Genomic DNA, 42,936 nt, shown 5'->3' with positions numbered 1-42,936 from the left:
ATAGCCGGCGAGTCGCAGAAGGTTGAGACGGCATGACCGCTATCGCTGCAATGAGCGGGCTGCTGTCCTTCCTGATGAGCGAGATGTGGGCGAGCCGGTCATTGCAGGCGCCTCAGCCCCAGAGCGCCGGCTTGTTCACCATCAAATAGTAGGTGCCGGCCATGGCCACAAAAGCGGGGTAGCCCAGAGCTTCCCAGCGCAACTGATACTGCCGGAAAAGCGGTGGCAAGGCCTGGCTCTGGCTGTGGGCTTGAGTGGCCAGGGCCGCCATGCGCATCTGCAACCAGACTACGGGCAGCCAGCAGATGCCGGCCAGCGCATACAGCCCCAGAGAAAGTGCGAGCCAGGGAGTGGTGAGCGGCCAGCCTGCCAGATGGGCCATGGCAATGCCCGTGATCGGTTGAATGAAGACGCAGGGAGTAGTGAACCACCAGTCAGCCCGTACCACCAGGCGGCTGACCACGGCCTGGGCGGCGACCGAGCCGCTGCGGTTTGCGAAAAACATATAGAAGGCCGAGCCGAGGCCGGTGCCGACCAGCAGCACGCTGGAGAGGATATGCAGTGTCTTGAGCAGCAGATAGGTATTCATGATTCAAGCCTGTTGGACGAGCTGTCTGTTTGCAGCAAGAACCACAGCATGGCGGCGATGGGCAGGTTCTTGAGCAGCGGACCCAGAGGGTGCAGCCACAGCGTGGGCTGAAGAGCCGTGCCGATCACGGTCATGGCCGTCATCAGCAGCAGGGCGCTCAGGTAGATGGCGCGGCCGGGGCGCAGCAGCAAGGCCAGACCCAGAGCCAGATCGGCCAGCAGGCCGGACCAGATGAGCAGTGCCTGCCAGCGTGCATCGCCGATGCCGCCCTGGTCCAGCAAGCGGGCACCTTCGTGGTTGAGGCCCGAGAGTCCGAGATAGTCCAGCGCGCTGACCACAGCCGTGCCCAGCCAGACGACGACCAGACTGGCGTGCATGAATCTGGCAGCTTGCTGCTGAGGGTTGGTTCTGCTGCCGTTTTGCAACTCAGGCATGGCGGCGGCCTTCCTTGGGCAAGGTGGCCAGCATGGCATCCGGAGCCACGGGGGCGCGCCCCAGCAGCGAGGCCAGGGTCTGAGGATCGGTGACGTTGTCGTTTTCCAGCAAGGCCATGGTTTCGCTGCACCAGGGCAGGGCTGGTATCTGGTCGCCGACTCTGGCACTGCCCTTGCTCATCCAGTCTGGCAGGGCATGCACCGAAGCCGGGCCGTAACCCATCTGAGCGCGCAGGCTGGCGATAAAGGCCTCTGTCGAAAGCGGCTGGGGGCCGCCGATTTCGACGATACCCTCGCAGGTGTCCGATGTCGCCATATGCGCGAGCACTTCGGCGAGATCGCGCACGGCCACGGGTTGTATCTGGCTGCTTCGCATGAGCTCGGGCAGCAGCAAAACGGGCAGTCTGGCCAGATTCAGAAACAACTGGCTGCTGGCGCCGCCCGCGCCAAAGATGATGCTGGGGCGCACGACAACGGGCTTGAGCAGCGCTTGCCTGCCCAGCGCCAGCAGATGTTCGTCGGCCGCGCGCTTGGTGCTCGCGTACTGGGTGCCGCCCTGACCGGCCCCCAGAGCCGAGACCTGAACCACGCGGCGCACGCCAGCCTGGGCGCAGGCATCAAACAGCGCGATGGGAGCCAGAGAGTGCAGGGTCTGCAAGTCCTGGCCGGGCTTGTCGCGCAGAGCACCGACGGCGTTGACGACGGCGTCGATGCCATGCAGATGCTCAAGCCACGCTTCGGCTGTCGTGCAGGCGCTGAAGTCCAGAGGCGGCTGGCTGTGGCGGCTGCGTACCACGGGGTCGTGGTCCAGCAGGGCCAGCGCATTCACGATATGTCGGCCCAGAAAGCCTGTGCCGCCGCAGATCAGAACTCGCATACGCTACTCCTTTGCAATTTTCTGCCTTGACAGAATTCAGTTCGGCTTCAATCGTTGCCGCTTTCCCGGCCGCCATCCTTGCCCCGGACAAAGCGCTGGACGCTGGCGCCAAGGCGCAGGATCTTGTCCAGCGTGGCCGGAGACAGGCGCAGCATCTCGTCGGTCCAGATGCCCAGCGAATCCATGAGGCGCAGCGTCTCGTGCACGCGATCCTGGGCATCGGGCGTTTCCTGCTCGAATTCGGGCTGGGCAATCAGTTCGCGCAGCAGTGCGCTGGTGGGGTCGAACTCACGCTGCTTGCGCTCTCGCACAATGGTGCGCAGCAGCTCCCAGACATCCGCCGAGGTCTCGAAATACTCGCGTCGGTCACCGCTCTTGCGGCTGCTGCGAATCAGGTTCCAGTTCAGCAGCTCCTTGAGGCTGTTGCTGACGTTGGAGCGTGCCGCACCCAGGGTTTCGCAGATTTCGTCGGCATTGAGGGGACGGCCATGAAAGAACAGCAGTGCATGAATTTGTGCCACCGTGCGGTTCACGCCCCAGGCGTTGCCCATATCTCCCCAGTGGTGCACAAAGCGTTCAGCGATAGGACTCAGTTGCATGAAACGAAGTGTGGTCTTGCTTGAAATTTCTGTCAATACAGAAATTTAAATTCATGAGAATGCCCGGGCTGGATCAGCAAGATGTCTGTGCAGGCTTTGCGCGTGGGAGCTGGAGCGGGAAGAAATTTTCTTGAAATGAAGAAATTTCACATCGACCTGGTCGCTGCGTCACTACTCGTAAAATAGCCGCATTACAGGGGCATGGAGCCCCGTCAGGGAAGGGAGAGTTCATGACCGCTGCATCCGTCTTGCGTGCCGCCTTGGTTCTGTCGGCCTGTGCTTGGGCCCAGGTCGCATCGGCTGCCTGCTATTTTGTCTATGCACCCAATAACGAGCTGATCTATCGCTCCAATGTGGCTCCGGTCGATCTATCCCTGCCTCTGCACCAGACGGTGTCGCAACTCTCCCCCGGAGCGCGCATGTTTTTCTCGCTCGACGAGTACAACTGCGCCACCGAGGTCAACCTGATCGCCGAGCGTGCCCAGATTGCCGCGGCGCGCAACAACCGCGAGCGCCGCCTGCGCGAAGAGCAACGCTTCTGATTGCATAGCTGTCAGACAAGCGTCGGCGGCACTTTGAGGCTTGATTTGCCTTGCGCAAGGCCGATCGGCTGGGCGCGTGACATGGGCGCCCATGCAGTTTTTTGCCGTGGTCGGCTCTCGGGTATGGGGTGGCCTGAGACAATCGGGCACCATGAGTGAATCCCGCGACAACAAAATTCCCGAAAACCTGCCCGAAGTCCCGTCTGATGCCCCGGCGCTGCCCGAGGGCTGGCTGGAAGTGCTGTCCATGGACATGGATGCCCAGGGCGTAGCCCGAAAGCCCGATGGCAAGGTGGTCTTCATCGACGGCGCCCTGACCGGTGAAATCGTCAGCGCCAATACCCATCGCAAGAAGAACAACTGGGAAGCGGCCACGCTGACTGAAATCCACCGCGAATCCTCGCAGCGCGTGACGCCCGGCTGCCCTAATTTCGGGCTGCACGCCGGGGCCTGCGGTGGCTGCAAGATGCAGCATCTGCATGTGGCGGCCCAGGTCGCCATCAAGCAGCGTGTGCTGGAGGACAACCTCTGGCATCTGGCCAAGGTCAAGCCCGAGACGCTGCTGCGCCCCATCGAAGGACCGGCATGGGGCTATCGCTTCCGCTCGCGCCTGTCGGTGCGCTATGTGGCCAAGAAGGGCAAGGTGCTGGTGGGCTTCCACGAGCGCAAGAGCCGCTACATCGCCGATATGGAGGTCTGCAAGATTTTGCCGCCCCATGTGGATGCCATGCTCATGCCCATGCGCGCACTGATCGCCAGCATGGATGCGCGCGAAACCTGCCCTCAGATCGAAGTGGCTTGCGGCGACCATGTCACCGCCCTGGTGCTGCGTCATCTGGAACCTCTGTCGGATGCCGACAAGCAGCGCCTGCGCGACTTCGCCGCCGCGCAGAATGTGCAATGGTGGCTGCAGCCCAAGGGTCCCGATACCGTGCACCTGATGGAAGAAGGCGGCACACAGCTGTCCTATGGTCTGCCGGACTTTGGCATCACCATGCCTTTCAAGCCTACCGATTTCACCCAGGTCAATCCGCATATCAACCGCGTGCTGGTCACCCGCTCGCTGCGCCTGCTCGATGCGAAAAAGGACGAGCGCGTCATCGACTGGTTCTGCGGCCTGGGAAATTTCACGCTACCGATCGCCACCATGGCGCGCGAGGTGCTGGGCATCGAAGGTTCGGAAACCCTGGTCAAGCGCTCGCACGAAAACTACGCTGGCAACAATGCCACGCGCAGCGAAGACGACAAGCTGGCTCCCACCAGCTTCGTGGCGCGCAATCTGTTCGAGATGACGCCTGCCATGCTGATTGCCGACGGCAACTCCGACAAATGGCTGGTCGATCCCCCGCGTGAAGGTGCGTTTGCCCTGTCCAAGGCACTGGCCGATATTCACCAGATCCGCATCGGCGCCAAGCAGACCGGTGTGGCCAGTGAAGAGCAGCCCGATTTGCTGCCGCCGCTGCCAGAGGGGCAGGAAAACTGGCAGTTCCCCAAGCGCATTGTCTATGTGAGCTGCAACCCGGCCACGCTGGCGCGCGATGCGGGATTGCTGGTGCATCAGGCGGGGTATCGCTGTGTGGCAGCGGGTGTGGTGAACATGTTCCCGCATACGGCGCATGTGGAGTCCATGGCCGTTTTCGAGCGCGCATAAGCGAGGATAAGCGAGCACGCCCTGAACTGCGCCTACGCGGCGCAGTTCAGCCGCCAAGGGACGTATCCAGAATCATCATCAAGACAAAGCCCAGCATGAGCCCTGTGGTGGCCCAGGCTTCATGGCCCTTGCGATGCGATTCGGGAATGATCTCGTGGCTGATGACAAACAGCATGGCGCCTGCGGCGAAGCCAAGACCCCAGGGCAGCAGCATGGTGGAGCTGCTGACCACGATGGCGCCGATCACGGCGCCCAGGGGCTCGATCAACCCTGTCAGAGCGCCCAGCACTACCGCAAAGCCTCGGGTATAGCCGGCCGCCAGCAAAGAGGCAGCGACGACAAAGCCCTCGGGCACATCCTGTATGGCAATGCCCAGCGTGAGAGAGTTGGCACGCAGTCCCTCGTTGGCGGCATAGCCCACGCCTATGGCCAGGCCCTCTGGAAGATTGTGCAGGGTGATGGCAATGACAAACAGCCAGGTGCGCCGTAGCTGCTTGGCATCGGCGCCTTCACGGCCTTTGATGAAGTGCTCGTGCGGCAGCAGGCGATCCATGACCAGCAGGGCCGCACCTCCGAGCAAGATGGCTGCGCCGATCAAGGCACCGCCCAGCCATTCGCTGCTGGCGGGCGAGGTCGCTGCCTTGGCGGCTTCCAGACCGGGGAGGATCAATGAAAAGGCGCAGGCAGCCAGCATCACTCCTGCGCCAAAGCCAAACAGCGTGTCCTGTGTACGCTCGGACGGATGTTGGGTCAGCAGCACCGGCAAAGCACCCAGCGCCGTTGCCAGCGCCGCCACGCTGCCGCCCAGCAGTGCATTCAGTGCTGCGGGATTGGTCTGCAGCTGCTTCCAGACCATGGATGCCAGCACCAGAGCGCCGGCCGCAGAGATCAGCAGCCCGAGCCTGGTCCTGAGCGGCAGGGGCGATTGGCTTGAAGATGCACTCTGCAGTCCGTCCGGGCCCATGGTTCAGCTCCTGACAGCCTGGGTGGCGGCAGCGAAGCGGCGCGCCACTTCATTCCAGTCCACCACGTTGTAGAAGGCGGCGATGTATTCGGGGCGGCGGTTCTGGTATTTCAGGTAGTAGGCATGCTCCCAGACGTCCAGGCCCAGAATCGGCGTGTTGCCGCTGCCAATGCCCAGCATCAGAGGGTTGTCCTGGTTGGCGCTGCTCTCCACATGCAGCTTGCCGCTGCGGTCCACGCTGAGCCAGGCCCAGCCGCTGCCAAAGCGGCTGATGGCCGCCTTGGTGAATTCGATCTTGAAGTTCTCGAAGCCGCCCAGGTCCGCGTCAATGGCTGCGGCAAGAGCGCCCTGCGGCAGGCCGCCCCCTTTGGGGGACATGACTTGCCAGAACAGGCTGTGATTGGCATGGCCGCCGCCGTTGTTGCGCACGGCCTGGCGCAGCGTTTGCGGCAGCGATTCGACCTTGGCGAGCAGATCGTCCAGCGGCCATTGCGCGTACTCGCTGCCTTCGAGTGCCGCGTTGAGGTTGTTGACATAGGCCTGGTGGTGCCTGGAGTAGTGGATCTCCATGGTTTGCGCATCGATATGCGGCTCCAGCGCCGCGTAGTCGTAGGCCAGTGGGGGCAGGGTGTAGCTCATGAGTAAAAGCCTTGGCAGTGAGAGAGATGGAAGTCAGTGCAGTGATGAATGCACAGGCTCGAAGCTGGCAAGGCGAGAGTGCCTGTTGCTGGCGGGGTGAGTGAGAAGGGGGGCGGATGTCGAGGCACAGACGCCCGCGGCGGCGTGGGGGCCTGCTGCACCATGCTCGGCCCGTGCAGCCAGAAGCTGCGGCAGATGGCGGTATATCGCCAGGTTCAGGGACTGGCTGGTGGAGTCCTGCTGCAGAAATGGCATCAGGGTTTGTTGCGCCTCATGCAGGCATTCAAATGCTGCTCCCGCCCGATCTGCTTCGGCGAGGGCATCCGCCAGGTTCAGGTGGGCAACGACAAAAGCGGCGATGCGGTCATCGTCGGCAATGTCGCCGGACTCTGCGACCAGCAACTGCAAGCCAAGCTGTTGTGCATGTCGGTAGTGTTCAAGTGCTGAGAGATGGCGATGCTCCAGCGCTGCGGCCAGCGCCGTGCGGGTTTGCTGCTTCCAGGCGGACAGCAAATCAGCTGCCGAGGCGTTTGTCGTGTGGACTCTCATGAGGCTCCTTCGATGCAGGCTTGGGCTGCCACGACTTTTCCGTCCTCTCCCGATGGATGAATGCGAACCACCCGCAAGGCGGTCGGCTGATCCACCAGCAGGCAGGTCTTGCCGGTGCGCTTGCAGTGATCCTTCACGCGCCAGTAGGCTCCGTCGCTGATGCAACCTGTCTGGCAAATCACCAGGTCGGCGGCGTGCAGGCTGTCTTCCAGCAACTGCTGCTCGGCCAGGGCCTGGCTGTCGGCAGCCTCAACCAGTGGCCAGTCGACGCCGGACGTTGTCTGTTCAGTTGCAGCTTGAGGTTCTTGCTGCAGCAGATTCAGTGCCATTGCCTGGGCCAGGGCGTTGCGCTGTTCACGTTCCCAGGCCAGAGCGCTGTCGCGGACAATGACCTTGGCCCTGAGCTGTACGAGCTGCTGCTCGAGTGCTTCGACTTCCCGTGCCAGCGATTGCATCTGGGCCGTGCAGCGGGTCTGCACTTCCATATAGGTCAGCATGAGGGCCTCATGCTCAAGGCGTATTTGGTTGAAGTCATCATCTGGCACGGCAGTCTTGTCCCCATGGTTGAGAGCACAACAGAACTCGTCGCTGGGATGCGCGTATGTGCGGCTAAGAATGGAATTTATATTTCATGAATATAAATGAGAATTGTTTGTATTCAAAGTCCGCAGAGGAAATATGACATCCGAAAGGCTTGGCGTGAGAGATGCTGAGCATAAAAAAGGCCGTAGCAGTGTTGCTACGGCCTGTGCGGGCGTTGGCAGGCACTGGCCCGGAACTCATGATCCGGGCCAGGCGCAAGCGATTTCAGCTGCGGTTGCGACTGGCGCTGCTTTCGGGCTCCGAAGTGCTGCGTTTTTCGGCTGCGCTCTGACCCAGTACGGAAGGCACGCCTTCGATCTTGTTGGAGCGCATGTATTCATCCATGTCCTTCCAGCCCGCAAACACCAGCGCCTTGGGTGCCTTGGGGTTGAGGACGTAGCAGTCCTCCAGTCCGCGCATGGCATGCCGGCAGGCGCCGCCAATGGCCTTGGCTTCGGATTCGCGCGCCACGGTGCGTGGGTCTGGACCCAGGCCCGGAATGTCTTCAATCTTGCAGCCTGCCAGTACCAGAGGCAGCAGGGCAATGGCAAGTGCGCGGGGAAGGTGGTTTGGCTTCATCTTGTCTGCTTATCGGCAGCGGCAGCCGGAAATTTAGTCCATGGCTGAAATATCCATCGATGCGATGACCGCGTTGCGCGTCAAGGTTACTGCAAACAAAAAGGAGTGCGCAAGGCACTCCTTTTTGACTGAGCGGTAGCGAGACTTAGTCGCGGTCGCCGCCCATGATGCCCAGCAGGGCCAGCAGGCTCTGGAACACGTTGAACAGGTCCAGATACAGGGCCAGGGTGGCGCTGATGTAGTTGGTCTCGCCGCCGTCGATGATCTGCTTGAGGTCATACAGCATGTAGGCGGAGAAGATGCCGATGGCCAGCATGGAGATGGCCATCATGCCTGCAGTGGAGCCCACGAAGACATTGATGATGGCGCCTACCATCAGCACCAGGGCGCCCACGAACAGGAACTTGCCCATGCCCGACAGGTCGCGCTTGATCACGGTGGCCAGCATGGCCATCACGAAGAACACGCCAGCGGTACCGGCAAAGGCCGTCATGATCAGCTGGGTGCCGTTGGAGAAGCCCAGAATCATGCCGATCAGGCGCGAGAGCATCAGGCCCATGAAGAAGGTGAAGGCCAGCAGCACGGGCACGCCAGCGGCGCTGTGCTTGGTCTTCTCGATCGCGAACATGAAGCCGAAGGCACCGACCATGAACACGATCAGGCCCACGCCGCCCGTCAGCGCGCGAGTCATGCCAGTGGCTACGCCCAGCCAAGCGCCCAGCACGGTGGGGATCAGGCTGAGTGCCAGCAGCCAGTAGGTATTGCGCAAGACACGGTTGCGCTCTTGCTGCGAGACACCGTAGCCCGCAGAGCCCAGTGTGGTGACTTGTTCGTTCATGTAGCCATTCCTCCTTCAGGAATTGTGGGTTGAAACATTGTCATTCTAGGTGGGGGTCTTGAGAAGCCTTTGCAATACCCCGTTGCAATGCGGCAGTTTTAGGATGGAATGTTTTTCACATCGCATCTACTTTTGCCTGCAAAGTACAGAATATGCTTGCTGCATTGACAATCCAACGGAGCTTTTTATCTCATGAAAACCAAGCACGAACTCGAACTGGCCGATGTGAAAGCCATCGCTGCGGCTGCCGAAGCTGAAGCACTGAAGAACAACTGGCCCGTGACGATCTCCATCGTGGACGACGGCGGCCATCTGCTGCTGTTGCAGCGCATGGATGGTGCTGCTCCCATCTCTTCCCATATCGCTCCCGCCAAGGCACGCTCTGCAGCCGTGGGCCGCAAGGACACCAAGGCTTTCGAAGACATGATCAACAACGGCCGTACCGCTTTCCTGAGCGCTCCGTTTGTGGACGGTCTGCTCGAAGGCGGCGTGGCCATCGTCAAGGATGGCCAGGTGCTGGGCGCTGTGGGCGTCTCCGGTGTCAAGGCCAACGAAGACGCACAGGTTGCCAAGGCCGGCATTGCTGCCCTGGGTCTGTGATCGCTTGATTTTTTGCCACTGCGGTGGCAGAGGCCAAAACAAAACCCCTGCCGCTTGATGCGCGCAGGGGTTTTATTTTGGCGGGTTGCGGATGAAGAAAAAACGCGTGGCTATGTGAAGTGTGAGCACAAGAGAGGGCAGGTGCTCTGCAGCGACTATGGCTGGCGAATCGACACTTGCGGTGTCGCCCCACGATGAAACGGTTTATTTGGTCAGAATGAGCTTGCCCAGCTTGGTGGCCTGCAGGCGATAGGGCGTGCCGTTATGCAGGATGGTGACGGCCTTCTGGCCGTTGAGCAGCAGGGCACTGTCCAGGCCCAGGCTGGAGCCGGCAGCGGCTGAGGGGTTTGCAGCAGCCATGGAGGAGGAGCTGCGGTTGTTGGGCTGTGAGGTCGCAACAAGCGGTGCAGACATGCCGTGATTCCTTAAGTTCAAAACTGGTGTAATGATAACAATTCTCAATTGAAAAGCAAGTGATACTTAGTCTCATTCGCAAAAAAGTGCCATTTATTTTTCATGTGGAATCTGTCCAGCCGCATCTGAGTATTTTTGGCTGCGCTCCATGAGCTGTTTGCGTCTATGGCGAGCTGCACGAATGCTGTTTCGATGCAGGCTCCACAATAAGAAACGGCCCCTGTAGGGGCCGTTTTTTTGCAAGCATGAGCTTATTTGGAGGGATCGGTCACAAAGCCGATTTTCTTGACACCAGCACGCTGGGCGGCGGCCATGGCCTGAGCCACGCGTTCGTAGCGCACTTCCTTGTCGCCGCGGATGTGCAGGTCAGGCTGAGGCTCCTTGACGGCTTCGGCCTGGAGATTGGTATCCAGCTGCTCGTCGCTGATGTCCTGGCCGTTCCAGGAATACTTGCCGTCGGCCGTGATTCCCAGCTGCACGGTGGCAGGCTTGGTGTCCTCGGGCTGGTTAGTGGCGCGGGGCAGGTCCACGTTGACCGAGTGTTTCATCACGGGCACGGTGATGATGAAGATGATGAGCAGCACCAACATGACGTCCACCAGGGGAGTCATATTGATTTCGTTCATCACATCATCGCTGTCCCCATCATCCATGGTTCCGAACGACATGGCTTAGGCGCCTTTCTTCAGGGGCAGCACATTGCCGGAAATCTGACCGTCCACGGAAACGCGGGCACCGGTCACGAAATAGGCGTGCACGTCGTGGGCAAAGCTGTTCAGTGCATTCAGGATGCCCTTGTTCCCGCGCACCAGAGCGTTGTAGCCCAGCACGGCGGGGATGGCGACGGCCAGACCCAGGGCGGTCATGATCAGCGCTTCGCCGATGGGGCCGGCCACCTTGTCGATGGAGGACTGACCCGACATGCCGATGGCCACCAGTGCGTGGTAGATGCCCCAGACGGTACCGAACAGGCCGATGAAGGGGGCGGTGGAGCCCACGGAAGCCAGAATCGCCAGGCCGGATTGCAGGCGAGCAGTGAATTCGTTGATGCCGTTGCGCAGGCAGCGGGTCACCCAGTCGCTGATGTCCAGTGTGTCATGCAGATGGACGCTGGTCTTGCGGTGGTGGGCCGAGGCTTCACGGCCTTCGAGCACCATGAAGCGGAAGGGGTTCTGCTTGTCGTTGCCGAGCTTTTCCAGGCCGGTGGCCAGATCGGGGCTGTGCCAGAAGTCCTGCGCCTGAGTGGCGAACTTCTTGAATTTCACGATATCCAGGGCCTTGAGAACGATGACCAGCCAAGAGGCCACCGACATGACCAGCAAGATGATGGCCACGCCTTTGGTCACGAAGTCGCCCTGTGTCCAGACGTGGGCAATGCCGAATTGGGATTCCATGGGTACTCCTGAGAACTGCAGATTTATTTGAGAACAAAGTTGATGGGCACGATGTGCCACATGGGTTCGGCCACGCCATTGCGCTTGCCAGGGACAAACTTCCACTGGCGCACGGTGTTGACGGCCGCTTCATCCAGACGGTCAAAGCCGCTGGACTGCTTGATTTCGATTTTCTCGGGCTGGCCCTGCTCGTTGATATAGACGCGCAGCAGCACCTTGCCTTGTTCACCCATGCGCTTGCTGACCGAAGGATAAGCGGGAGCGGGGTTGTTCAGATAGGCGGCATTGCTCGATGGCTGCTCGATCTTGGGCGGAGCCGGTGGTGCCGGAGGTGCGGGCGGGGCTGGAGGAGCCGGAGGCGCGGGTGGCGCTGGCGGCGTCTTGTCCGGTTTGCTGTCGTTGCTCTCCAGTGCTCCTTGAGGCGCGGCCGGTGCAGGGGTCGGATCCTTGATGGCCTTGGGCAGCGGAGCCTTCTTGACCTCGGGCTTGGGCTGCTGTTTTTCGGGCTTGGGCGCTGGCGCGGGAGGCTTGGGCGGCGGCGGCGGGGCCGGCGGTGCGGGTTCGGCAGCAGGCGGCGCCACGAACTGGGCAATCACGCTGGCGGGAATCACTATCTCTGGCTGCTTTTGCTGGGCCAGGCCATGCTGCATGGCCCACAGGGCGGCAGCATGCACAACAACCACAGCACCAGCAACTGCCATATTGCGGCTCGCGCCGCTGGCAGGTGCAAATCGATCAGACTGGGACATAAGGGCGAGAAGAGCAACCAGCGCAGGCTGGAATCAGAAAGGAAAAGCGCTGGTCAACCGGCAATAGCTGGCAGAGGAAACAGGGCACGCAGACGGGATCGCATCATTCACGCAGGATCCACCAGGTGCATACCATCACCAGAATCAGGCTGCCGAAGACGGCTGAGACAACGGAGAGGTGGGCCATGCTTTGCTTTCCAGAATATTGGTGGCAAGCTGAACCGTCTGCACCGACACGCAGGATTGCGCTTCGTTGTGGATGGCCGCGATCGGATGGCTTGCACTGCACTGGGCGACGACATCGCGTGCGCAGCCTTCGCAGCGCCCGCATTGTGTGGCAACACCCAATTCAAACTGGATTTCGTCAAAGCTCATCCCCGCATGCGCGTGGCGTGCTATTTCTCGGTCAGAAACCCGGCGGCATACACAGACGATCATGGCTACAGGCAGTTGTTGCTGGCTATTGATGTAATAGGTGGAGTATAAATGAGAATCCATCGCATTTGCAATGCATGCCGCCAAATTACGCACAATCAGCAAGTGGTTAAGAGCCCGGACCCGATCTGATCGAGGCTGGCGCAGCCGGTCTGGGCCATGGCCAGCTCCAGCTCGGCGCGCAGCAGATACAGCATATGGGCCACGCCCAGCATGCCGGCCACTGCCAGGGCATGCATCTGGGGCCGGCCCAGCAGCACGGCGCTGGCACCCAGCGCGATGGCTTTGAGCACATCGGTGCCCTGGCGCACGCCGCCATCCATCAGCAGCGGGACATGGGCAGGCGTGGCCGCGCGTATGGCAGCGAGCACTTCCAGGGCGGAGACGGCGGTGTCCAGCACGCGCCCGCCATGGTTGGAGATCACGATGGCATCGGCCCCCAGTTCCACGGCTTGCGTGGCGGCGCGGGCCGAGAGCAGACCTTTGACGATCAGCGGCAGCCGGGTTTGCTGACGCAGCCAGACCAGGTCGTCCCAGGTGGGTGCGCTTCGGGCCAGCTCGGAGCCGAACAGAATGTGCTCGCTCATCAGGTCGCCCGTCTGGCGCTGCTGGGGCATGCCGCGCAGATTGACGGCCTCCACGCCTGGTGGCAGCGGGTAGCTGGAGCGTTTGATATGGGCGTCCACCGTCCAGACCAGCGCCTGATAACCGGCATCTTCGGCGCGGCGAATCAGCTGCAGCGTGTGCTCGCGCGCTGGCTGCTGGTAGAGCTGGAACCAGAGCGGGCCGCTGCGTCCCAGCTCCTGGGCTGCGGCTTGCGCGGCCTGGGCAATTGCTTCCAGGGTGCAACTGGACAGGGTACTGACCACCATGCCGGTGCGCATGGCCATGGCCGCGCGTGCCGTTGCGAGTTCGCCTTCGGGATGCGCCAGCTGTTGATAGGCAACAGGTGCCAGCAGCAACGGCCAGTCCAGACTCTGGCCCAGCAGGCTTTGCCGCGTATGGGCGCCGGACAGATCGGCCAGTGGCTCCGGGCAGAGGCGAAAGCGGTCAAACGCCTGGCGGTTATGAGCCAGCGTCAGCCCCTGATCGGCGCCGCTTTCAATATGTGCCCAGGCGTGGGCTTCCATATGCTCGCGCGCCAGCCGGGTGTAGTCCGCCAGGGAGCCTGTCTGCGCGGAAATCTGCGTCAGTGGCGGTTTGACGGGCTGGCCTGCGGCATTCAAACGTTCAACAGTCATAAATCAAGCCGGTTAGATTGGGGCGAGGCAGCAAAGCAGGCATGGAGCAAGGGGAGACAGCCAGCATGGGCTGCCCCAGCATGGGCTGCCTCGGCAAGGGCTGCCGTCTCCCCGGGGCTAGCTTTCAGACCACATGCGCAGGAGATTGTGATACGTGCCAGACAGTGCGGCGACGCGTGGGTGTTCGGGCTGCTCCTGGGTGAGCTGCTGAATGCTCTGGTCCAGATCGAACAGCAGACGGCGCTGCTCCGCCGACTTGACCAGGCTGTGCGTCCAGAAGAACGAGGCATAGCGTGTGCCGCGTGTGACGGGGTTGACTCGGTGCAGGCTGGTGCCGGGGTAGACGATGGCGTCGCCCGCTGCCAGCTTCACGCTTTGCTGGCCGAAAGTGTCTTCCACGATCAACTCGCCGCCCTCGTATTCCTCGGGGTTGCTGAAGAAGACCGTGGTGGAGACATCGGTTCTGACCTTGATGGCGGTACCTGGAATGGTGAAGAACGCGTTGTCGATATGGTTGCCATAGGTGCCTCCGCCCTCATAGCGATTGAAGCGCGGCGGCAGGACCTTGAGCGGCAGGGCCGCCGACATGAACAGCGGGTTGCGGCCCAGCCGGTCCAGGATCAGATCACCTATCTGCTGGCCGGTCTTGCTGTCCAGCGGTAGCTGCAGATTGCTCTTGACCTGAGCGGCCACATGGCCGGCCGTGGCCTTGCCGTCCTGCCAGCTGGCAGCTTCCAGCGCCTGGCGGCAGTGGCGGACTTCATCGGGAGTGAGCAGGGCGGGTATGCGTAGCAGCATGGGGCGGTATCTGGCGGTTGGTGATCCTGGTCTCTCATTAACCATAGCTGCTTACGCTTGCTGCATATTGTTTTCAATATCTTTTCATATTGAAATCATTGAAAAGCAAGCGTAACAAGCTATTGTTTTAAGAGCAATGATCCTGCATTCTGAAACAGTATCCAGGCAGTGTGCACGTAAAAAGCCCCGCTGGCATCTGGGGCCTGCGGGGCTTGGAGTGATGGTTTGCAGCAAGCCTGCGCCAGATCAAGCGCAGGCTGAGCTTGCATCAGTACGTGAACTTGAGCGAAGCCACTGCAGAGCGGCCGGCGCCCATGTTGGCGTAATGAGGCGAGCGCACGCCGGTGTAGTAGACCTTGTTGCCCAGGTTGTAGACATTCAGCTGGAAGGTCAGGTTCTTGTCGATCTGATAGGCCATCATCGCGTCGTAGCGGGCATAGCCGGAAGCGCCCTTGGTCACGATGCCATTGTCCACGGAGGACTTGATATATGCGGCACTGACATCGCTTTGGGCATAGATGCCCAGACCCAGAGTCAGCTTGGCCATGGGCTTGTAGCTGGTCCACAGGCTGAAGCTGTGCTTGGGCGTGTTGTAGAAGGGCTGGCCGTTGCGAACATCGTCCTTGCCCATGTTCTTGAATTCGCTATCCATAAAGGTATAGCCGCCGAACACGCTCAGATTGGACAGGATCTGACCGGTAAAGCCCAGTTCGATGCCATTGACTTCCTTGTTGCCACCCATGTACGTGCCGGTTGCATCGCTGATGCGCACATTGGTCACTTCATTGCGGAAGACTGCGGCAGTCAGGTTCAGCTTCTTGTCCAGCAGGTCCCATTTGGTGCCCAGCTCAATGGACTTGGTCTTTTCCGGCTTCAGGCTGATCAGCGCATCTGTGGTCGTGGTCAGGTCCTCGCTGCCGTTGCCAAGAGTCGAGCCACCGGGACGCGAAGAGGTGCCGATATTGGCGTAGATGCTGCCATTGGATGCAGGCTTGTAGACCAGGCCCAACTGGTAGTTGAACATCGTATCGCTGCGGCTCAGGTCATACGCAGGGTAGGCGCTGGCGCCACGGCCGCCAGCGGGGCCGGAAGCATTCAGCTTGTAGTGGTCCACGCGCAGACCGGCATTCACCAGCCATTGCTCGTTGAGCTTCAGAGTATCAAAGCCGTAGACGGCAATGGTGTCGATTTTGTTGACGGTGGATTGCGCTGGGAGAGTCAAGGGGACATTCCAGGCTGCATTGGCGCCGCTGGGGTTGCTCAAGGTGGTGCACCAGGGGTCGGACACCGAGGTGCACACACCGGTGCCGCTCTGGATGGCGCCGGAGCTGCCATCGGCTTTCTCCTTGGACAGCTCCAGGCCGAAGGCATAGCTGTGGCCGATGGAGCCGGTCTGCTCCTTGCCAGTGAACTCGGTCACGTTCTGCAGCGTGGTGGTGTCATAGACACGATAGTTGCCACGGCGCCAGACATAGCCATTGAGGGCATTGCCCTTGGAGTCGTCGGGCTGGGTCCAGATATAGTCCTGCTTGGTCTTGCTGTAGCGCAGGCTGTTGCGGATCTTGTTGGTGTCGGTGAACTTGTGCGTGACCGAGGCCGTGAACAGATCGCTCTTTTCCTTCTCGTAGTCACGGTTGTTCAGACCATACCAGTTGTCGCGGCTGTTGCCGTAAGTGGGGCGAATCTTGGAGCCACCGGGCAGTTGCGTTGCGTTGGTTGAACCGGCTGCGTTGACACCATTGCTATACAGATAAGGCACTCCCCCATCGGGTGTGTTGTTGGTCTGCAGATGCTGCCAGGACAGCGTCACTTCTGTGGGGGTGCCCAGACCGAAAGTCACGGTGGGGGCAATACCCCAGCGCTTGTTGTCGGGACCGTTGCGGCCGGGAACATCGGCGCTGTGGCCCATGGCGTTCAGACGCAAAGCCGTGGTGTCGTTGATCTTGCGGTTGATGTCCAGCGTGCCGCGCAGATAGTTGTCGGTGCCCAGCCCCACATCGCCAGAGATGAAATTCTCGTTCTTGGCCTTCTTGGTGGTGATGTTGATGGAGCCACCTGCGCCGCCGCGACCGGCGTAGGCCGAGTCCGCGCCCTTGATGACTTCCACGGCTTCGACGTTGAACAGTTCACGGGTGCCGGAGGCGATGTCACGCATGCCGTCCACAAAGGTGCTGGACTGGGCGTCCATGCCGCGGATGAATGGCTGATCGCCTGTGGGGTTGCCGCCTTCGCCGTTGCCGAAGGTGATGCCGGGGGTGGAGCGCAGGGCATCCTGCAGGCTGGTGGCGCCGGTCTGCTTGATGATCTCTTCATTGATGACCTGAACGGTCTTGGGCGTGTCCAGCAAAGGGGCGGTGAACTTGCCTTGAGGGCTTGCTTCGGTCTTGAAGCTGGCGTCGGCAGCGGCTTCCACATTCACGGTGGACAAGGTGGTTTCCTGCTGAGCCATCGCGCTGGCGCCAATCAGGCACAGGCCTGTGGCAATCACGATTTGCTTGAGCTCGCAGCGCAAGCCGTTGGAGTCGGTCGGGGTCAGATGGTTGTTGGACATGCTTTTGATGAAGAGTCGATTTTTGAAAAAGCGTGCGAATTCTAGGTGATATTGATAATAATTCTCGATACCATTCAATAATGGGGCCCGGTAATCTACGTTTTGTTGCAGTACGGCAACAGACGGGCTGTCTGGATAGGCGGTGCGGGTTCTGCCAACCTGGGTCGCTACGAGTTTTCGGGATGGCGTAAACGTCCTTGCCATGGGTGGGTGCTTTGTTTACGTCAAGTAAAGTAAATAAAAGTGAGATGCATTTAGAATTTTGCGCAACTAGAATGCCGCCTTGCTGTGCAAGCAAGGCCGGGCCTTGTGGCGCTATGTCCCAAAGGTCGGCTCGGCCCGGCGGCGATGCAACCCCAGAAAGTTCTGAATGACCGCGGCTTCCTCCAACGCCCCGCAGCGGGCGTATTGGCTCAAAAAATTACATGAATGGCACTGGATCAGCTCCGCCATCTGCCTGATCGGCATGCTGCTGTTTGCCGTGACGGGATTTACCTTGAATCACGCCGGGCAGATCGAGTCCAAGCCCAAGGTCGAGTCGCGTGATGCGCAACTGCCCCCGGATCTGCTCGAAAAACTGCAGCAAGCCCAGAAGCAGGGCGTGGAAGCGGCGGACAAGAGTGCCGTGAGCCTGCCTGCCGAGGTGGATGGCTGGCTGGCTCAGCAGATCAAGGTCAGCGCCAAGGGTTTTGCCGTGGAGTGGAGCGAAGACGAGGCCTATGTGCCCATGCCGCGCCCGGGCGGCGATGCCTGGCTGCGTGTGGACCTGAAGGAGGGCTCGGTCGAGTACGAGAAGACCGATCGGGGCTGGATCTCCTACCTCAACGATTTGCACAAGGGGCGCAATACGGGCGGAGCCTGGAGCCTGTTCATAGATGTCTTTGCGATTGGCTGTCTGGTGTTCTGCATCACGGGTCTGCTGATCCTGAAGATGCATGCGCAGCGCCGGCCCATGACCTGGCCCATGGTGGGCCTGGGTCTGGTGCTGCCTGCCCTGCTGGTGTTGCTGCTCGTGCACTGAGCCCAAGAATTTTGTGAAGGAAGAAAAAATGGCGAAGCGGATTTTCAAGACCACGGTGGCATTGAGCGCCGTGGTGGGCCTGCCGGCAATCGCGGGCGGCATGAATGTGGCAGTGACCGTGCCCCAGTTGCAGGTGGCCGAATACCACAAGCCCTATGTTGCCGTGTGGCTGGAAAAGGCCGATGGCGGTGTGGCTGCCAATCTGTCCGTCTGGTACGACGCAAAGATGAAAAATGCCGAGGGCACCAAGTGGCTCAAGGACATGCGCCAGTGGTGGCGTCGTACCGGCCGCGAGCTGAGCTTTCCCATCGACGGCGTGACCCAGCCGACCAAGCCCGTGGGCACCCATGCGCTGTCTTTTGCCGAAGGCAAGAACCCGCTGCCCCAACTGGCTCCCGGCCAATACAAGCTGATGGTGGAAGCCGCGCGTGAAGTCGGCGGCCGCGAGCTGGTATCCATTCCCTTCGAGTGGCCCGTCAAGCAGGCCACCAGCCTGAGCGCCAATGGCAGCACCGAGCTGGGCGCGATCAAGCTGGAATTGAAGCCTTGATCTTGATTCTCTCCCCCTGAGCGGCTTTGCCTAGGCGGCCCCGTCGCTTCCCCCTCTCTCGCTTCGCGGGAGGGGGACGACACCCTTGGTGCGGGGCGGCCCTTCCTTGGTGTCTGTTGCCTGCGTAGCGCCAGTTTTAGGGTGTTGCTTGGCCGTCACACCTCTCTCTTTTGATTTGTCACCCTTTTTGTTCTCAAGGACCTGATATGAAGTTCAAAACACGTGCTCTCGCTGCAGCCGCTCTGGCACTGACCGTACTGGGCGCCCAGGCGCATGATCTGTGGTTCAAGCCTTCCAGCACCGTGCTGTCCAAGTCCGACTGGGTCACGGTGGATGCCGCCGTGTCCAACGATGTGTTCTTCTTCAATCACCGTCCGCTGGGTCTGGAAGCCGTCAAGGTGACCGCACCCGATGGCGCAGCCGTGGAAATGAAGAATGTCGCCAAGGGCGAGTTGCGCAGCATGTTCGACTTCAAGCCAGAAAAGACCGGCACCTACCGCGTCACCATGCTGATGACCGGCGTGATGGGCGGCTACAAGGATGCCAACGGCCAGCCCAAGCGCCTGCGCGGCTCGGTGGAAGAAGTGCTCAAGCAGATTCCCGCCGATGCCAAGGAAGTGCGCGTGACCGAGAATCTGCGCCGCATGGAGACCTTTGTGTCTCTGGGCAAGCCCTCGGCGCTGGCGCTGACCGGCAAGGGCCTGGAGCTCAAGCCCGTGACCCACCCCAATGACCTGGTGGCCAGCGAAGAGGCGACCTTCGAATTCCAGATCGACGGCAAGCCCGCTTCGGATCTGGAGCTGGAGCTGGTGGCCGACGGCATTCGCTACCGCGACGGTGTGGACGCCATGAAGCTCAAGACCGATGCCAAGGGCCAGGTCAAGATCAAGTTCCCCCGCGCAGGTCTGTTCTGGCTGAACGCCGATGCCACGGACAAGAAGACCAGCATTGCCAAGGCCACGGAGCGCCGCCTGGGTTATATCGCTACTCTGGAAGTCCTGCCTTAAGCGTTGGCGCTTGATGGACTGAATACGCGCCCGCTTCGGGCGCGTCGTTGTTTTCGCTGCTGTTTTCGCCTTTGTCTGGATGCCCATGCCCACCCCCCCCCGCGTACGCTTTGACGCCAGCCTCTGGCAACTGCCCTCGTCGGCGGCACAGGGTCAGGCTCGCGCTCGGATGCCGGCGCTGGACTTTGGCGTGCAGCGCTGGAGACCTGCAAGCCTGCAGCATCAGCAGGACGGGCGGATTCATCTTCTGTCCGGCCAGACCATGGGCACGCACTGGTCGCTGCGCCTGGCCAACCCGGATTACCTGCCCACGGAGCCGGTGCAGGCCTTGCTGGAGCGGGTGTTTGATGATGTCATCGCTCAGATGAGCAACTGGGAAGCGGATTCGCTGATCACCCGGTTCAATCGTTCAAGACCCGGCCAAACGCATGTAGTGCCGGCGGAGTTTGCCCATGTTCTGGAAGCGGCCTTGCACTGGGCCCGGCTATCCGGCGCGGCCCTGGATCCCGCCATGGGGGCGCTGGTCTCGCTGTGGGGGTTCGGGCCGCGTCAGAACCCGCTGCAGCCGCATTCAGGGCAGGCACCTGCCGGCGATGAGATCGAGCGTTTGCTGAAGACCAGCGGCCACGGCCATCTGCGCTGGAATGCGCAAACCCGGCAGTTGCAGCAGTCCGGAGGCCTGGAGCTGGATTTTTGCGGCATTGCCAAGGGCTTTGCCGTGGATTGGGCTGTGCGCAAGCTTCAGGCCGCAGGCTGGGCGGCGGGCATGTTCGAAATCGGCGGTGAGCTGCGCAGCTGGGGACAGCGCCCAGATGGGCGGCCCTGGCGGGTGCAGCTGGGCACGGGTGGTTCTGCAGAGGCTGAGTCGCTGGTCGTCGCCTGCAGGGAGGGTGCTTTTGCCACCTCGGGCGATTTCTGGCATCAGTTCACGCAGGCCGGCAGGCGCTATTCGCACACGCTGGATCCGCGCACGGGCTGGCCGGTGACGCATGATCTGGCCAGCGTGACCGTGTTCCATGAGGAATGCATGCATGCCGATGCTCTGGCCACCGTGCTCACGGTGCTGGGTCCGCAGCAAGGCATGGACTTTGCCCGTGAACATGAGATTGCAGCCGTGCTCACATCGCATCTCGCATCCGATGGCAATGAGGCCCGCAGACAGGTGCTCAAGACACCGGCCTGGATCAACCAATTTGAGGCATGACAGTGGAATGGATTTTGACGCCCGAGCGCATCTATGGGGCTATGGGTTTGGTCGCAGCCTATGCAGGCATGTGCTGGGGTATTGGCGCCAAGGTGCGAAAGCAGCGCCTGGCCGAGGAGGCCGAGAACAACATCTCGCAAGGCGATGCTGCTGCGCCTGCCGTCCTGGTCGCCTATGCCAGCCAGACGGGGCAGGCCGAGGCTCTGGCCCGCGCCACGGTCAAGATGCTGGTCGATGGCGGTCTGCAGGTGCGTCTTTTGCCCGTCGAGAAGCTGACGACCGAGCTGCTGCAGCAATATGCACACAGCCTGTGGCTGCTGTCCACCACGGGCGAGGGCGATGCACCCGACCATGCGCTGGGCTTTGTGCAGCAGCTCATGGCCACGCAGCCTGCGCTGACCCGGCACCAAAGCCTGGTGCTCGCGCTGGGGGATCGTGAATACCAGGAGTTCTGTGCGTTTGGTGTGCAAGTGCACGAGTGGTTGCAGACCAGCGGCGCCCGCAGCGATCTGGTCTGCGTGGACAATATGAATGCCTCGAGCTTGCAGAGCTGGCAGACCCATGTCGGGCAGATAAGGCAGAGCCTGCTGGGCGAGTCTGCGCCAGCCCAGGAGCTGGATTCGGACTGGTTACAGGCGCCGGCCAGCATACCCTTTGTGCTCAGTCGGCGGCGTTTGCTCAATCCCGGCAGCCAGGGCGGGGCGCTGTACCTGCTGGAGTGGACGCCGCAGTCCGGCGAGCTGCCGCAGTGGGAGTCGGGTGATCTGGTGTCTCTGTGCGTGCCTGCCGACCCCGAGCGTGCGCGCGACTATTCGATCGCCTCGATCACGGCCGATGGCAGCCTGCAACTGCTGGTGCGCGAGAGCACGCGTGCCGATGGTTCGCCGGGCCTTGCGTCGCACTGGCTGTGCTGCGACATGGCCGAGGGGGATGTACTGCCGCTGACCCTGCGCGAGCACCGAGGCTTCCGGCTCGGTGACAACGCCGGGCGGCCGCTGATTCTGATCGGCAATGGCTCGGGCCTGGCGGGTCTGCTCAGCCATATCAAGGCGCGTGTGCAGCAAGAGCTTGGTGATCAATGGCTGTTGTTCGGAGAGCGCAGCCCACAGCATGACGCGCTATTTGCCGATCAACTGGGCGCATGGCTCAGGCAAGGTCGACTGGCACGGCTGGATCAGGCCTGGTCGCGCAACGGCAAGGATTCGCGCTATGTGCAGGATTTGCTGCGCAGCCATGCAGAGCAAGTCCGGCAATGGGTGGAGCGTGGCGCGGCCATCTATGTCTGCGGCAGCCTGAACGGCATGGGCCAAGGCGTGCATTTGACGCTGCAGGCCATTTTGGGCGAGGCCAAGGTGGCCGAGCTGTTGGGCTCGGGCCGCTACCGGCGCGATGTGTATTGAAAAAGCCCGAGACTACCTTTGCCCGTTGCTGTGCAGGGTGGCTTCACGCTGGACTCAATCGCAAGCACTCGGCTTGCCTGGCGGTATCAGCCGTTCGGCCAGAGGGGACTCGTCTCAGAAACGCAAAAAGCTGGCTCAGGCCAGCTTTTTTGTGGTCAGCGCAAGCGCAGTGCTTACTTGACGTGCTTGCCGATCAGGCCGGCCATCTCGAACATGGAGACTTGGGGCTTGCCGAAGACTTCCTTGAGCTTGGCATCAGCGTTGATCATGCGCTTGTTGGCAGCGTCTTGCAGGTTGTTGGCCTTGATGTAGACCCACAGCTTGCTGATGATTTCAGTGCGGGGCAGGGGATCCTTGCCAACCACGGCAGCCAGAGCGGCGCTGGGGGTCAGAGGTTTCATGAAGGCAGCGTTGGGAGTGCGCTTCTTAGCGGCGGGAGCTGCTGCCGGTGCTGCAGCGGGTGCCTTCTTTGCAGTTGCCATATTGCTTATTCCTAATTGGGTAGTGGACTTATCACCAGCGAAATACAGCTGCAATCCACTGGCTGAGTCTGATGCTAATGGCAAAAAATCGCTCTTCCAAGCTAGTGGGCTGTTTTTTTGCCTCGATTTGTTGCTCTCAGGCCCTTTAGTGGCCGTTTTCACGAGTTTTTCCTCGAGAGTGTTGTGAAAAAGTTGCTCTCTGTGCGTGTCCGATGGTGCTTGTGCTATGTCAGGTGCTCAGGGCAAGATGCGGGAGACTTGGTCCTGTGGAGATTTTCATGAGCGATTCCTCGGCTTCTCTTGGCTTCAGCACCTGCGATTTGTGCGATGCGCATATCAGCGACGACAGCAGCGATTTCCGCGTGCTGCCGCCCGTGTTCCACAGCTATGGCGGGCAGGTCAGCTTTATGGGGGAGGTCAGCACTGTGCAGTGTCTGGACGACAACAGCCTGGTGCGAGCGGCGCTGGCCGAGCCGGGAGGTGGCCGTGTGCTGGTGGTCGATGGCGGCGGCTCGCTGCGCCGGGCACTGGTGGGAGGTAATGTGGCGGCATCGGCGGCCCAGAACGGCTGGGCCGGGGTGCTTGTCTATGGCTGCGTGCGCGACGTGGCCGAGCTGAAATCCACGCCCGTGGGGCTGTATGCGCTGGCGCTCAACCCCATGCCTACCGTCAAGCAAGGCCAGGGACTGCGCGATGTCTATGTGCAGATCGCAGGCCTGTGGGTTCGTCCGGGCGACTGGCTGTATGCCGACGCCGACGGCATTGTGCTGAGCCGCCGCAACCTGCTTTCCTGATTGAAATCGATGGCGCCTAGCGCCTGATCTGCAATGAACCGGGCCAGGTTGCAATCACAACGCTGGTCAGGGCTATGCCGAAGGCCAGCAATTGCATGCTGCCGATGCGCTCGCCCAGGGCCAGCGTACCCACCACAGCGGCGCTGATGGGCAGCAGCACGGTAAAAATTCCGGCTCGCGATGCGGGCACGGCGCGCAGCCCCGTCATCCACAGCCACACCGTCCAGACACAGGCGGCCAGGGCGTAAAACAGCAGCAGGCCCCATGCGGGCACCGAAACCCGGGAAAAATCAAACTGCCAGGCCAGATAGAGCCCGGCGGGCGTGGAAAGCACGAACCCCCAGAGATTGATCAGCGCCGTAATGCGCTTGGGGCTTACGCTGGCGGTGAGCTTTTTGCCGATCACGGCATATGCGGCCTCGCACAGCACGGCGGCAATGAGCAGCAACTGACCCAGGCCTTGCTGAGGATGTGCGGCAAGGCTGGCGCTTTCGGTCTTGCTCAAGGCATTCAGCCCTATGCCGGCCACTGCGAAAACAATGGCTGTCCATGTGCGCGCGCCAACGGCTTCGCGCAGAAAAAGCCAGCTCAGGATGGCGACTGCGGCTGGAATTGCGGCCATGGTCACGCCCGCCGTGACCGCACTGGTCAACGCCACGCCGCTGATCATGCACAGCGTGAAAAGGAAATTGCCGAAGAAGGACTCAAAAAACAGCAGCCACTTGGTCTGCCTGGTCAGAGCTGTCTCGTGTGCTGGTGGCCTGAGCCAGCCCAGCATGGCCACGGCACCGATGCCAAAGCGCAGCCAGGCCAGCAGCATGACCGGAAAGATGGCCGCCAGAGGCTTGGACAGAGCCACATAGCTCCCTACCAAAGACATGCTGAGCGCCAGGCAGAGATAGGCGATGGGGCGACTGGGCGTGTGCATGGCGTGGCGAAATGGATGTCAATTGCAAGGGAAGGTGATGCAAAGCAGTGTGGCAGGGCATGTGGCATGCATTTGACCCAGGGGAGGGAACTGTTGTTTTTTGGTTCTCGCCGCCTCGGGCACTGTGTCTTTGTCGTGTCACCTGTTTTTGTTCAAGTGGCTTGGCCTGTCTCGTGCCGGGTAAATGAGCAGATCACGGGCGGTGCCGGGGACTTTTTTCGTACTGCGTTTAAAGGATGCGGACTCAGTGGGCCGTGCTTGCGCAAATTTTTCATGAAGCAAGAATTCAATTTCGTATTGTGAAAAATAGAAATGTTGCGCTGCCGCAAAATTTCTCAATACGAGAAATTCATTTTCTCATTGTGAAAATTAAAAATAAGTTATTGATTTTATTAAGTATAAATTTCAGTCTTTTATAAGACATAAGACCATGTGAAAGAACGTCGCAGACATAAAGTAGATCCCAAGGACGAACACCAATTCATCTTGTTTTAACCGCTAAGGAGTGCACCATGCCCCAATCCCTGACTCAGCAACTGAGCCGTGAACAGCAAATCGCAGCCCTCGAAAAAGACTGGGCACAAAACCCCCGCTGGAAGAGCGTGAAGCGCGGTTACAGCGCTGCCGATGTGGTGCGTCTGCGTGGCAGCCTGCAGCCTGAGTACACACTGGCCCAGCGCGGCGCCGAGGTGCTGTGGGACAAGATCAACGGCAGCTCGAAGAAGGGCTATGTGAATGCCTTCGGCGCTATCTCTGCAGGCCAGGCCATGCAGCAGGCCAAGGCCGGTCTGGAAGCCGTGTACCTGTCGGGCTGGCAAGTGGCCGCCGACGGCAACACCTCCGAGACCATGTACCCCGACCAGTCGCTGTACGCCTATGACTCCGTGCCCACCATGGTGCGCCGTATCAACAATACCTTCAAGCGCGCCGATGAAATCCAATGGGGCAAGGGCATCAACCCCGGCGACAAGGAGTTCATCGACTACTTCCTGCCCATCGTGGCTGATGCGGAAGCCGGCTTTGGTGGCGTGCTCAACGCGTTCGAGCTGATGAAGAACATGATTCAGGCAGGTGCTGCCGGCGTGCACTTTGAAGACCAGTTGGCTGCTGTCAAGAAGTGCGGCCACATGGGCGGCAAGGTGCTGGTGCCCACCCGCGAAGCGGTCGAGAAGCTGATTGCCGCTCGTTTTGCAGCCGATGTGATGGGCGTGCCCACCATTGTGCTGGCCCGTACCGATGCCGAAGCGGCCAACCTGATCACCAGCAACCATGACGAGAACGACATCCCGTTCCTGACTGGCGAGCGTACCCAGGAGGGCTTCTACCGTGTCAAGAACGGTCTGGAGCAATCCATCAGCCGCGGCGTGGCCTACGCTCCCTATGCGGATCTGGTGTGGTGCGAAACCGGCGTGCCCGATATCGGTTTTGCCCGCGAATTCGCCCAGGCCGTGCACGCAGCCTGCCCAGGCAAGCTGCTGAGCTACAACTGCTCGCCCTCGTTCAACTGGAAGAAGAACCTCAACGACAGCCAGATCGCTTCCTTCCAGGAAGACCTGTCCGCACTGGGTTACAAGTTCCAGTTCATCACGCTGGCCGGCATTCACAGCAACTGGTACAACACCTTCAAGTTCGCCCATGAGTACGCTCGCGGCGAGGGCATGAAGCATTACGTGGAAATGATCCAGGAGCCCGAATTCGCGGCACGTGACAAGGGCTACACCTTTGTCTCGCACCAGCAGGAAGTGGGCGCAGGTTACTTCGACGATGTGACCACCGTGATCCAGGGCGGCTCTTCCAGCGTCAAGGCGCTGACCGGTTCCACCGAGGAAGAGCAGTTCCATTGAGTCGCGTTGAATCGTGATTCTGTCTAGGTAGAAAAAGTGGGGTTATGCGCCCGGGGCGAAAGTCTCGGGCGCTTTTTTGTTTACCGGGTTAAAATGGCGCGACTTCAATTCACAAGGGCGAGAAAGGCATCAACGGTTATGACACCGCGAACTACATCGGAGATGTACTTCAGCTGCTGATGGCAGCTGGCGGTTCGCGCCTGCCCGAGATTTCTCGACACCCTCATCAAAGCGCGGACTGGTTCCGCGCTTTTTGCTTTCAGGCAACTCCAAAGCTCTGGCGCTGGCCCTCCCCCACACAAATTTGGTTTGACAAGGAATTTCATGATCAACATCACGCTCCCCGATGGCTCCAAGCGCGAATATCCGGGCCCGGTTTCGGTCGCTGAGGTCGCTGCTTCGATTGGCTCGGGCCTGGCCAAGGCGGCACTTGCCGGCAAGATCAACGGCAAGGTCGTGGACACCAGCTTTGTGATCGAGCAGGATTCGCCGCTGTCCATCATCACCGCCAAGGATGCCGATGGTCTGGAGGTGATCCGCCACTCCACCGCTCACTTGCTGGCCTATGCCGTCAAGGAGCTGTTTCCCGATGCCCAGGTCACCATCGGCCCTGTGATCGAAAACGGTTTCTACTACGACTTCTCGTACAAGCGTCCCTTCACTCCCGAAGATCTGGCTGCCATCGAAAAGAAGATGACCGAGCTGGCCAACAAGGACGAGCAGGTGGTGCGCCGCGTGCTGCCGCGCGACGAGGCCGTGCAGTACTTCAAGGGCATCGGCGAAGCCTACAAGGCCGAGATCATTGCCTCCATCCCCAGCAACGAGGATGTGAGCCTGTACCGTGAAGGCGCTTTTGAAGATCTGTGCCGCGGCCCTCACGTGCCCAGCACCGGCAAGCTCAAGCACTTCAAGCTGATGAAGGTGGCCGGTGCCTACTGGCGTGGCGACCACCGCAACGAGATGCTGCAGCGCATCTACGGCACCGCCTGGGCGACCAAGGACGAGCTCAAGGACTATCTGTTCCGCCTGGAAGAAGCCGAAAAGCGCGATCACCGCAAGCTGGGCCGCGAGCTGGATCTGTTCCACATCGATGAGCATTCGCCCGGCACCGTGTTCTGGCACCCCAAGGGCTGGGCAGTCTGGCAACAGGTCGAGCAGTACATGCGCCGCGTCTATCAGGACAACGGCTACCAGGAAGTCAAGGCTCCGCAGATTCTGGACAAGGGCCTGTGGGAGAAGACCGGCCACTGGGACAAGTACCGCGAAAACATGTTCACCACCGATTCGGAAAAGCGTGAATATGCCCTCAAGCCCATGAACTGCCCGGGCCACATCATCATCTTCAAGCAAGGCATCAAGAGCTATCGCGATCTGCCGCTGCGCTTTGGCGAGTTCGGCAACTGCCATCGCAACGAGCCCACCGGTTCGCTGCACGGCATCATGCGCGTGCGTGCCTTCACCCAGGACGATGGTCACATCTTCTGTACCGAAGACCAGATCCAGGCCGAGGTGACGGCCTTCACTTCGCTGCTGCAGAAGGTGTATGCCGACTTCGGTTTCACCAATATTTTGTATCGCCTGTCGACCCGTCCCGAAAAGCGCATCGGCACCGATGAAGCCTGGGACAAGGCCGAGAACGCGCTGGCCGAAGGTCTGCGTGCGTCGGGTTGCGAGTTCGAGTATCTGCCGGGCGAGGGCGCGTTCTACGGCCCGAAGATCGAGTACACCCTGAAGGATGCGCTGGGTCGCGAATGGCAGTGCGGCACCATTCAGGTGGACCCGAACATGCCCGAGCGTCTCGATGCGGAATTCGTGGGCGAGGATGGCGAGCGCCATCGTCCCATCATGCTGCACCGCGCGATTCTGGGTTCGCTCGAGCGTTTCATCGGCATTTTGGTCGAGCATCACTCGGGCGCGCTGCCTGCCTGGCTGGCTCCCGTGCAGGCTGCCGTGCTCAATATCACGGACGCTCAGGCCGACTATGCGCAGGAAGTTGCGCAGAAGCTGCAAAAAGCATTGCCGAATCAAAGCCTTAGGGTAGTGACAGATCTGCGCAATGAAAAGATTACGTATAAAATACGCGAGCATTCCATGCAGAAGCTGCCCTACATCCTCGTCGCAGGCGACAAGGAGAAGGCTGCTGGTGCGGTTGCAGTGCGCGCCCGGGGTAACAAAGACCTCGGTGTGATGTCGGTTGATGCATTCATTGAATTGCTCGCCAAGGACATCACGGCCAAGGCCTGAAACAGATTAATTTTTGTGGCGGGCCGGTCAGCGTGCAAGGCACGCTAGCCGGCTACGCTGTTGTAGCCATTTCAATCCAAGGGTGAAAACCATAGCTACTGAATTTCGCGATCGGCGCCACCGTGAAGAGCGCAAGCATCGACTGAACCGAGAAATCATGGCGCCTGAAGTGCGTCTGTCTGGTCCTGACAACGAGCCTCTGGGCATCGTGCCGCTGCAAGAAGCGCTGCGCATGGCTGGCGAGCTGGATGTCGACCTGGTGGAAATTGCGGCCAACGCATCTCCTCCGGTCTGCCGTTTGATGGATTACGGCAAGTTCAAGTACCAGGAACAGAAGAAGGCTGCTGAAGCCAAGGCCAAGCAGACCGTCATCGAAATCAAGGAAGTGAAGTTCCGCCCTGGTACGGATGATGGTGACTACAACATCAAGCTGCGCAATATCCGCCGTTTCCTGGCGGAGGGCGACAAGTGCAAGATCACGCTGCGTTTCCGCGGCCGTGAAATCACGCACCAGCAGCTGGGTCTGAATCTGCTCAACCGTCTGCGTGACGATCTGGCCGATTCCATCCAGGTGGAGCAGTTCCCCAAGCTGGAAGGCCGTCAGATGATCATGATGGTTGCGCCGGCTCGTGCAGGTGGCAAGAAGCCTGCCGGTGGTGCAAAACCACAAGGTGATGGCGTCGCTGCTGCACCTGAGGCTGCAGATAAGGCATAATTGCGGTTTTGCCTTTCGGGCAAGAGTGGGCTTGGCCCACTTTTGTTTTGTGCGGCAGACAAAGAATTTGCAGGCTTGCCTGCAAGAGTCAGCCCGGCCTGGCCGGACTGACAAACAAGTGCCTCGGAGGCCAGCGAAGTGTGTGCGGGTTGCACACCGCCTTGCGAGCACAAATTCAATAGGAGCATTCACATGCCCAAAATGAAGACCAAGAGCAGCGCGAAGAAGCGTTTTCGCGTTCGTCCCGGTGGTACCGTCAAGCGCGGTCAAGCCTTCAAGCGTCACATCTTGACCAAGAAGACCACGAAGAACAAGCGTCACCTGCGTGGCATTGTCAACGTGCATTCCGGCGATATGGGCTCCATCGCAAAGATGTTGCCTTCCGCAGGCCTGTAATTCACTGACGAACTAGGAGAAAACACATGCCTCGCGTCAAACGTGGTGTAACGGCTCGCGCCCGTCACAAAAAAGTTCTGAATCTGGCCAAGGGTTTCCGCGGTCGCCGTGGTAACGTCTTCCGCGTTGCCAAGCAAGCGGTCATGAAGGCTGGTCAATATGCCTACCGTGACCGTCGTACCAAGAAGCGCGTGTTCCGTCAGCTGTGGATCGCTCGTATCAACGCTGCTGCACGTGAACTGGGTCTGACTTACAGCCAATTCGCCAACGGCCTGAAGAAGGCTGCCATCGAAATCGACCGCAAGATGCTGGCCGATATCGCCGTGCACGACAAGGCTGCTTTTGCAGCTATCGTCGACCAAGTCAAGGCCAAGCTGGCTGCCTGACCTGAGGTCACGATCGGTAGTTACTCTTGTAGGACTTTTGCAGACAAGAATCCCCACAGGCATTTGCCGATGGGCGAGCATCTTGCTTGAACTTGATTGCAGAAGTCGTGTCTTGTTCAGTAGCTGCTGATGCACAAACAGCAAGGGCTAGGGCTTGAAAAGGCACTAGCCCTTGTTTATTTTTACAAGTCGATAAAGAGTCGATATGAACGAGTTGGATTCTCTGGTCGAAAGCGCACAGCAACTGTTTGCGCAAGCCCACACCCCCGCTGATCTGGAAAATGCCAAGGCGCAGTTTCTGGGCAAGTCGGGCAAGATGACCGAGCTCATGAAGGGCATGGCGCAGCTTTCCGTCGAAGAGAAAAAGTCGCGCGGTGCCGCCATCAACGTGGCCAAGCAGGCGATCGAAGCGGCCTTGACCGCCCGTCGCAAAGCTTTGGCAGACGCCGAGCTGCAGGCCCATCTGAAGGCTGAGGTGCTGGATGTGACTCTGCCCGGTCGCCGTCGTGGCGCGGGAGGGCTGCACCCCGTCTCCATCACCATGGAGCGTATCGAGGGCATTTTCGGCTCCATGGGCTTTGATGTGGCCCAGGGCCCCGAGATCGAATCCGACTGGTTCAACTTCACGGCGCTGAACACGCCTGAAGACCATCCTGCGCGCTCCATGCACGACACCTTCTATGTCGAAGGCGGCACCCAGCACGCGCCCAATCTGCTGCGCACGCACACCAGCCCCATGCAGGTGCGCCATGCCGTGCAGCATGTGAAGAATTACCGCAACGCGCTCGATGCCGGTCAGACCATGCCCGAGATCCGCGTGATTGCTCCCGGCCGCACCTACCGTGTGGACTCGGATGCCACCCACTCGCCCATGTTCCATCAGTGCGAAGGCCTGTGGATCGGCGAGAACGTGAGCTTCAAGGACCTGAAGGTCGTGTTCACCGACTTCTGCAAGACCTTCTTCGAGCAGGATGATCTGGTGCTGCGCTTTCGCCCCAGCTTCTTCCCGTTCACCGAGCCTTCGGCCGAAATCGACATCCAGTTCCAGAGCGGTCCGCTGGCCGGCCGCTGGCTGGAAGTGGCGGGCTCCGGCCAGGTGCACCCCAATGTGGTGCGCAACATGGGGCTGGATCCCGAAAAATACATCGGCTTTGCCTTTGGCATGGGCCCCGACCGCCTGACCATGCTGCGTTATGGCGTGAACGACCTGCGCCTGTTCTTCGACGGCGACATCCGTTTTCTGTCGCAGTTTCAGTAATAAAAAAGTGAGCTGCTAGCGCATGTTATGAAATGATTTCAGATAGTTTTGATGCTGAAATCTATATACGCCGAGCGCTGATAGCTCATCTTTTTGAGATACGCATGCCCAGCCAGTGGCAGACCGCTTGCGGTGCGACTGGCATGAACGCCAAAGAGTCTGACTATGCAATTTCCTGAATCCTGGTTGCGCGAATACTGCAACCCCAACCTGACCACCCAGCAGCTGGCCGATACCCTGACCATGGCCGGTCTGGAAGTGGAAGAGCTGGATCCTGTGGCGCCTCCCTTCACCGGCATCGTGGTCGGTGAAATCAAGGAAGCCGTGCAGCACCCCGACGCCGATCGCCTGCGCGTATGTAAGGTGGATATTGGCCAGCCCGAGCTGCTGGACATCGTCTGCGGCGCGCCCAATGCGCGTGTGGGCATCCGCATTCCCTGCGCCACCGTGGGCGCCGAGCTGCCTCCCGGTGCCGATGGCAAGCCCTTCAAGATCAAGATCGGCAAGCTGCGCGGCGTGCAGAGCTTTGGCATGCTGTGCTCGGCCAAGGAGCTGGGCATCGACGAGGACGCCAGCGGCCTGCTGGAGTTTCCCGCCGATGCGCCGCTGGGTCAGAACGTGCGCGAGTACCTGAACCTGGACGACACGCTGTTCACGCTGAAGTTGACGCCCAATCTGGCGCACTGCCTGAGCGTCTACGGTGTGGCGCGCGAGCTGTCGGCGTTGACCGGCACGCCTCTGAAAGCCCTGTCCTTCCCCGCTGCGGCCGTGGCCTTGCAGGACAAGCTGCCGGTCAAGATCGAGGCGACCGATCTGTGCGGCCGTTTCTCGGGCCGTATCGTGCGCAATGTCAACACGCAAGTGAAGACGCCCCAGTGGATGGTGGACCGTCTGGCACGCTGCGGCCAGCGCTCGGTCAGCCCCCTGGTCGACATCTCCAACTATGTGATGTTCGAGCTGGGCCGTCCCAGCCATATCTTCGATCTGGACAAGATCAGCGGCGGACTGAATGTGCGCTGGGGCAAGGAGGGCGAAACGCTCAAGCTGCTCAACGGCAACACCATCAAGATCGACGATTTCCTCAAGGTCGGCGTGATTGCCGACGACAAGCAGGTCGAGTCGCTGGCCGGCATCATGGGCGGCGACGCCACGGCCGTGTCCGACGACACGAAGAACATCTACATCGAAGCCGCGTTCTGGTTCCCCAAGGCCGTGGCCGGCCGTTCGCGCCACTTCAACTTCTCGACCGACGCCGGTCACCGTTTCGAGCGCGGCGTGGATCCCGAGTTCACCACCGAGCACATCGAGCGCATCACCGCGCTGGTGCTGGAAATCTGCGGCACGCCCGAGACACAGGTCGGCGCCATGGACGATCAGAAGCCCAATATGCCCGCCTCCAAGGCCGTGCAACTGCGCGTGGCGCGTGCGGCCAAGGTCATCGGCATGGCCGTGACTCAGCAGCAATGCCTGGATGCCCTGAACGGCCTGGGTCTGCCTGCCACCGTGGCCAGCGAGGGCGTGATCAGCGTCACCGCTCCCACCTTCCGCTTTGACATCAATCTGGAAGAGGATCTGATCGAAGAAGTGGCCCGCATGATCGGCTACGAAAACCTGCCGACCACCAAGCCGCTGGCCCCGATCTCGCCCAAGCTGCGCGCCGAGAACGAGCGCAGCCCCTATGCCGTGCGCCACGAACTGGCGGGCCTGGGCTACCAGGAAACCATCAACTTCAGCTTTGTCGAAGAAAAGTGGGAGCAGGAGCTGGCTGGCAACAACAACGCCATCAAGCTGCTCAACCCCATCGCCAGCCATCTGAGCGTGATGCGCTCATCCCTGCTGGGCTCGCTGCTGCAGGTGCTCAAGTTCAACGTCGACCGCAAGGCTCAGCGCGTGCGCGTGTTCGAGCTGGGTCGCGTGTTCTTCAAGGACGAGTCCGTGGTCGACTCCGACACCACGGTCAAGGGCTTTTATCAGCCCATGCGCGTGGCGGGTCTCGCCTACGGCGCTGCCGACCAGCTGCAGTGGGGCAGGGCAGAAGCCAAGGTCGACTTCTACGACGTCAAGGGTGATGTGGAAGCGCTGCTGGCTCCGGCCAAGCCCGTGTTCGAGCCCGCCGAGCATCCGGCCATGCACCCCGGCCGCTGCGCGCGCGTGCTGCTGGACGGCAAGGCCATCGGCTTTGTCGGCGAGCTGCACCCCCAATGGCGCCAGGAATGGGATCTGGCCCAGGCTCCCGTGATGTTCGAGCTCGAGCTCGATGCCGTGTTGGCCCGCGAGGTCCCTGTGTTCAAGCCTGTGGCCAAGCACCAGGCCGTGGAGCGCGACATTGCCGTGGTCGTCAAGGAAGCCGTGACCCACGCCCAGGTGATGGAAGCCGTGCAGCAAGGTGTGCAGGGCGGCATTCTGCGCTCGGCCGTGCTGTTCGACGTATTCCGTCCCAAGAAGCTCAAGGTGGGCGAGGAAGCGGCGCCGGGCAGCCTGGCTCAGGACGAGAAGAGCCTGGCCGTGCGTCTGACTCTGGGCAGCGACACTGCGTCGCTGACCGATGCTGAAATCGACGCGGCCATGCAGGGCACAATTGCGGCTCTGGTTGAACGCGTTGCGGCTCGTCTGCGCTGATATGTTCAATCCACAAGGAGATCGACCCATGGAGCTTGCCGTAGAGAGCATCGACAGCCCCGCGCTGACCAAGGCGCAGCTGGCCGATCTGCTGTTTGACGAAATCGGTCTGAACAAGCGCGAAGCCAAGGACATGGTGGATGCATTTTTCGACCTGATCTCGCAAAAGCTGGTGGACGGCGAAGATGTCAAGCTTTCGGGCTTTGGCAACTTCCAGATCCGCACCAAGGCGCCGCGGCCCGGTCGCAACCCGCGCACCGGCGAGCTGATTCCCATCGCTGCGCGCCGCGTGGTGACCTTCCATGCCAGCAGCAAGCTCAAGGAGCTGATCCAGGGCGAGAGTTCGGGGTCTTAAGCGATTGGCACACGGCGGATGCACTGTCAAGCGGAGCATCGGTCACTGAAGAGCTGACAGTCTTGCGTCGCGCGCGGTGCAAGGTCCTGTCAGCTCTTCGCGCTATATTGCTAGGACTTGCGCAAACAGGAATGCATAGCGGGCATTTCGCTCCACAGAGCGCCGTGCCTGATCCGGATTTGTGCAAGTCGTGATTGCCTATCTTTCACCCATTCCTTCACTGACCGCTTGCAACCAGCCATGGCTTCATCTTTGCCAGCAATTCCCGCCAAGCGCTATTTCACCATCGGCGAAGTCGCTGATCTTTGCGACGTCAAGCCTCATGTGCTGCGTTACTGGGAGCAGGAGTTTGTGCAGCTCAAGCCCATGAAGCGGCGCGGCAACCGACGCTACTACCAGCATCATGAGGTGTTGATGGTGCGCCGCATCCGCGAGCTGCTCTACGAGCAGGGCTTCACCATCAGCGGCGCACGAAATCGTCTGCGTGAACTGGTGACGGGGCACGGCAGGGCAATCGAGCAGCAGCCGGCGCTTGTGCATCCGGCCCTGCCCCTGCAGGGGCAAGAGCTGGAGCAAAGCCATCTGTTGGCTGCAATGCTGGAGCAGGGCCGCTCGGAGCCTGCCGGTGCCATGGGCATGGAGGAGGTCAAAGAGGAGCTTTTGCAGATCAGGGCGCTGCTTTCTCTTTGACATCGAATTTCTGTGTATAATTCAAGTCTTCGGAATGTAGCGCAGCCTGGTAGCGCACTTGCATGGGGTGCAAGGGGTCGCGAGTTCGAATCCCGCCATTCCGACCAATTAGACAAGGGCTTCTGACTATCGAGTCAGAAGCCCTTTTTCTATTTCTGCGGCGATCCGGCGTGAAGTATTTGATGACGACTTCACTGTAGGAGTGGGTCTGATTTCGCCCGATTGCGTTAGCCCCAACGGGAATAGCGTGGATGGAAACGGTATTGATTCTTGGTTTCTTTGATATAAGGAAAGAATGAAAAGAATTGCCAATTCCTGGCAAAAATTCGAAGTTCGGCTGGTTTAGTGGTTTTTTGAAACAAATCCTTTCATGCCTTGTGCTAGATTTGCAACTGAATCCATTTGTTTGATGGTGTTGCCAGGAGATCTGCCATCAACGCACGGCTTCGCATGCAAGGTTATGCGTCAAGAACACCGGCCGGAAACCGGAGGCTCCGCCTTGCTATCGTGGAAAGGAAAATCTCCAAATGCGCTGTGTCTAGCCGATAGACGCTCCACAGCCTGTCCGCGCGACTTGTTTGGCCAGGGGATTGGCGATGTCATCCCTTCACCACTGCTAAGTGGTGGCTCGTCAAGCAAAAATAGTGAGTTTTGTCGATCAGTCAACAAGCTTGACCTGACCGTCAGTCTCCTGTGCGGTGTTGGCATGACGCCAAAGACTGTGAGCACGAGAGTTACAGAATTCCATTTTGCGAGTTCTGAGGCCGTATGCGATGCCTTTTCGGGCAGCAGCGAGCCGATCCACATTAACAACCAGCGTCCGCGGGAACGATTTGTAGAAGTCGCACCGATTGCTCTCGCCAACTTGTTGGCGGGCTAGGCATCGCATTGCCCGGTCGGAGTCAAACAAGAGGGATAACAATGAAATTCAGTCAGATTGCACAAGTGGTAGCCACTCTGGGTGTGGCCTCGTGGGCCATGGGGGGTATGGCTCAGACGACCATGAATGCGCAACAGGCCAACGAACAAGGCGTCGCACTGCAAAAAGTGGTGGAGCAGGCGCTGATGACCCACCCCGAAGTGCAGGCGCGTTTCCAGGATTTCACGTCGTCGGTTGAAGGTCAGAACGTGGCCCGCGGCGGCTGGCGCCCCCAGGTCACTGCCCAAGGCTGGGTCGGTCGCGAGTGGCGCAGCCATATTCAGGATTCTCCATCGCAGAACTGGAATCGCCCGGGCTGGAATCTGCAGCTGCGTCAGCTGATATTTGATGGTTTCACCACCAGCAGCAATATCCGCCAGCTGGGCTTCGAGAAGCTGGCCAAGTTCTACGATCTGCGTGCGACCACCGAAAACCTGGCCAACGATGTCGTGGCGGCCTATCTGGATGTGCAGCGTTACCGCGAAATGGAAAAGCTGGCGCGCGAAAACTTCGGCACCCACCAGGTGACGCTGGGGCAGCTGCGCGAGCGCCAGCAGTCCGGCGTGGGCCGTGGTGTTGACCTGGAGCAGGCCAGCGGTCGTCTTTCCCTGGCGCAGACCAATCTGATGACCGAGAGCAACAACCTCAACGATGTGCTGCAGCGCTACCGCCGTGTGGTGGGCGAGTATCCGGCGGCCACGCTGGATCCCGTGCCCGAGGTAGCTGGCAAGCTGCCTGTCTCCGGGGTGGCCAAGGATTTCGGCGATTCCCTGCGCGCCAGCCCGCTGCTGTTGTCCAAGCAGGCTCTGGTGCAAGCGGCCGAGGCCGGTCAGAAGGCGGCTAAGGGTGCACACATGCCCAAGCTCGAACTGCTCGCTTCCACAGGACGGGATCGTGACCAGAACTCGCCCGCCTACTGGGATGTGCAGAGCTCGCGGGTGCAGCTGATGCTGACCTACAACCTGTATCGCGGAGGTGCCGATGAGGCACGCCTGCGCCAGACAATTGCCCAGGGTTATGCGGCGCAGGACGTGCGCGATTACACCTGCCGCAACCTCCAGCAGGAGTTGTCGATCACCTGGAACAATATGGCCCGTCTGCGTCAGCAAACGCCGTTCCTGCGTGAACATGTTCTTTCCACCGCCAAGGTCCGTGTGGCGTATCAGCAGCAATTCAAGATCGGTCAGCGCTCGCTGCTGGATCTGCTGAACACCGAGAACGAGCTGTTCGATGCCCAGCGTGCCTTGGTCAATGCGCAATACGATCTGAAGAAGGCCGAGTACCAGTGGCTGACGCTGTCCAGTCAGATCCTGCCGGTGCTGGGACTTGCGCAGCCGCATGACGATAGCCGCCCGGATGAGCAACAGGCACTGACCTTGCCCGATGATCTGCTGCGCAGCTGCAAGTCCTCGGTGCCGGACACCGCCAACCTGACGCCGGTGCCTTTCAGTGTGGAGGCCGAACAGGGCGCGCCTGCGAAAGCCCCGGCTGCAGCGCCGGTACCTGCCGCGGCTGTGCGCCGGTGATGATTGCCGGCGTCTGGCGCATCTTTTGTGGGAGTTGATGAACAACATGGATAAAAGCGATTCACCACCTTCGGAGCAGTCCTCCCGGCAGGAGTTGTCGGCACTGGATGCGGATTTCATCCGCGTTCTGGAGGACTTGATCGACGCCTTGCTTGCCAATGGGACCTTGCGCCTGACGGATCTTCCGCCTCAGGCGCTCGATAAGCTGAACCAACGCAAGCAGGCGCGCCAGCGCATGCGTAATTCGCTGGACCTGATTGATGATGATGAAGAGCTTTTATAGGTTGATTGTTGAAGATGACCAGACCAGACGTTGAACCTACATTGGCATCGGTCAGCGGTACGGATGCGACCCAGAAGCGAGGGCATGGTGCTTCGCCGGAAGCCGCGGCAGCAGCAGCGGCGGAGCATGCCGGCCCGGCCTTCCTGGGTGCACACAGCGCGGGCCATGCGCCGGCCGAGGGCTGGCGCATGCCGGCCCATGAGACCCATGCCGATCCCTTGCTCGATTGCCTGGTGCAGCTCACCAGCCTGCATGGCAAGCCCTATACGGCTCAGGCCCTGAGCAATGGTCTGCCGCTGGTGGATCAGCGCCTGACGCCTTCATTGCTGGCTCGGGCTGCGGCTCGCGCACAGTTCAGCACGCGTATCGTGCAGCGCACTATGGACGATGTCCCCCAGGGCTTGCTGCCGGCGATACTGCTGCTTCACGGCGGTCGAGCCTGCCTGTTGCTCAGGGCGCAGGAGGGTGGTCGCGTCCTTCTGCAATATCCGGAGTCGGATAGTCCTGTTGAGGTGGAGGTGCAGGCCTTGCTGCAGGACTACACGGGACTGATGTGCTTTGTGCGTCCGCAGTTCCGCTTCGAGCAGCGCTCCGTGCAGCAAGGCATGGAGCCTCGCAGCAGCCACTGGTTCTGGGCCGTGATTCTGGAGAACCGGCGCCTGTACCGCGATGCCTTGCTGGCCGCCGTGCTCATCAATGTCTTTGCGTTGGCAATGCCCTTGTTCAGCATGAATGTGTATGACCGGGTCGTGCCCAACAACGCGGTGGAAACATTGTGGGTGCTGACTATCGGCATTTCTTTGGTGCTGATCTTCAATTTTGTGCTGACGACGACGCGCGCCTATGTGGTCGATGCCGCGAGCAAGCGTGTGGATGTGCAGTTGTCCGCGCAGATCATGGAGCGCGTTCTGGACTTGCGCATGGAGAGCCGACCCGCATCCGTTGGTTCGTTTGCGGCCAATCTGCGCTCGTTTGAATCGGTCCGTGACTTCATTGCGTCTGCAAGTCTCACGACCTTGGTGGATCTGCCTTTCGTGCTTCTGTTTCTGGTGGCGATTGCCTGGGTTTCGCCCTGGATGCTGATCCCGCCTGTGGTGGCGATCGCAGCGATCTTGCTGGTTTCCTTCTGGGCCCAGGCGCGCATGGAGAGTCTGACGCTCAAGACCTTTCAGGCTTCATCTCAGCGCAACGCGCTGCTCGTGGAGTCGCTGACCAACCTGGAGGCGGTCAAGACGCTCAATGCCCAAGGCGGAGTGCAGCGTCTGTGGGAGAGCTCTACTCAGTACATTGCCTATATGGGGGGCAAGATCAAGTTCATCTCGTCCGGTACGGTGAACTTCGTTCAGACCTTGCAGCAACTGGTCACCATTGCGGTGGTCGTCATCGGCGTGTATCAGGTGCAGGATGCGGCGCTTTCCATGGGCGGCATCATTGCCGCCTCCATGATTGCGGGACGCTGCCTGGCGCCCTTCGGTCAGGTCGCGGGGCTGATGATGCAGTTTCACAATGCGCGCACCTCGCTCAATTCCATTGACAACTATATGAAGATGCCGGTCGAGCATGAAGCGGACCGGGAGTTCGTCTCACGTCCGGATCTGCGTGGCGCCATCGAGTTTCGCAATGTCAGCTTCAGCTATCCGGGAAGCGAGCAGGCCAGTCTTTCGGGGGTGAGCTTTTCGCTCCGACCCGGAGAGCGGGTTGGCATCATTGGTCGTATCGGCTCGGGCAAAACCACGCTTGAGAAGCTGGTCCTTGGCCTGTATCAGCCCAGTGAAGGCTCGGTTCTGATCGATGGGATGGATGCCCGTCAGATAGACCCCGTGGACCTGCGTCGGGCCATCGGGCATGTGCCTCAGGACCCGATGCTGTTCTATGGCAGCTTGAAGCACAACTTGCTGGTGGGGGCTCCATTCGCGGATGAGGCGGATATGCTGCATGCGGCACGCATTGCCGGTGTCGATGAGTTTGTAGCCCGCAATCCCAAGGGCTACGACATGCTGGTGGGCGAGCGCGGTGAGTCACTTTCCGGCGGCCAGCGCCAATCCATTGCGGTTGCCCGTGCCCTGATCAACGATCCTGCCATCTTGCTGCTGGATGAACCCAGCAGCAATCTGGACAATCAAAGCGAAGCACAGCTCAAGCGTCGTCTGGAAGAGGCCGCGCAGGACAAGACCATTTTGCTGGTCACGCATCGCACGGCCCTGTTGACCTTGGTTGACCGGCTGATCGTGATTGATGGCGGCAGAATTGTTGCCGATGGAGCCAAGGATCAGGTGATCGAGGCCCTGAAGCAGGGGCGGATTGGCGGAGTAGGAGGGCGAGCATGAGCGAGTCCAAACCAGAAAAAAAGCCGTCGCGCTTCAAGGATGCGCTCAAGGCGCGCTGGACGCGACTGGAGCGATGGCTGCTTGACGGCAGCGAGGTTGTCGGAACGCATCAGCCGGATGACCTCAAGGCCGATGCGCAGTGGGCTGCAGGGCAGCAGCAGGCGCGTGGTTCGCGTCTATTGATATGGGTATCTCTGGTCACCGTGCTGGTTCTGCTGCTCTGGGCTTGCCTGGGGCGCATCGATGAAGTGGTGCGAGGTCAGGGCAAGGTGGTTCCTTCTCGTCAGGTTCAGGTGGTGCAGAGCCTGGATGGCGGCATCGTCAAGGAAATTCTGGTGCATCCCGGCGAGCATGTGGAGCAGGGCCAGGTCATCTTGCGCATCGATCCAACGCGCTACAGCTCGTCCCTCGGTGAGAACAAGGCTGAACTTCTGGCATTGAAGGCGAAGGCCGCGCGTCTTCAGGCCCTGGCATCGGGCGATCCTTTCAAGGCTCCGGAAGATGTGCAGGCTCTGGCGCCCCAGCTCGTTGAGATGGAGCGGCGCATGTGGGAGAGCCGTTCCCAGGAGCTCAACACCAACGTCAATATTGCGCGTGACCAGTTGCGCCAACGTCAGCAAGAGCTGCGTGAAACCCAGGCCAACCGCGACCAGGCCTCGTCCAGCTGCAGTTTGACTTCAGAGGAGCTTTCGGTGACTCGCCCTTTGCTCAAGAGCGGAGCAGTGTCTGAAGTGGATTTGTTGCGCCTGCAGCGGGATGTGGCTCGCTTCTGTGGCGAGGCCAAGGCGGCCGGTGCGCAGATCGGGCGCATTCAGGCTGCGATTCAGGAAGCGGAGCGCAAGATTCAGGAGTCGGAGCTGAATATGCGCAATCAATCTCGCTCCGAGCTCTCGGAAACCCAGGCCAAACTGGGGACCCTGGAGCAAGGCAAGGTGGCGCTGGAGGACCGCGTCAAGCTGGCCGAGGTGCGCTCGCCCGTGCGCGGCACGGTCAACACCTTGATGGCGAATACCGTCGGCGGTGTTGTGCAGCCGGGCAAGGACATCCTGGACATCGTGCCGCTGGATGACACCTTGCTCATGGAGGTGCAGATCAATCCGCGCGACATCGGCTTTCTGCACTTCGGTCAGCAGGCTGAGGTGAAGTTCACGGCCTATGACTTTGCCATCTACGGTGGCTTACAGGGCAAGCTCGAGCAGATCGGGGCCAACACGGTCACGGACGAGAAAGGGAACTCCTTCTATGTCGTGAAGGTGCGCACGGAAAAAGCCCATGTGGGGGATGACTCGCGTCCCATCATTCCGGGCATGCAGGCCGAGGTGCATATCCTCACCGGCAAGCGCACCCTGATGCAGTATCTGCTCAAGCCGATTCTGCGTGCCAAGTCCAATTCACTGATCGAACGTTAGTTCATGGATCGCCAACAATTACAAAGGAACTCTATGAATGCCTTGCCTGTATTGATGCTGACTCAGGATGCCACGCTGTGGCAGGAATGGCAGCAGATCGCAGGCCCTCAGTGGATGCCTGCGCGCGGCCAGAGCCTGGCCGATTTGCAACGCTGGAAGCAGCAAGGCCGTACCGTGGTAGTGCTGGATGCAGCCCTGCCATCCTTGCCCGAGTCGACTGCTTCACGCTGGATTGAGCTGCTGAAGGATCTTCAGGTTCTGGTTCTCAGCAACCGTCCCAGCGATGAGGAGGGCCGGAACCTGCTGTCGCGCGGAGCATGTGGCTATGCCCATGCGCAATCGAGCCCGGAGGTGCTGTCGCGGATGCTGCAAAGCATGGCTGGCGGCAATATCTGGCTTGGTCGTTCCCTGCTGCAGCGCCTGTTGCGTGATGTGGATGCCCGCCTGCCTGAGCAGGAGTCGGACTGGGCCGAACCATTGTCGGCACGCGAGCAGGAGGTTGCACGTTATGCATCGCTGGGTGACAGCAATGCGGAGATCGCCGAGCGCATGTCCATCAGCGAGCGTACCGTGCGCGCTCATCTGTCTGCTATTTTTGAGAAGCTGCAGGTACAGGACCGATTGATGCTGACATTGAAGGTTCACGGTATCGGGCGCAAACAGTTGGCCTGAACCTGATTTTGGGGCTGCAGATGAGCACATAGTCACCTCTTGCCTCTGGAGTGTCGGTTGCTGAAAAGCCTGAAGCCTGCATATTGCAGGCTTCAGGCTTTTTTGATCTGGAGCAGCAGAGATCGAATAAAACAGAGCCCGATTGGCTTTGGCGCCAATAGTGCCTTGGGGCCTTGGGCCCTACCATTTCAGCTGAAATATTGGAGAGGTGCCTCTGTGCACCTTCACTTTTTAATCTGACTGGATAGGCAGACCCTCATGGCAGCTCAAACCGTTCTCGTTACCAAACTCACTGGCCAGGCTTGGATGCGTGGTTCTGATGGCAATCTGACGGAGCTCCGTGAAGGCATGCGCATCCCCGCTGACGCCGAGATAGTGACGGCCTCCGGCAGCACCGTGCAGTTGCAGGCGGACGGCCAGCCACCGCTGATGGTGGGCGAGAACCAGGACGTGCATCTCACTGCGGACCTGATCCAGCCGCCAACCGTGGAAGAGGCTGCTGTGGCGAGCCCCGCGAATGCGCAGATTGACCAGATCATTGCGGCCATCAATGCCGGCCAGGATCCGTTCGATGAGCTGGATCCTACTGCGGCCACATTGTCCGGCGGCAGCGAGGGCGGCAGCACTTTTGTGCGCCTTTCCAGCATCATTGAGGCAGTGTCGCCGCTGGCGCTGGAGTATGGACGTGCTGTACCAGCGACTACGGTGCTTCCACTTTTTAGTGGGGTGAGCGCTTTGGCGGACAGCACGGATCCGGGCACCCCCAATCCGGGCGCTGACGTGCCGACCCTGGACGTGTCCAACCCCGGCAATGTCAACGAAGGCTCCGACGCCGTCTTCAACGTCACGCTGGGCAAGGCGGTTGATGCCAACACCACGCTG

45 protein-coding genes and 1 tRNA gene are annotated in these 42,936 nt (G+C 60.4%); 26 read left to right on the top strand and 20 right to left on the bottom strand.

What is annotated here, in order from left to right:
* Positions 1 to 112: 112 nt before the first annotated feature.
* From CTATCC11996_RS08755 to CTATCC11996_RS08740, 4 genes are read right to left on the bottom strand one after another with little or no spacing between them, the layout of a single operon-like run.
* On the bottom strand, positions 113 to 589 hold the full coding sequence (locus CTATCC11996_RS08755) for a DUF2269 family protein (RefSeq protein WP_003075194.1): 477 nt from the start codon (positions 587 to 589) through the stop codon (positions 113 to 115).
* Positions 586 to 1,023: a DoxX-like family protein gene (locus tag CTATCC11996_RS08750; RefSeq protein WP_003075191.1), complete on the bottom strand. Its 438-nt coding sequence runs from the start codon at positions 1,021 to 1,023 to the stop codon at positions 586 to 588. The genes CTATCC11996_RS08755 and CTATCC11996_RS08750 overlap by 4 nt, the downstream gene beginning before the upstream one ends.
* Entirely contained in the window at positions 1,016 to 1,900 is an 885-nt protein-coding gene (locus CTATCC11996_RS08745; protein WP_003075189.1) for an NAD-dependent epimerase/dehydratase family protein, read from the bottom strand. Before CTATCC11996_RS08745 ends, CTATCC11996_RS08750 begins: the two co-directional genes overlap by 8 nt.
* A 47-nt stretch (positions 1,901 to 1,947) precedes the next feature.
* Complete coding sequence (locus tag CTATCC11996_RS08740; protein WP_003075187.1) at positions 1,948 to 2,499, bottom strand: GbsR/MarR family transcriptional regulator; 552 nt, start codon at positions 2,497 to 2,499, stop codon at positions 1,948 to 1,950.
* Positions 2,500 to 2,729: 230 nt separating this feature from the next.
* Here CTATCC11996_RS08740 and CTATCC11996_RS08735 point away from each other — a divergent pair, with 230 nt between their 5' ends.
* Both CTATCC11996_RS08735 and rlmD read left to right on the top strand, forming a co-directional pair.
* Positions 2,730 to 3,041, top strand: a complete 312-nt coding sequence (locus CTATCC11996_RS08735; RefSeq protein ID WP_003075185.1) for a hypothetical protein — start codon at positions 2,730 to 2,732, stop codon at positions 3,039 to 3,041.
* 151 nt (positions 3,042 to 3,192) lie between these two features.
* Entirely contained in the window at positions 3,193 to 4,692 is a 1,500-nt protein-coding gene (gene rlmD, locus CTATCC11996_RS08730) for a 23S rRNA (uracil(1939)-C(5))-methyltransferase RlmD (protein WP_034348512.1), read from the top strand.
* A gap of 46 nt (positions 4,693 to 4,738) precedes the next feature.
* Here rlmD and CTATCC11996_RS08725 read toward each other — a convergent pair whose 3' ends face one another.
* The 6 genes from CTATCC11996_RS08725 to CTATCC11996_RS08700 all read right to left on the bottom strand — a co-directional run bounded on the left by CTATCC11996_RS08725 (position 4,739) and on the right by CTATCC11996_RS08700 (position 8,843).
* Positions 4,739 to 5,656: a ZIP family metal transporter gene (locus CTATCC11996_RS08725; RefSeq protein ID WP_003075181.1), complete on the bottom strand. Its 918-nt coding sequence runs from the start codon at positions 5,654 to 5,656 to the stop codon at positions 4,739 to 4,741.
* A 3-nt stretch (positions 5,657 to 5,659) separates the two neighbouring features.
* A complete protein-coding gene (locus tag CTATCC11996_RS08720) occupies positions 5,660 to 6,295 on the bottom strand; it encodes a superoxide dismutase (protein WP_003075179.1) in 636 nt (211 codons plus the stop codon).
* A gap of 33 nt (positions 6,296 to 6,328) precedes the next feature.
* On the bottom strand, positions 6,329 to 6,844 hold the full coding sequence (locus CTATCC11996_RS08715) for a hypothetical protein (RefSeq protein WP_003075178.1): 516 nt from the start codon (positions 6,842 to 6,844) through the stop codon (positions 6,329 to 6,331).
* Positions 6,841 to 7,341 (bottom strand): DUF2325 domain-containing protein, encoded by a 501-nt coding sequence (locus tag CTATCC11996_RS08710; RefSeq protein ID WP_003075176.1) that lies wholly within the window; start codon positions 7,339 to 7,341, stop codon positions 6,841 to 6,843. The genes CTATCC11996_RS08715 and CTATCC11996_RS08710 overlap by 4 nt, the downstream gene beginning before the upstream one ends.
* Before the next feature lie 310 nt (positions 7,342 to 7,651).
* Positions 7,652 to 8,005, bottom strand: a complete 354-nt coding sequence (locus CTATCC11996_RS08705; protein WP_003075175.1) for a hypothetical protein — start codon at positions 8,003 to 8,005, stop codon at positions 7,652 to 7,654.
* Positions 8,006 to 8,150: 145 nt separating this feature from the next.
* Positions 8,151 to 8,843 (bottom strand): Bax inhibitor-1/YccA family protein, encoded by a 693-nt coding sequence (locus CTATCC11996_RS08700; RefSeq protein WP_003053535.1) that lies wholly within the window; start codon positions 8,841 to 8,843, stop codon positions 8,151 to 8,153.
* A gap of 192 nt (positions 8,844 to 9,035) precedes the next feature.
* Between CTATCC11996_RS08700 and CTATCC11996_RS08695 the strand changes: the two genes are divergently transcribed.
* The gene (locus CTATCC11996_RS08695) at positions 9,036 to 9,443 is read left to right on the top strand and encodes a GlcG/HbpS family heme-binding protein (RefSeq protein WP_003053536.1); all 408 of its coding nucleotides are present in this window, start codon (positions 9,036 to 9,038) and stop codon (positions 9,441 to 9,443) included.
* 204 nt (positions 9,444 to 9,647) lie between these two features.
* Here the strand turns inward: CTATCC11996_RS08695 and hemP are convergent, their stop codons facing one another.
* The 8 genes from hemP to CTATCC11996_RS08655 all read right to left on the bottom strand — a co-directional run bounded on the left by hemP (position 9,648) and on the right by CTATCC11996_RS08655 (position 17,025).
* Positions 9,648 to 9,857 (bottom strand): hemin uptake protein HemP, encoded by a 210-nt coding sequence (gene hemP, locus CTATCC11996_RS08690; RefSeq protein ID WP_003053537.1) that lies wholly within the window; start codon positions 9,855 to 9,857, stop codon positions 9,648 to 9,650.
* A gap of 251 nt (positions 9,858 to 10,108) precedes the next feature.
* Positions 10,109 to 10,525: an ExbD/TolR family protein gene (locus CTATCC11996_RS08685; protein ID WP_003075173.1), complete on the bottom strand. Its 417-nt coding sequence runs from the start codon at positions 10,523 to 10,525 to the stop codon at positions 10,109 to 10,111.
* A 3-nt stretch (positions 10,526 to 10,528) separates the two neighbouring features.
* Positions 10,529 to 11,251 (bottom strand): MotA/TolQ/ExbB proton channel family protein, encoded by a 723-nt coding sequence (locus tag CTATCC11996_RS08680; RefSeq protein ID WP_003075172.1) that lies wholly within the window; start codon positions 11,249 to 11,251, stop codon positions 10,529 to 10,531.
* A gap of 23 nt (positions 11,252 to 11,274) precedes the next feature.
* Positions 11,275 to 12,000, bottom strand: coding sequence for an energy transducer TonB (locus tag CTATCC11996_RS08675; protein ID WP_034348506.1), 726 nt, complete (start codon positions 11,998 to 12,000; stop codon positions 11,275 to 11,277).
* Positions 12,001 to 12,144: 144 nt separating this feature from the next.
* Positions 12,145 to 12,438, bottom strand: coding sequence for a (2Fe-2S)-binding protein (locus CTATCC11996_RS08670; RefSeq protein WP_034348510.1), 294 nt, complete (start codon positions 12,436 to 12,438; stop codon positions 12,145 to 12,147).
* A 95-nt stretch (positions 12,439 to 12,533) separates the two neighbouring features.
* On the bottom strand, positions 12,534 to 13,661 hold the full coding sequence (locus CTATCC11996_RS08665; protein WP_003075169.1) for an alpha-hydroxy acid oxidase: 1,128 nt from the start codon (positions 13,659 to 13,661) through the stop codon (positions 12,534 to 12,536).
* Between the two features lie 132 nt (positions 13,662 to 13,793).
* Entirely contained in the window at positions 13,794 to 14,474 is a 681-nt protein-coding gene (locus CTATCC11996_RS08660; protein WP_003075168.1) for a Fe2+-dependent dioxygenase, read from the bottom strand.
* 268 nt (positions 14,475 to 14,742) lie between these two features.
* Positions 14,743 to 17,025 carry a TonB-dependent receptor gene (locus CTATCC11996_RS08655; protein ID WP_003075166.1) on the bottom strand — a complete coding sequence of 761 codons (2,283 nt, stop codon included), beginning with the start codon at positions 17,023 to 17,025 and terminating at the stop codon, positions 14,743 to 14,745.
* A gap of 370 nt (positions 17,026 to 17,395) precedes the next feature.
* Here CTATCC11996_RS08655 and CTATCC11996_RS08650 point away from each other — a divergent pair, with 370 nt between their 5' ends.
* The 5 genes from CTATCC11996_RS08650 (at position 17,396) to CTATCC11996_RS08630 (ending at position 22,207) form a co-directional block, all read left to right on the top strand.
* On the top strand, positions 17,396 to 18,046 hold the full coding sequence (locus CTATCC11996_RS08650; protein WP_003075164.1) for a PepSY-associated TM helix domain-containing protein: 651 nt from the start codon (positions 17,396 to 17,398) through the stop codon (positions 18,044 to 18,046).
* Between the two features lie 28 nt (positions 18,047 to 18,074).
* Positions 18,075 to 18,596 carry a DUF2271 domain-containing protein gene (locus tag CTATCC11996_RS08645; RefSeq protein WP_003075163.1) on the top strand — a complete coding sequence of 174 codons (522 nt, stop codon included), beginning with the start codon at positions 18,075 to 18,077 and terminating at the stop codon, positions 18,594 to 18,596.
* 206 nt (positions 18,597 to 18,802) lie between these two features.
* Positions 18,803 to 19,603 (top strand): DUF4198 domain-containing protein, encoded by an 801-nt coding sequence (locus CTATCC11996_RS08640; RefSeq protein ID WP_003075161.1) that lies wholly within the window; start codon positions 18,803 to 18,805, stop codon positions 19,601 to 19,603.
* A gap of 85 nt (positions 19,604 to 19,688) precedes the next feature.
* Positions 19,689 to 20,807, top strand: a complete 1,119-nt coding sequence (locus tag CTATCC11996_RS08635; RefSeq protein WP_236597817.1) for an FAD:protein FMN transferase — start codon at positions 19,689 to 19,691, stop codon at positions 20,805 to 20,807.
* Entirely contained in the window at positions 20,804 to 22,207 is a 1,404-nt protein-coding gene (locus CTATCC11996_RS08630) for a sulfite reductase subunit alpha (protein WP_003075157.1), read from the top strand. The genes CTATCC11996_RS08635 and CTATCC11996_RS08630 overlap by 4 nt, the downstream gene beginning before the upstream one ends.
* A 173-nt stretch (positions 22,208 to 22,380) precedes the next feature.
* Here CTATCC11996_RS08630 and CTATCC11996_RS08625 read toward each other — a convergent pair whose 3' ends face one another.
* Positions 22,381 to 22,689, bottom strand: a complete 309-nt coding sequence (locus tag CTATCC11996_RS08625) for an SWIB/MDM2 domain-containing protein (protein WP_003053560.1) — start codon at positions 22,687 to 22,689, stop codon at positions 22,381 to 22,383.
* Between CTATCC11996_RS08625 and CTATCC11996_RS26215 the strand changes: the two genes are divergently transcribed.
* Positions 22,607 to 22,876 carry a hypothetical protein gene (locus tag CTATCC11996_RS26215; protein ID WP_238532404.1) on the top strand — a complete coding sequence of 90 codons (270 nt, stop codon included), beginning with the start codon at positions 22,607 to 22,609 and terminating at the stop codon, positions 22,874 to 22,876. The genes CTATCC11996_RS08625 and CTATCC11996_RS26215 overlap by 83 nt on opposite strands.
* A gap of 91 nt (positions 22,877 to 22,967) precedes the next feature.
* Positions 22,968 to 23,483: a ribonuclease E activity regulator RraA gene (gene rraA / locus CTATCC11996_RS08620; RefSeq protein ID WP_003075156.1), complete on the top strand. Its 516-nt coding sequence runs from the start codon at positions 22,968 to 22,970 to the stop codon at positions 23,481 to 23,483.
* Between the two features lie 16 nt (positions 23,484 to 23,499).
* Here rraA and CTATCC11996_RS08615 read toward each other — a convergent pair whose 3' ends face one another.
* The gene (locus CTATCC11996_RS08615) at positions 23,500 to 24,411 is read right to left on the bottom strand and encodes a DMT family transporter (protein WP_003075154.1); all 912 of its coding nucleotides are present in this window, start codon (positions 24,409 to 24,411) and stop codon (positions 23,500 to 23,502) included.
* Between the two features lie 512 nt (positions 24,412 to 24,923).
* Here CTATCC11996_RS08615 and aceA point away from each other — a divergent pair.
* The 16 genes from aceA to CTATCC11996_RS08535 form a co-directional block, all read left to right on the top strand.
* On the top strand, positions 24,924 to 26,255 hold the full coding sequence (aceA, locus tag CTATCC11996_RS08610; RefSeq protein WP_003053566.1) for an isocitrate lyase: 1,332 nt from the start codon (positions 24,924 to 24,926) through the stop codon (positions 26,253 to 26,255).
* Between the two features lie 324 nt (positions 26,256 to 26,579).
* Positions 26,580 to 28,499 (top strand): threonine--tRNA ligase, encoded by a 1,920-nt coding sequence (thrS, locus tag CTATCC11996_RS08605; RefSeq protein ID WP_003075153.1) that lies wholly within the window; start codon positions 26,580 to 26,582, stop codon positions 28,497 to 28,499.
* An 82-nt stretch (positions 28,500 to 28,581) separates the two neighbouring features.
* Positions 28,582 to 29,214 (top strand): translation initiation factor IF-3, encoded by a 633-nt coding sequence (infC, locus tag CTATCC11996_RS08600; protein ID WP_080569844.1) that lies wholly within the window; start codon positions 28,582 to 28,584, stop codon positions 29,212 to 29,214.
* A 192-nt stretch (positions 29,215 to 29,406) separates the two neighbouring features.
* Positions 29,407 to 29,610 carry a 50S ribosomal protein L35 gene (gene rpmI, locus CTATCC11996_RS08595; protein WP_003053571.1) on the top strand — a complete coding sequence of 68 codons (204 nt, stop codon included), beginning with the start codon at positions 29,407 to 29,409 and terminating at the stop codon, positions 29,608 to 29,610.
* Positions 29,611 to 29,636: 26 nt separating this feature from the next.
* Positions 29,637 to 29,996 (top strand): 50S ribosomal protein L20, encoded by a 360-nt coding sequence (rplT, locus tag CTATCC11996_RS08590; RefSeq protein ID WP_003053572.1) that lies wholly within the window; start codon positions 29,637 to 29,639, stop codon positions 29,994 to 29,996.
* A 205-nt stretch (positions 29,997 to 30,201) separates the two neighbouring features.
* On the top strand, positions 30,202 to 31,254 hold the full coding sequence (gene pheS, locus CTATCC11996_RS08585) for a phenylalanine--tRNA ligase subunit alpha (protein ID WP_003075151.1): 1,053 nt from the start codon (positions 30,202 to 30,204) through the stop codon (positions 31,252 to 31,254).
* Positions 31,255 to 31,419: 165 nt separating this feature from the next.
* Complete coding sequence (gene pheT / locus CTATCC11996_RS08580; RefSeq protein WP_003075150.1) at positions 31,420 to 33,873, top strand: phenylalanine--tRNA ligase subunit beta; 2,454 nt, start codon at positions 31,420 to 31,422, stop codon at positions 33,871 to 33,873.
* A gap of 1 nt (position 33,874) precedes the next feature.
* A complete protein-coding gene (locus tag CTATCC11996_RS08575; protein ID WP_474372831.1) occupies positions 33,875 to 34,228 on the top strand; it encodes an integration host factor subunit alpha in 354 nt (117 codons plus the stop codon).
* Between the two features lie 240 nt (positions 34,229 to 34,468).
* On the top strand, positions 34,469 to 34,918 hold the full coding sequence (locus CTATCC11996_RS08570; protein WP_003075149.1) for a MerR family transcriptional regulator: 450 nt from the start codon (positions 34,469 to 34,471) through the stop codon (positions 34,916 to 34,918).
* A gap of 30 nt (positions 34,919 to 34,948) precedes the next feature.
* Positions 34,949 to 35,025: transfer RNA gene (locus CTATCC11996_RS08565), tRNA-Pro, on the top strand.
* Positions 35,026 to 35,839: 814 nt separating this feature from the next.
* Positions 35,840 to 37,363 (top strand): TolC family outer membrane protein, encoded by a 1,524-nt coding sequence (locus CTATCC11996_RS08560; RefSeq protein ID WP_003075148.1) that lies wholly within the window; start codon positions 35,840 to 35,842, stop codon positions 37,361 to 37,363.
* 37 nt (positions 37,364 to 37,400) lie between these two features.
* Positions 37,401 to 37,646, top strand: coding sequence for a hypothetical protein (locus CTATCC11996_RS08555; protein WP_003075147.1), 246 nt, complete (start codon positions 37,401 to 37,403; stop codon positions 37,644 to 37,646).
* Positions 37,647 to 37,834: 188 nt separating this feature from the next.
* Positions 37,835 to 39,973 (top strand): type I secretion system permease/ATPase, encoded by a 2,139-nt coding sequence (locus CTATCC11996_RS08550; RefSeq protein ID WP_042438538.1) that lies wholly within the window; start codon positions 37,835 to 37,837, stop codon positions 39,971 to 39,973.
* On the top strand, positions 39,970 to 41,382 hold the full coding sequence (locus CTATCC11996_RS08545; protein ID WP_003075145.1) for an HlyD family type I secretion periplasmic adaptor subunit: 1,413 nt from the start codon (positions 39,970 to 39,972) through the stop codon (positions 41,380 to 41,382). The genes CTATCC11996_RS08550 and CTATCC11996_RS08545 overlap by 4 nt, the downstream gene beginning before the upstream one ends.
* Before the next feature lie 33 nt (positions 41,383 to 41,415).
* A complete protein-coding gene (locus CTATCC11996_RS08540) occupies positions 41,416 to 42,054 on the top strand; it encodes a response regulator transcription factor (protein WP_003075144.1) in 639 nt (212 codons plus the stop codon).
* A 258-nt stretch (positions 42,055 to 42,312) separates the two neighbouring features.
* Positions 42,313 to 42,936 (top strand): retention module-containing protein (locus CTATCC11996_RS08535; protein ID WP_003075143.1); only part of this gene is annotated, 624 nt, incomplete at its 3' end.

This window comes from Comamonas testosteroni ATCC 11996 (genome assembly GCF_000241525.1).
GTDB lineage: Bacteria > Pseudomonadota > Gammaproteobacteria > Burkholderiales > Burkholderiaceae_C > Comamonas > Comamonas testosteroni.
The sequence above is the reverse complement of the archived record's forward strand: the minus strand, read 5'-3'. Positions and strand labels throughout refer to the sequence as shown.

Excerpts from the sequence above, each read along its gene's own strand:
- rraA (WP_003075156.1), top strand. The coding sequence starts at position 22,968 with ATGAGCGATTCCTCGGCTTCTCTTGGCTTCAGCACCTGCGATTTGTGC.
- CTATCC11996_RS08570 (WP_003075149.1), top strand. The coding sequence starts at position 34,469 with ATGGCTTCATCTTTGCCAGCAATTCCCGCCAAGCGCTATTTCACCATC.
- CTATCC11996_RS08670 (WP_034348510.1), bottom strand. The coding sequence starts at position 12,438 with ATGATCGTCTGTGTATGCCGCCGGGTTTCTGACCGAGAAATAGCACGC.
- CTATCC11996_RS08680 (WP_003075172.1), bottom strand. The coding sequence starts at position 11,251 with ATGGAATCCCAATTCGGCATTGCCCACGTCTGGACACAGGGCGACTTC.
- rlmD (WP_034348512.1), top strand. The coding sequence starts at position 3,193 with ATGAGTGAATCCCGCGACAACAAAATTCCCGAAAACCTGCCCGAAGTC.
- CTATCC11996_RS08560 (WP_003075148.1), top strand. The coding sequence starts at position 35,840 with ATGAAATTCAGTCAGATTGCACAAGTGGTAGCCACTCTGGGTGTGGCC.
- CTATCC11996_RS08645 (WP_003075163.1), top strand. The coding sequence starts at position 18,075 with ATGGCGAAGCGGATTTTCAAGACCACGGTGGCATTGAGCGCCGTGGTG.
- thrS (WP_003075153.1), top strand. The coding sequence starts at position 26,580 with ATGATCAACATCACGCTCCCCGATGGCTCCAAGCGCGAATATCCGGGC.
- CTATCC11996_RS26215 (WP_238532404.1), top strand. The coding sequence starts at position 22,607 with ATGAAGGCAGCGTTGGGAGTGCGCTTCTTAGCGGCGGGAGCTGCTGCC.
- CTATCC11996_RS08545 (WP_003075145.1), top strand. The coding sequence starts at position 39,970 with ATGAGCGAGTCCAAACCAGAAAAAAAGCCGTCGCGCTTCAAGGATGCG.
- CTATCC11996_RS08615 (WP_003075154.1), bottom strand. The coding sequence starts at position 24,411 with ATGCACACGCCCAGTCGCCCCATCGCCTATCTCTGCCTGGCGCTCAGC.
- rplT (WP_003053572.1), top strand. The coding sequence starts at position 29,637 with ATGCCTCGCGTCAAACGTGGTGTAACGGCTCGCGCCCGTCACAAAAAA.
- CTATCC11996_RS08540 (WP_003075144.1), top strand. The coding sequence starts at position 41,416 with ATGAATGCCTTGCCTGTATTGATGCTGACTCAGGATGCCACGCTGTGG.
- CTATCC11996_RS08675 (WP_034348506.1), bottom strand. The coding sequence starts at position 12,000 with ATGTCCCAGTCTGATCGATTTGCACCTGCCAGCGGCGCGAGCCGCAAT.
- CTATCC11996_RS08555 (WP_003075147.1), top strand. The coding sequence starts at position 37,401 with ATGAACAACATGGATAAAAGCGATTCACCACCTTCGGAGCAGTCCTCC.
- CTATCC11996_RS08685 (WP_003075173.1), bottom strand. The coding sequence starts at position 10,525 with ATGTCGTTCGGAACCATGGATGATGGGGACAGCGATGATGTGATGAAC.
- aceA (WP_003053566.1), top strand. The coding sequence starts at position 24,924 with ATGCCCCAATCCCTGACTCAGCAACTGAGCCGTGAACAGCAAATCGCA.
- CTATCC11996_RS08700 (WP_003053535.1), bottom strand. The coding sequence starts at position 8,843 with ATGAACGAACAAGTCACCACACTGGGCTCTGCGGGCTACGGTGTCTCG.
- CTATCC11996_RS08750 (WP_003075191.1), bottom strand. The coding sequence starts at position 1,023 with ATGCCTGAGTTGCAAAACGGCAGCAGAACCAACCCTCAGCAGCAAGCT.
- CTATCC11996_RS08660 (WP_003075168.1), bottom strand. The coding sequence starts at position 14,474 with ATGCTGCTACGCATACCCGCCCTGCTCACTCCCGATGAAGTCCGCCAC.
- CTATCC11996_RS08715 (WP_003075178.1), bottom strand. The coding sequence starts at position 6,844 with ATGAGAGTCCACACGACAAACGCCTCGGCAGCTGATTTGCTGTCCGCC.
- CTATCC11996_RS08745 (WP_003075189.1), bottom strand. The coding sequence starts at position 1,900 with ATGCGAGTTCTGATCTGCGGCGGCACAGGCTTTCTGGGCCGACATATC.
- CTATCC11996_RS08630 (WP_003075157.1), top strand. The coding sequence starts at position 20,804 with ATGACAGTGGAATGGATTTTGACGCCCGAGCGCATCTATGGGGCTATG.
- CTATCC11996_RS08575 (WP_474372831.1), top strand. The coding sequence starts at position 33,875 with ATGTTCAATCCACAAGGAGATCGACCCATGGAGCTTGCCGTAGAGAGC.
- CTATCC11996_RS08710 (WP_003075176.1), bottom strand. The coding sequence starts at position 7,341 with ATGCTGACCTATATGGAAGTGCAGACCCGCTGCACGGCCCAGATGCAA.
- CTATCC11996_RS08695 (WP_003053536.1), top strand. The coding sequence starts at position 9,036 with ATGAAAACCAAGCACGAACTCGAACTGGCCGATGTGAAAGCCATCGCT.
- CTATCC11996_RS08635 (WP_236597817.1), top strand. The coding sequence starts at position 19,689 with ATGCCCACCCCCCCCCGCGTACGCTTTGACGCCAGCCTCTGGCAACTG.
- CTATCC11996_RS08720 (WP_003075179.1), bottom strand. The coding sequence starts at position 6,295 with ATGAGCTACACCCTGCCCCCACTGGCCTACGACTACGCGGCGCTGGAG.
- CTATCC11996_RS08735 (WP_003075185.1), top strand. The coding sequence starts at position 2,730 with ATGACCGCTGCATCCGTCTTGCGTGCCGCCTTGGTTCTGTCGGCCTGT.
- CTATCC11996_RS08705 (WP_003075175.1), bottom strand. The coding sequence starts at position 8,005 with ATGAAGCCAAACCACCTTCCCCGCGCACTTGCCATTGCCCTGCTGCCT.
- CTATCC11996_RS08725 (WP_003075181.1), bottom strand. The coding sequence starts at position 5,656 with ATGGGCCCGGACGGACTGCAGAGTGCATCTTCAAGCCAATCGCCCCTG.
- pheT (WP_003075150.1), top strand. The coding sequence starts at position 31,420 with ATGCAATTTCCTGAATCCTGGTTGCGCGAATACTGCAACCCCAACCTG.
- CTATCC11996_RS08740 (WP_003075187.1), bottom strand. The coding sequence starts at position 2,499 with ATGCAACTGAGTCCTATCGCTGAACGCTTTGTGCACCACTGGGGAGAT.
- CTATCC11996_RS08640 (WP_003075161.1), top strand. The coding sequence starts at position 18,803 with ATGAAGTTCAAAACACGTGCTCTCGCTGCAGCCGCTCTGGCACTGACC.
- CTATCC11996_RS08550 (WP_042438538.1), top strand. The coding sequence starts at position 37,835 with ATGCCGGCCCATGAGACCCATGCCGATCCCTTGCTCGATTGCCTGGTG.
- pheS (WP_003075151.1), top strand. The coding sequence starts at position 30,202 with ATGAACGAGTTGGATTCTCTGGTCGAAAGCGCACAGCAACTGTTTGCG.
- CTATCC11996_RS08650 (WP_003075164.1), top strand. The coding sequence starts at position 17,396 with ATGACCGCGGCTTCCTCCAACGCCCCGCAGCGGGCGTATTGGCTCAAA.
- rpmI (WP_003053571.1), top strand. The coding sequence starts at position 29,407 with ATGCCCAAAATGAAGACCAAGAGCAGCGCGAAGAAGCGTTTTCGCGTT.
- CTATCC11996_RS08655 (WP_003075166.1), bottom strand. The coding sequence starts at position 17,025 with ATGTCCAACAACCATCTGACCCCGACCGACTCCAACGGCTTGCGCTGC.
- CTATCC11996_RS08755 (WP_003075194.1), bottom strand. The coding sequence starts at position 589 with ATGAATACCTATCTGCTGCTCAAGACACTGCATATCCTCTCCAGCGTG.
- hemP (WP_003053537.1), bottom strand. The coding sequence starts at position 9,857 with ATGTCTGCACCGCTTGTTGCGACCTCACAGCCCAACAACCGCAGCTCC.
- CTATCC11996_RS08625 (WP_003053560.1), bottom strand. The coding sequence starts at position 22,689 with ATGGCAACTGCAAAGAAGGCACCCGCTGCAGCACCGGCAGCAGCTCCC.